The organism is Sphingomonas faeni (assembly GCF_023195535.1).
GTDB lineage: Bacteria > Pseudomonadota > Alphaproteobacteria > Sphingomonadales > Sphingomonadaceae > Sphingomonas > Sphingomonas faeni_B.
Map to the genome: position 1 here is coordinate 283944 of NZ_JALPNF010000002.1, position 57671 is coordinate 341614.

Consider the following 57671-nt stretch of genomic DNA (forward strand, 5'->3'; position numbering starts at 1 on the left):
CCGGCACTGATCGACAAATCCAGCGAAGCCGCGCATCCCGGCACCTACCGCGTCCGCTACGCCGGCGGCATCCTGGCCGAAATGGCAACGACACGGGGGGCGGGCGTGCTGCGCTTCACCCTGCCCCGCGCCGGCACGGTCGACCTGCGGATCGACCCGCGCCACAGCTATTCGAAACGTCTGGCCGCCAGCTGGGGCAGCCTCGCCAGTGACGACCTCCGCGCCGACCTCGTCGCGGGCACGGTCTGCGATCAGGGCGCCTATCATTTCCACAGCGCCAGCCGCATCCTCGTCAACGGACGGCGGATCCACCAGACGCTGACCGCCGGCCCGAACGATCTGGCCACGCTCCGCATCGCCGGCAAAGCGGGCGACACGATCGAGGTCCGCACCGGGCTCTCGACCGTCGACGGACGCGGCGCAGCATCGGTCCGCGACACGGAAGTCGGCAACAAGTCCCTCGCCGCCGTCGCGACCGAAACACGCGCCGTCTGGAACCGCGTCCTCGGCCGCGTGGTGCCGAGCGGCTCGCGAGACCAGCGTGCGCTGTTCTACACCTCGCTCTACCGCGTCATGGAAACCCCGGTCGCGATCGACGATCCCGACGGGCGCCACCGCGACAATGACGGCGCGGTGCAGACCTCGCCCAAGGGCCGGACGCGCTACGCCAACTGGTCGCTATGGGACAATTACCGCACCCAGATGCCGCTGCTCGCGCTGCTCCAGCCCGAGCGCAGCGCCGATATCGCGCAGTCGCTGGTCGCGCTCTATGCGAACGGTAAAGCGCAATGGTCGACTCCCCACGAACCCTTCCTGACGGTCCGCACCGAGCATGCCGGGATCGCGCTGCTCGACATGCACCGCAAGGGCATCGCGTTCGACGCGGCCGCCGCGCTGGCCGGAATGGCGGCGGACAGCGACACGCTCAAGCGCGGCACGCCCGACGAGCAGATCGAGGCCGCCTATGACGATTGGGCGACCGCCGAACTCGCACGCGATCTCGGCCGCACCGACCTCGCGAAGACTTTCACTGCCAAGGCGCAAAGCTACCGCCCGATGTGGCGATCGGTGTTCCAGACCCCCGGCGCGGACGGCGACGTGGTCAAAGCACGCGGGCTGTACCAGGGCACCTTGTGGCAATATCGCTGGGCGCCGATCTTCGACCTGCCGTGGATGATGCAAACGGTCGGGCGCGATCGACTGCTCGGCGAACTGCACCACTTCTTCGACGCTGGGCTGTTCAACATGACCAACGAGCCCGATATCCAGGTGCCCTGGATGTTCGCCGCGCTGGGCCAGCCGCAACCCACCGCCGATCTGATCCGGACGATCCTAACCAAACCGATCGCGCACCCCTATACCAACAGCGGCAAGCTCCCGGTGCCGTTCGTCGGCCGCAGCTTCGCGCTGTCGCCGCAGGGGTTCGCCGACGGGATGGACGACGATGCCGGCGGGATGACCGCCTGGTACGTGTTCGCGACGCTCGGCCTGTATCCGCTGGTACCCGGCGAGCCATGGTACGTCGTGACGACCCCGGCGTTCGCCCGCTCCGACATCGATCTCGGCAAGGGCCGCACGCTGACGATCCGGCGCTTGGGGCCCGAGGACGGCCGGATCACGCAGGCCAGCCTCAACGGACGGCCGCTTCAGAACTATCGCTTCCAGCACGCCGACCTGCTCCGCGGCGGCACGCTGACGATCACGACGGTAAGAATTGTCCCGCAACTGCAAGACGCCGCCGCTAAGACGCCAAAGGATGGAGCAAGCCGCCCCCGCTGAAGTCGTCGATCCCCCGGTCCAGCGGGCCCGGATGATCGGCTATGCGAGCGGCAATTTCGGCAAGAACGTCCTCGCGTCGACGATGGATGTCTTCCTGCTGTTCGTCCTGACCGAACGCTGGGGCGTGTCGCCAGCGGCGGCCGGGCTGGTGGTGATGATCGGGCTGGTGTGGGACGGCCTCTGCGATCCGCTGCTCGGCCGGCTGGTCGATCGGTCCGCGGACCGGCTTGGGCTGTACCGGCGACTGCTGTTCGTCGGTGCGCCCCTTGTCGGGGTGTTCTTCACGCTGTTCTTCCTCGATCCCGGCTGGCGCGGACCGGCGATCCTCGTCTGGGCGACCGTGACGGTGCTGCTGTTCCGCACCGCCTATTCGGTGTGCGACGTCGCGCACAACGCGCTGATGATGCGGATGACGCGGGCGCCGGGCGCCGCGACGACGCTGTCCGGCTTGCGGTATATGTTCAGCTGCCTCGGTGCGCTGACCGTCGCACATTTCGCGCGCGCGTTCGTCGATCCGGCGGCCGACGGCGGTGGTTATGGCCTGCTCGCCGTCACCGGCGGTGCGGCCCTCGCCTATGTCGCGACCCTCTGGCTGTCGGCTGCTTCCGCACCGCGATCGGTGGTCGCACCTGGCGCCTCGGCTCCGCGCGCGCCGCTCGCCTGGATCCTCGGCAACCGGCCGCTGCTGCTGTTGCTGGCGCTCGGCTTCGTCCAGGCGCTGACGCTACCGTTCTTCGCGCGCTCCTTCGCCTATATCGGCAAGGGGATATTTCACGATCCGGGCTGGACCGGCAAGGCGCTGACTATGCTGGCGCTCTCGCAACTCCTCGCGCTGCCCAGCTGGATGTGGGTGGCCCGGCGTTTCGAGCAAGGCCACGTGCTTGGTCTCGCGCTGGCCACCACCGCAGCCGGCCTGACGCTTTTTGCGACCGGATCCGCGGCGATGATCGCCGGCATCGCAGTGTTCGGCGTCGGGAATGCGGGGTTGCAGATGATGCTCTGGGCGGCGCTCGCCAACGCGATCGATCACGGGGAACGCGATACCGGCACGCGGTTCGAAGGGCTTCCGGTCGCATTGCTGCTGTTGACGCTGAAAACGGGCGGCGGTCTCAGCGGTGCGCTGCTCGGCCATGGTCTATCGCTGACCGGATGGAACGCCACGGCACGGCTGACACCAAACCAAGGCGATCAGTTGATGACGCTGGCATGGTCCGTGCCATTATGCGGCGCGCTATCATGTCTAGCGTTGCTGGTATGTCTAAGGCGCCGACGATCGCCGGACGGGTTTACCGCACGCTCGTCATGGTTTCCTCGAGCGTCGCGACCGCGGCCGTCCGGGAATGCCCCGTGAAAAAAAATTCTGTCCCGATCTTGATGCGGTAATCGGCCGAATTATTTTGCTTGCGCCGGACGCGTTAATCGGTCCGGTGACTGAGGGCACCGGCTCTCCCGGTGCTCCTCGTGCTCAGATTGCTCATGAGGAGGATTTGGATATGAGGACGAACTTCGATTTCACGCCCTATCGTCGGTCCACCGTCGGTTTCGACCGGCTGTTCGACCTGCTGGAGGCGAGTGCGCGGACCGAGCCGGTCGATGGCTATCCGCCGTTCGACATCGAACGCGAGAGTGAGGATAGCTATCAGATCACGCTCGCGGTTGCCGGGTTCAGACCCGACGACATCGAGATCGTCGCGCAGAACAACCAGCTGACGGTCAGCGGGCGCAAGCCGGACGACCGCGACGAAGGCCGCTTCGTCCACCGCGGGATCGCGACACGGGCGTTCGAGCGGCGTTTCCAGCTCGCCGATTTCGTGCAGGTACAGACCGCGAGCTTCGACAGCGGGCTGCTGCGGATCGCCCTGAAGCGCGAGATACCCGAGGCAATGAAGCCACGCCGGATCGAGATCACGGGCGCCGCAGCCAATGATCTCGCGCGCGATGCCGAGGTCCGGATCGAGGATCATCAGGCGGACCGCAACGCCGCCTGATCGGTCCTGCACAATCGAAGGGCGGTTGCCGGCTACGACGCTGGCAACCGCCCTTTTTTTGCCTTCGATACGGCCCGAAGTCGGCGAGCCGTATGCGGTTTCACCGTGGCGGTGGCGGCTTGACGTAGATATCGGCGGCAGACGGAACGACGTGGTTCGGCCGCGAAGACAGCCGCAACCAGCCGCCGCGCAGGACCACCAGTGCGGCGGCGGTCGCGACGACGACCAGCCCGAGTTCGATCTTGCGGAGCGTATCGCGGTTGCGCTCCTCGGTATTCCACAGGCCCTCCCATTCCTCCTCGGAACGGAACTCGTGATGGGTCTCGTCGAACTCCGCATCGTAATCGCTGTGATCGCCGTGCTCCATCATGCGCGACCTCCTTCCGCGAAGGTGCGGTCGTCGCCAACCAGCATCTCGACCGGGGTATCGCCGATCGGGCCGGGCGACTGATCTTCGTCGGTATGCGCGAACAGCCAGCGGCCGAGCAACCCGGCAACGGCGGCACCGGTCAGCGGTGCGAGCCAGAACAGCCAGAGCTGCGACAGCGCCCAGCCGCCGACGAACAGGGCGGGGCCGGTGCTGCGCGCGGGATTGACCGACGTATTGTCGATCGGGATCGAGATCAGGTGGATGAGCGTCAGCGCGAGGCCGATCGAGAGCGGCGCGAACGCTGCGGGAGAGCGCTCATCGGTGGCGCCGAGAATAACGGTCAGGAAACCCGCGGTCAGGATCGCCTCGGCGAGAAACGCGGTAGCGGCGCTGTAACCGCCCGGCGAATGAGCGCCATAACCATTGGCCGCGAACCCGCTGGCGACGAGGTCGAAACCGGCCGTACCCGATGCGAGCGCTGCAAGCGCTGCGCTGGCAAGAATCCCGCCGACGAGTTGCGCGAGGACATAGCCAGGCAGATCGCGCGCGGGAAACCGCCCGGCGATCGTCAGGCCCAGGCTGACTGCGGGGTTGAAATGCCCGCCGGAAATGAAGCCGACGGCAAACGCCATCGTGAAGACGGTGAGGCCGAAGGCGAGCGAGACGCCGACGAGCCCGATCGAACCGGGAACGCTGGTGCCGGCTGCCAGCACCGCGGCGCCGCAACCACCAAGAACCAGCCAGAAAGTCCCGATCGTCTCGGCTACCAGACGGCGCGCGGTGGCGATGGGACGCGGGCGCCGCGCTGCTCCTGCAACGGCGCGAACCTGTGACGCTTCGGTCATCCTCTTGTGCCTCGTACAGGACGCCTTGACGGGCGTCTCTGATCCTCGAAAATCAGGGCGGCGGTGGCCGTGGCCATCCGCCGCCCCTTAGGGCTCAGCCCGTACGGCTTACTTGCCGCGGAGCGTGTTGATCAGCGCGATGCCGAGGACGCCGGCAACCGCTGCTGCAGTGAAGGGACGCTCCTTCGAGAACTGGCGCACATAGTCGACGAGCGGACGGATGTTGTCTTCGACAACGTCCTTGGCCTGGCCGACGGTCTTCTGGACGGTGCCGCCCAACTGATCCGCAACGCCTTCGCTCTTCAGCGACTTGTCGCCGGTCGCGGTGCCGAGAGCTTCCTTGGCCTTGCCGCCGAAATCGGTTGCTGCGCCTGCGAGGGTATCGGTGTTCATGGATAGTCTCCTTGGTTGATAATGGTTTGAAGAGAGGTAATCAGAAACGAGGCGTGTCGGTAACGTCGCGCGCGTCGTTACGATCCTCGAACGATGCGGATTGCGGACGGTTCATCGAATCTGCCGTCGTTTCTTCGCCGAGCGAACGCTTGGTGGCGGCGTTGTCGCCAGCCTTGGCTCCATCAAGCATACGCTTAACCGCATTGCCCGCCGCATCGCGACCGCCCAACCCGAAAGCCAGTGCAAAAGCCACCGCGATCGCACCGAGCAGCAACCCGAACGCCAGGTTGATGATGTCGTCAGCCAGGCCCATGAAGCGCAGGCCGATCGCCGTGCCGAGCACGATGATCGCGATCCGCACGACCGGTGCCGCAACGCGCGTGCCCTGGTCGCCGTTACGCTCGACCGCATGGGCTACGATGCGCGCGATGACGACCGATGCGAAGATGATGATCGCACCGAACACGACCTGCCCGAACAGCGTCAGCACCTCGGCCATGATCTGCGAGCCATAGGCGAAGTTCAGCTGGCGGAAGGCTTCCATCAGGCCGAAGATCAGGATCGCGGCGAACGCGCCGGTGCCCACGGCCTTGGACGGCACGAGCGAGGGACCGGTCGTGCCGAGCTGGCGGTTCTCTGCGCTGCCGAAGATGCCGATCGAGCCGATCGTCCGGTCGAAACCGGTCGTGGCCAGGAACTGCGTCAACAGGCGCGACGCGAACTTGGCGATGACATAGGCGACGGCGAGGATCATGCCTGCGGCGATGACGTGCGGGATGGCATCGAGAATGATGCGCAGCATGGCAGTTGCCGGCTGCGAGATCGCCGCGATGTTCAGCGTGTCGAGCGCCGCGATCGACACCGGAATGATGATCAGCGCAAACACGATGCCACCGATGGTCCGGGGCAGCATGGTCGGATCGCTCGGCCTGGTCGCCCCGACATGCGTCGAGAAGCGCTCGACATGGCTGGCCGTGATGACCGCCTCGACCGCCTTCTTGGCGACCTTGGCAAGCACATAGCCCAGGAAGAAGATCAGCGCGGCGCCGATAATCCGCGGGACCGCCTGGCCGAACCCCTGAAGCATGTCACCAAGCGGGCCGGTCGCGCCGGCAAGCCCCAGCGGCTGCGTTGCGAGGAACAGCGCGATCAGCAGAACCACCCAATAGGCGGCATCGCCAACCTGCGCGCCGATCGTGGTCGGGTTGCGCGGGTTGGCGTTCGGTTCGTTGGCGTGAATCGCGAGCGGCGTCTTGTTGACGAGCTTGGCGACGCCCCACTTCACGGCGCGGGCGATCGCCCAGCCGATCATCAGGATGATCAGCGCGGCGATGATCCGCGGCGTCCAGATTTCCACGTAGCTCCAAGCTTGCGCCCCGAAGTCGCGGGTGTTCGATACGACCGTATCGCCCGCATAGGTTACGTCTTGCATGATAGTGTCCCTAGAAACCCTCTACGGGGCCTGGTTCCGGAAGATACGCGGCATCCTCCGAACGGACGCCGATGCCGCATCCGATCCTGTTACGTCAGAGCGGCGATGCCGGATCAGCCAGAATACCGCACGCCGCCGCGGCCTTGCCGACTTCGAGCGGTACCTTGGGATCCTTGACCTGGCCGGAAACGCGGATGAAATCGCTCACCGTCAGGAGTCCCGGCGTCGTGTCGCCTTCGCGCGATGCCTTGGCGGCACGGCCAAGTTGCTGGAGCTGCCCGAGCGACAGGTTTGCCTCGAGTCGGTCGCCGACGCACTGCGACTGCGCCGGCTGGAAGCCATAGCCCTCGAGCGAGGTCGCGATCTTTGCCGACGGGTTGACGCACGCGGACAGCGACAACGCGCCCATCCCGACCGTGAGAACCCCTGCGATGCATGCGAAACTACGATGCTGAATCATGATAAGCCCCTGTCTTCGGGCGCCATGCGGCTTCCGTCCGATCGGACGTAAAACCCATATTTCCCAAACGCATAACAAGCAGCCAGCGGGATGTATCCTAGGTAGTGATGCACTATCGGACCATGCGAATTATACCATCCGCGGACTGGGTCGATCGCGCGAACACGGCACCGGGCGGCGGACCGGCCGGTGCTGGATTTCAGCCGACAGCCTTGCTGAGGATGCGGGAAAGCTGCTCGACCGAATACGGCTTGTGAAGCAGTTCGAACCCGTGCGTGCCGTCCTGCGCCAGCACGTTGCTGTAGCCGGACGTCAGGACTACGGGCAGCGTCGGGTAGCAGTCACGGATCGCTTTTCCCAGTTCGATGCCATTCATCCCGGGCATGACCACATCGGAAAAGACGATGTCGAACCGGGTCGCGTTCGCGGCGAGTTCGGCCAATGCCTCCTGTGCGTTGCCCGCCCACACCGTCACGTACCCGAGTTCGGCGAGCGACTGGGTGGTGAAGGTGCCGACCTCCTTATTGTCCTCGACCACCAGGACACAGGTGCCGTGGCCATCCGCAAGCCCCTCGCCCACCTCATCGAGTTCGGCCAGCGCGCCTTGGTCGACCTGCGGGAGATACAGCGTGAACACCGTGCCTCGCCCGACCTCGCTCTCGACGGTGATGTCGCCACCGGATTGCTTGGCGAACCCGAACACCTGACTGAGGCCGAGACCGGTGCCCTGCCCAACGCCTTTGGTCGTGAAGAACGGCTCGAAGATGCGCTCCAGTTTGTCGGGCTCGATCCCCGATCCGCTGTCGGCCATCGCGATCGCGACATACCGCCCCTCGACCGCCGGGTGCGAGCGAACGGCGGGAATGCGCGTCGCCGACCGCACCGTGATGTCGATCCGCCCCGCCCCCTCCATCGCATCGCGCGCGTTGACCGCCATGTTGACCAGCGCGGTATCCAGCTGGCTCGGGTCGACGCTGGTAAAACAGGGCGTCTCGGGAATATCGATGGCGATGACGATTCGCGATCCGGTCAGCGTGCCGAGCATGTCGGAAATAACCCGCAGGCTTTGTCCGACATCGATCACCTCGGGCTGCAGCGCCTGACGGCGCGCGAAGGCGAGCAACTGACCCGTCAGCTTCGCGGCGCGATCGGCGGTATCGGAGATCGCATCGATATACCGCTCCCGCCGTTCGGGGCTGAGATCGGGACGCTTGAGTAGATCGGTAGCCGAACGGATCACGGTCAGCAGGTTGTTGAAGTCGTGCGCGACCCCGCCGGTCAACTGGCCGACCGCCTCCATCTTCTGCGACTGACGCAGGGCGTCCTCGGCGGTCTGCAGCTCGCTCGTCCGCGCTGCGACCTGCTGTTCGAGCGACGCCGCGAGCGTGCTCAACGCATGTTCCGAGCGGCGGCGTTCGGTGGCGATCCGCGTCCGCTCGGCAACTTCGCGAATGAATACGACCTCGTCCGGTCGCCAGCGTCGCGACGCCGCCGACCCGACGTACAGCATCGCCACGAGGCGGCTATTCTCCATGACCGGCATGTTGATGATCGCCCGCGCGTCGAGCGCTTCGAGCGCGATTGTCGTCGTGACGGTCCGCGGATCGGTCCGCGCGTCCTCGATGCAAACCTCGTCACCACGCTTCAGGTCGTCGATGTACGAGCCATAGCCGCGCAGCGCGAAAACGCCCTTGAGCGGCTTCACGGTGGGGGCGCTCCAGTCGCGGACGATCGTCACCGTCTCAGCCGAGAGGTCGATTTCGCCAAAGCCGGCGCGACTGGCCTCGAGCGTGCTGCCGATGATCCGTGCCGCAGCAAACGCAATGTCGTCCGGCTGATCGATATCGCGGAAGACGTCACCGAGTTCGACGAGGCCCGCGCGCATGATCTCGTTGCGTTGATGCTCGGTGATATCGGTCGACACGCCGGCGATCCGCAACGCCTCGCCCTTGGCATCATAGAAAGGCTGGCCGCGCGATGCGATCCAGCGCACCTCGCCGTCCGGCCGGAGGATACGATAGATGACGTCGTAGTCATTGCCCTCGGCGATGCACCGACGGACTTCGGCCGCGCTTTTTTCGCGGTCGTTCGGATGGATGACCTGCAACCGCTCGTCATAGGTGAAGGGTTGATCGAGCGGACGCCCGAAAATCTCCTTGCAGGTTTCCGACGCGATCAGTTGGCGACTGACCACATCGAGCGTCCAGGTGCCGAACCGTGCTGCCTTGAGCGTGAACGCCAGTTCGCGCTCATGCTCCTTTTGGAGCCGCAGGCGATCGGTCAGTTCCGCCATCAGCGACGCATTGCTGACTTCCAGGCCATGCAACTTCTCGCGCTCGATCGTCACGTCGACCTGGCTGGCGAAGAAATACGCCAGTACGCCCTCGGTATCGTACACCGGCGCCATCAACAGCCGGTTCCAGAACAGCTCGCCATTGCTGCGATGATTGCGGATATCGATCTCGATCGATTCGGCGCGGCGCACCGCATCGCGGATCTTCGCGACCGCATCCGGATCGGTTTCAGGCCCCTGCAGGAACCGACAGTTACGCCCGAGAATTTCCTCCCGCAGATAGCCGCTGAGCCGGCAGAACGCATCGTTGGCGAACACCACGGGATTATCCGGAAGGCGCGGATTGGTGATGATCATCGGCATCCGGGTCGCCCGCACCGCCGCGACGAACGGATCGGTCCCGACATCCTGCCCCAGCACCTGGGCCGCGATGCGCTCGGCGTCCGCCGTCATTTTCGGCACGCCCTGGACGGTGCTGTCGGTCGTATCGGTCAAAGCCCGCCTCGATTGTCGCTAAGTCCCTGACATCTAGGCGACGCCCCGGATGGCTGCAATGGAGCCTTGCTCGCCGAGATTTATCCGACCGCTGCCGTCGAACCGCGACGCGGCGCGTTGAGCACCCCGAGGACGTTTTTCATAGAGGATGGTCGTTGCCGAATTTTCTGGTGGCCGAAAGCGAGACGGCAGACGAGCGCGAGGCGCGGCGCCGACATGCGGGGAAGAGTTCGGGCGAGACCTATGCCGCGACGCTGCGGCAGCTCCGACCCGATGCCGCGATTACCATCGTTGCCCCTGCCGATGAGGGCGCACACGTGTTCGACGCCGCCGCGCTGCATGCCTTCGATGCGGTGTTCGTCACCGGATCGCCAATGCATGTCTATGACGACACGCCGGAAGTTCGCCGCCAGATCGCTTTCATGCGCATGGTCTTTGCATCGCGCACGCCATCGTTCGGATCCTGTGCCGGGTTGCAGATCGCGGTTGCCGCGGCCGGCGGCACCGTCCGTAGAATGCCCGAACGGCTCGAGGCCGGTATCGCGCGCCGCATCACGCCGACCGAGGCAGGCCGCGATCACCCCTTACTCGCAGGCCGGGCCGCGAGTTGGGACGCGCCGGCGATCCACGGCGACGAGGTCGAGACGCTTCCCGCGGATGCGACCCTGCTGGCCAGCAACGCGGTCACTGCCGTCCAGGCCGCGGAAATCCGCCATGACGGCGGGGTTTTCTGGGGCGTACAATATCACCCCGAACTGGCGCCGGGCGAGATCGCCATCGCGTTGCGTCGCCAGTCGTCCGACATCGTCGACGCGGGACTTGCCGAGAGCGATGCCGATGTCGAACGGCAGGCGGCGTTGCTCGACGCGCTTCACGACGCACCCGATCGCCGCTCGCTATTATGGGCCTTGGGCGTCGACCATGCCTTCGCCGAAGAGACGCTGCGCCGAACCGAGCTTATCAATTTCCTCGATCATCTCGCCGGGCGCTGACCGCGACCGCATGCAATCCCGACGAACGCGATGCCCCCCGGGGCGAATCGTATCGGGAACTTGCCTCTGGTCCTGACAACGGCATGGATAGGAAAATGACCGACGCATCCACCATCACGCTCCATCGCCAAGGCTTCGAACAGCGGCCGGTGATCGTTATCGACGATTTCTGGTCGGATCCCGACGCGTTGCGCGACGATGCCGCGAGCCTTCGCATGGGTGTGATCGGACCGCATTATCCCGGCGTTCGCGCGGCAGTACCCCCTCGACTGGCGGAAACGATGCGACGGAAGATCGCACCGTTGCTGGCCGAACATTTCGGGCTCGATTCCGCCCCGGCGATTTCCGAAGCCTATTATTCTCTCGTCACCACCGCGCCCGCCGACCTCGCCCCGATCCAGCGCCTGCCGCATTTCGATGGCGTCGAGCCGCGGCGCATCGCCGTGCTGTTGTTCCTTGGCCACGGCGAACAGGGTGGCACCGCTTTCTATCGGCAGCGCGCGACGGGCTATGAAAGCGTCGATGCGACGAGGTTCGACCGATTTACGGAAGCGCTGGATACCGCAGTCCAGGCGCACGGCCTGCCCGACGCGGCCTATATTACCGACGATACGCCGCTCTTCGAACGGATCGCGGTACAGCCCGCCGTTTTCAACCGGGCACTCGTCTATGCGGGCAATACGCTGCACTGTGCCTATCTGCCGCCCGAAACGGTCCTTACCGCCGATCCGTTGGCGGGACGGCTGACGCTCAACCTGTTCCTGTTCGACGACTGATCGCGCCGACGCGCGGCTTAGGGCAATGGTCGCGCCGACACGCGGCTAGGGCAGTGATCGCGCCGACGCGCGGCTAGGGCATCCCTAGATCTGTGTTCGTGCAGCGCGGCATGAGCTGCTGACACGGCTGTGAATACGTATGCTGATTCCTTTTGCCGGGCCCCTCTCGGGGATACAGCGGCTTCAGGACAATCGACGCGCATGCACGACGTCGAGGACACTGAAAAACACAGCCGAGGATGCGCGGGATCCGTCTCGCCGAAGGGGATTTCATGAGCAATTTCAAACCGTATCGCGGCCACGCGACGTTCGGACTGACGACGCACACGCGCCTCGCGCTCCGGGTCAGCGCGGCCGCGCTCGCCGCAGCGCTGATCCTGCCGGGACAGGCTGCATTCGCGCAGGTCGCACCCTCGACCGCGACACCCGGTACGCCGAACGCCAACCCGACCGCGGCTGCGCAGGTCGATGCCGTCACCACCGCTGCCGAGCCGACGCCGCAGCCGGCGGACGCGGTTCCCACCGCACCACAAGATGCTGCTGCACAGGCCGTTGCATCGCCGGACGACGCGTCCGACGGCGGTGACATCGTCGTGACCGGCATCCGCGCCGGCCTCGAATCCTCCGCCAAGATCAAGCGCCAGTCGGTGCTGATCGTCGACTCGATCTCGGCCGAAGACGTCGGCAAGCTACCCGACGTGTCGATCGCGGACTCGCTCGCGCGCCTGCCGGGCGTGACCGCACAGCGTCTCGAAGGCCGCGACCAGCGCCTGTCGATCCGCGGCCTCGGCCCCGATTTCTCGACCACGCTGCTCAACGGCCGCGAACAGGTGACGACCGGCGACAACCGCGGCGTCGAGTTCGACCAATATCCGTCGGAATTCTTCAAGAACGTCAACGTCTACAAGTCGGCCGACGCGTCGCTGATCGCCGCCGGGATCGCCGGCACAGTCGACCTGCGGATGCTGCGTCCGCTCGACCAGCCCAACCGGATCGTCGCGATCAGCGCGCGTGGCCAGATGAACGGCATCGACAAGCTCAACCCGGACGGCACGCGCTACGGCTATCGCGCCTCTGCGACCTATGTCGACAAGTTCGCCGACGACACGCTCGGCATCGCGATCGGCGTATCCGCGACGCAGACGCCGTCGCAGAACGAGCGCTACAATGCGTGGGGCTATAGCGGCACCGGCACCGCAGCCGACCCGTTCCTGGTCAACGGCGCCAAGCCCTATGTCCAGTCGAACGAGCTGAAGCGCTACGGCGGCGTCGCGACGATCGAGTGGCAGCCGTCCGACAGCTTCCATTCGACCTTCGACGCGCTGTATTCGCATTTCCAGGAAACGCAGATCCTGCGCGGTATCGAATTCCCGCTTGCCGGCCAGCTGGCCAGCGCCGGTACGGTCGGCGGCACGACGGTTTCGGGCGTGACGAGCAGCGATGGTTTCGTCACCGACGCGACGTTCGGCAACGTCTTCGGCGTGCAGCGCAACGATTATAACCAGCGCAAGGCGGACAATTACTCGTTCGGCTGGAACAACGATCTCAAGCTGACCGACACGATCCACCTGAACGTCGACGCGAGCTGGAGCCATGCGGACCGCACCGACTTCCTGCTCGAAACCAACACCGGCACCGGTTTCGCGAAGAGCGGCGCGGCCGACACCGTCACGGTCAAGCAGAACGGCAACGGCACCTACACCTTCTCGCCGATGCTGGATTACACCGATACCAACGTCTTCAAGCTGACCGATCCGCAAGGGTGGGGCAACAACGGCACGCAGCAGGTCGTCCAGACCGGCTTCCTCAACCGGCCGAGCTTCAAGGACGATCTGAAGTCGCTCCGCGCAAGCCTCAACGGCGAGTTCTCGAACAGTGTCGTCAAGGGCTGGGAAGCCGGCGGCAACTATAGCCAGCGCAAGAAGACCAGCGCCTACACGTCCTACTTCCTGTGCCCGCCGGGCGGCGGCGTGGGCTGCACCGTGGCGAGCGGCTCGCCGCTCAGCAGCGACGTTCCCAGCGAGGCGCAGCTCGGGACCAATGTCGCGCTCGATTATCTCGGCATCCCGCAGATGCTGACGCTCGACCCGCTCTATCTCTATAACAACACGCTGCAGTCGGCGTTCGATGGCCGGCCGTCTGCGCTGGTGCGCGACAATGTCGTGCTCGAAAAGGTTTGGACCGGCTACGCGAAGGTCACGATCGACGGCCTGGTCGGCGACAAGCCGCTCAAGGGCTCGATCGGCGCGCAGGTCGTGCATTCGGACCAGAGCTCGACCGGGCAGATCGCCAGCGTCGTCGGTGGCGCGGTGACGATCGCACCGGTGAAGGAGTCGGTGAAATACACCAATTTCCTGCCGTCGGCGACGATGTCGGTCGAACTGATCCCGCTGGGCTTCGTCAAGGTCGGCGCATCGCAGACGATGATCCGTCCGCGCCTCGACCAGGAGCGCGTGACGCAGGACGTCGCGATCAACCTGACCAACATCGGCCAGACGCCTGCCGGCCTGTTCCCGGTGTTCACCTCGACCGGCGGCAACGTCAATCTGAAGCCGTATCAGTCGACCAACATCGATCTGTCGTTCGAGAAGTATTTCGAAGGCGGCGGCTATGTCGCGCTGTCGAGCTACTTCAAGCACCTGACCGACTTCGTCGATCCGAACAATTCGCTGCCCTACGACTTCTCGGCGCTGCTCCCCTCCCTCACCGCGGCGCAGCAGGCGCAGGTGATCGCGGCGGGTCAGACGATCGGCAACGTCTCCTTGCCCGACAACACCGGTCGCGGCGAAGTGCTCGGCGTCGAGGCGACTCTGTCGCTGCCGTTCAAGGCGATCACGTCCGCGCTCGACGGCTTCGGCATGTTCGCCAGCGGCAACTACACGCAGTCGACGATCAAGTATGGCAGCAACCCGACCGAGGCGATCACCCTGCCCGGCCTGTCCAAATGGACCGGCAGCGGCACGATCTACTTCGAGAAATGGGGCTTCCAGGCGCGCGCGAACTACCGCTACCGGTCGAGCTTCCTCGCCGAGGTCGCAGGTCTGTCGGCCAACCCAACCTATCGCACCGCCCGAGCGGAAGCGATCCTGGATGCGCAGATCGGCTATGAGTTCCAGTCGGGGCCGCTGCGCAACTTCGCGATTTTGGCGCAGGCGAAGAACCTGACCGACCGGCCGTTCGTGACGTACCAGAACGACGATCCGCGCCAGGTGATCGACTACCAGCGCTATGGTCGTGATTACTATGTGGGCATCACCTACAAGTTCTGACCGGGGGGCGGGGCGGTGGATGCCGCCCCGCGAGGCCCTGCTGACGGGCACCTGACGGTTTGAAAACGGGACGCAGACTATGGCCGACCACCCCTTGCGCATAGTCATTGCCGGTGGCGGTACCGCCGGCTGGATGGCCGCCGCCACCTTCGCGCGGTTCCTGGAGACGGGATACGAGATCGACCTGATCGAGTCCGACGCGATCGGCACGGTCGGGGTCGGCGAGGCGACGATCCCGCAGATCCATCTGTTCAACGATGCGCTCGGGCTCGACGAGGATGCGTTCCTCCGCGCGACCGGCGGCACGTTCAAGCTCGGCATCGAGTTCGTCGACTGGTTCAAGCCGGGCCACCGTTACATGCACGCGTTCGGCGATGTCGGTCGCGACGTCGGCCTGTTGCCGTTCCACCAATATTGGCTGCGCGCGCGGTCGCTGGGGCTCGCCGGCGATCTCGGCGCCTATTCGCTGAACACGCACGCCGCGCTTGCCGAGCGGATGCAGCGGGGGCCTGCCCGTACCGCGCGGACGCTGCCGTCGATGCCGTACGCGTATCATTTCGATGCCGGCCTCTATGCACGCTACCTGCGACGCTATTCCGAGACCCGCGGCGCCAACCGGATCGAGGGCAAGATCGTCCGTGTCACGCGCGACGGTGAGAGCGGGGACGTCTCCGGCCTGGTTCTGGAGAGCGGCACGACCGTCGCCGCCGACCTGTATATCGACTGCACCGGCTTTCGCGGGCTGCTGATCGAGGAGGCGCTCGGCACGGGGTACGAGGACTGGACGCATTGGCTGCCGTGCGACCGCGCGATCGCGGTGCCATCGGCGCGCAGCGAAGCATTCACGCCGTACACACGCTCAACTGCCCATGCAGCGGGCTGGCAGTGGCGGATCCCGTTGCAGCATCGCACCGGCAACGGCGTGGTGTTCTCCAGCGCACACATGAGCGAGGACGAGGCGACCGCGACGCTGCTCAGCGGACTAGACACCCCGGCGATGGCCGATCCGCGGACGATCGCGTTCCGCACCGGCCGCCGCAAGCAGATGTGGAACCGCAACGTCGTCGCGCTCGGGCTAGCCGCCGGCTTCATGGAACCGCTCGAATCCACCAGCATCCACCTGATCCAGTCGGCAATCTCGCGGTTGCTGAAGCTCTTGCCGGGCCGGGTCATCGCCGACGCCGACCGCACCGAGTTCAACCGCCAGAGCGACTTCGAATACGAGCGCATCCGCGACTTCATCATCCTCCATTACAAAGCGACGGAACGCGACGACTCGCCGTTCTGGCGCCAGTGCCGCGACATGGTGGTGCCCGACACGCTCGCCGCGAAGATCGAATTGTGGCGCGGCAGCGGGCACATCGTCCGCGAGCATGAGGAGCTGTTCACCGAGGTCGGTTGGCTCCAGGTGCTCGCCGGGCAAGGCATCGTGCCGCGCGGCCATCATCCCTTGGCGGATGCGATATCGACCGCCGATCTGGCCGAGTTCATGGACACGATCGACAAGCTGAACGCGCGCGAGGCAGGCCAGATGCAGGATCATGCCGCGTTCGTCGCCCAGCACTGCGCCGCCGCGGCGGGCCTGACCGCATGACCCCCGACGCCGACACCCTTTTACGATCGAGACCGATGACCGCTTCCGAGACCCCGACGCCCTGGTGGAAGGGCGCCACGATCTACCAGATCTATCCGCGCAGTTTCGCCGACTCGAACGGCGACGGCATCGGCGACCTTGCCGGCATCACCGCGCATCTCGACTATGTCGCCGCGCTCGGTGTCGACGCGGTGTGGTTGTCGCCGTTCTTCACCTCGCCGATGGCGGATTTCGGATACGACGTGTCGGATTACCGCGACGTCGATCCGATCTTCGGCACGCTCGCCGATTTCGACGCGCTGATCGCGCGCGCGCATGCGCTGGGCCTGAAGATCATCATCGATCAGGTCTATTCGCACACCTCGGAGGAGCATGACTGGTTCCGCCAGAGCCGCGCGTCGCGCAGCGGCGACAAGGCGGACTGGTATGTCTGGGCCGATGCCAAGCTCGATGGCACGCCGCCATCGAACTGGCAGTCGGTGTTCGGCGGCCCGGCCTGGACCTGGGACGCGCGACGCGGCCAATATTACATGCACAATTTCCTCAAGGATCAGCCGCAGCTCAACGGGCATAATCCCGCGGTGCAGGACGAGCTGATCGCGACCGCGCGGTTCTGGCTGGATCGCGGCGTCGACGGCTTCCGCCTCGATGCGATCAACTTCGCGATGCACGACCCGGCGCTGACCGACAATCCGCCCGCGCCCGCGACCAACCGCGCACGGACGCGGTCGTTCGATTTCCAGCTGAAGCTGCACAATCAGAGCCATCCGGACATCGTCGGCTTCATCGAGCGGATCCGCGCGCTGCTCGACGAATATGGCGCGGGGTTCACGGTCGCCGAAGTGGGTGGCGACGACAGCGACCGCGAGATGAAGCTGTTCACCGGCGGCAATGGCCGGCTCAACAGCGCGTACGGTTTCGACTTCCTGTACGCGGACCGGCTGACCCCCGAACTGATCGTCGATGCGGTCGGCAACTGGCCCGATACGCCGGGTCTTGGCTGGCCGAGCTGGGCGTTCGAGAACCACGACGCACCCCGCGCGATCTCGCGCTGGACGACGCCCGACCAGCGCGATGCCTTCGCGCGGATGAAGATCCTGCTGCTCGTCGCGCTGCGCGGGAACATTTTCTTGTACCAGGGCGAAGAACTGGGCCTCACGCAGGTCGACATCGCCTTCGCCGACCTGCTCGATCCCGAGGCGATCGCGAATTGGCCGCTCACCTTGTCCCGCGACGGGGCCCGCACACCGATGCCATGGATCGGCGCGGCACCCGATCTCGGATTCGGCAGCACCCAGCCGTGGCTCCCGTTCGGCGAGGACCACCGCGCGATCGCGGTCGACGCGCAGGAAGCCGACGCGACGTCGCTGCTGCACTGGACGCGGACGCTGATCGCGGCGCGGAAGGCGCATCCGGCGTTGCGGCTCGGGAGCCTGCGGATCGTGCACAGCGACGATGCGGTGATCGCATTCGAGCGGCAGTCCCAAGACGAGACGCTGCTCTGCGTGTTCAATCTCGGTGATGACGCGCGTGGCTGGCCGACCGGCATCATGACTGACGGCGCCATGCTGTTCGCGACCGACGGCGCCGACACGACGACGCTGCCGCCACTGTCCGGGCTGGTCCTGCGGCGGTGATCGACGGGCGCGGCCAGCACATCGTCATCCTCGGCGGGGGCACCGCCGGGTGGATGACCGCGTGCCTGATCGCGCATCGCTGGCGCGACCGCGGCGTCCGCGTGACGTTGGTCGAAAGCCCGGAGATCGGCATCGTCGGCGTCGGCGAAGGGTCGACGCCGCAGTTGAAGCACTTCTTCGACACGCTCGGCATCGCTGAAGATGAGTGGATGCCGGCGTGCGACGCGACCTACAAGCTCGGGATCGGCTTCGAGGGCTGGTCCGACCGCGCCGGGTACGAGCGCTATTTCCACCCCTTCCCCACCGCGCTCGACGGCCACACCGCACCGCAATTCTTCTACAACACGCGGGCGCGGCGGACCGGGCGCGATGTCGAGGCACATCCCGACCAGTTCCTGCTCCCTGCCCGCCTCGCTGCTCAGAACCGCGCACCGCAGCCTGCCGCCAACTTCCCGTTCGAGGTCAGCTACGGCTATCATTTCGACGCGTACAAGGTCGGCGCCTTCCTGGCCAAGCACGCGACCGAGACGCTGGGCGTAGTCCACCTCCAGCGCCGTATCGCAAGCGTCGAGCGCACGCAGACCGGCGACATCGCTGCACTGATCGATACCGACGGCGAGCGCATCTCGGGCGACGTCTTTATCGACGCCAGCGGGTTTCGCAGCACGATCTTCAGCGCGCTTGACGTCCCGTTCGTCAGCTATGCCGACGCACTGTTCAACGACCGCGCGGTGGTGATGCCGACCGCGCACGCACCCGGCGCGCCGATCCCCAGCCAGACGCGCGCAACTGCGCTGTCGGCCGGCTGGGCGTGGCACATCCCGCTGACCAGTCGAAACGGCAACGGCTATGTCTATTCCAGCCGCCATCTGACCGAAGCGCAGGCCGAGGCCGAACTGCGCGCCCATATCGGCGTCGACACCGGCGAAGCGCGCTACCTCAAGATGCGCGTTGGCCGCGTTCGTGACAGTTGGTCGCACAACGCGCTTGCCGTCGGGCTGGCACAGGGCTTCCTAGAACCGCTCGAGGCGACAGCGCTGCACCTCGTCATCGCCACCGTCGAAGCATTCCTCGACATGGTCGATCAGGGCGGCGCGACCGACGCGGTCCGGACCGCGTTCAACATGCGCATCGCCGCGCGCTACGACGGCGTCCGCGATTATATCGTCGCGCATTACCGGCTCAACCAGCGCCACGACGATCCGACCGGCTATTGGGCAGAAGCGCGCCGGGTCGAGGCGTTGTCGGACGACCTGAAGATGCTGATGTCCACCTGGTTCACCGGCGCCGACATGGTCGCGGCGATCGATCGCGCCGGGCTTGGCCGCTATTATTCGGCGATCAGCTGGCACTGCCTGTTCGCCGGTTACGGCACCTTCCCCGATGCTGCGCGGCTCAGCCCGCCCGGCGCCGACATCGATCCCATCGACCTGCCGAAGATCGACGATTTCCTGACCCGTTGCGCATCGAATTTCGGGTCGCACGCCTCTCGCCTCCGCCACCTGGCGGACCACAAGGATACCGTATGAAACGCCTAGCCCTCCTGCTCGCCGCCACCGCTGGCGTGTGCAGCGTTCCCGTCTACGCGCAAACGCCCGCAGCGGCCGCCATCCCCGCGCCAACATTGACTCCACGGAGCGACGGTATCGACGTCCATGTCGGCACGACCACCACGCGGATCACCGCGATGACCGACGGTCTGGTCCGCGTGCGCATCGACAAGAACGGCCTGTTTCCGGAAGACGCCAGCTGGGCAGTTCCCGCCGCGATCCGCCACCAAAAGATCGCCGTCACCGCCGCCCCCGACGGCTTCGCCACCGCCAGCGTCCGCGTGCGTGTCGGTCCAGGCGGCGCGATCACCTTCGAGACGCTCGACGGCAAGATCATCTCCGCCGATGCCGCGCCCGTCACGACCGACGGCAAGGCGTTCGCGATCTCGAAGACGCTGCCGATCAGCGAGCATTTCTACGGACTCGGCGACAAGACGCAGGGGCTCGACCGCCGCGGCCACGGCTTCGTCGACTGGAATACCGACGCGTTCGGGTTCAGCAGCGCGGACGATCCGATCTACAAGTCGATACCCTTCTTCATCGGCTCCGGCGGCGCGGGAGGCAGCTACGGCATCCTGCTCGACAACACCTACCGCACCTGGTTCGACTTCGGTCACCGCGACGCCGAGACGCTCTCGTTCGGCGGCCCGGACGGCCCGATCGACTATTATTTCATTGCCGGGCCATCGATGGCCGAGGTCACGCGCCGCTATGCCGACCTGACCGGCCACGCCCCGCTCGCGCCGAAATGGGCGCTCGGCTACCAGCAGTCGCGCTACAGCTATGGCAGCGCCGACGAGGTTCGCCAGATCGCCGCGCGCCTGCGCAGCGACCGCGTGCCGACCGACGTGATCTGGCTCGACATCGGCTATCAGGATCGCAACCGGCCGTTCACCACGGACGCCAAGACCTTCCCCGACCTCCCTAAGCTCGCCACCGAGATGAAGGCCGACGGGATCAAGCTGGTCGCGATCACTGATCTCCACATCGCCGCAGTCGAGCAGGGCTACGCGCCGTACCAGAGCGGCATGAAGGCCGATGCGTTCATCAAGAATGCGGACGGCACCCCCTATGTCGCGCCGGTCTGGCCGGGGCCGTCGGTATTCCCCGACTTCACCAAGACCGCTGCACGGACCTGGTGGGGCACGCAATATAAGGGCTTTCTCGACGCCGGGATCGCGGGCTTCTGGAACGACATGAACGAGCCGGCGATCTTCGAGACGCCGACCAAGACGATGCCGCTCGACACCCGCCACCGCATCGACAGCGACGATTTCACCGCGCGCATCACCGATCACCGCGAGGCGCACAACGTCTACGGCATGCTCAACACACGCGCGACGTTCGATGGCCTGCTCAAGCTGCGCCCCGACGAGCGCCCGTTCGTGATGACCCGCGCGAGCTATGCCGGCGGGCAGCGTTATGCGGTCACCTGGACCGGCGACAACAGCGCGACCTGGGATCATCTGAAGCTGTCCGTGCAGCAGATCATCAACCTCGGGCTGTCGGGCTTCGGCTACAGCGCCGCGGACGTCAGCGGGTTTGCGGGCGGCCCGAGCCCGGACCTGCTCACCCGCTGGACCGAGATCGGCGCGTTCACGCCGGTGTTCCGCAACCATTCGGCGACCGGCACCCCTCGCGTGGAACCCTGGGTCGACGGCCCCGACCATCTCGCGATCCGCCGCCGCTTCATCGAGGAGCGCTACCGGTTGATGCCGTATTTCTACGCGTTGGCGGACCAGAATGTGCGGTTCGGCGATCCGATCATGCGGCCGGTGTTCTACGATTATCCCGCCGCCGCGACCGCGTCGTGCGATCAGTCGATGGCGTTCACGCTCGGCAAGTCGCTGCTGATCGCGCCGCCGCCCAAGCCCGAGTCGCCGCAGACCTACGACGTCTGCCTCCCCGCTGGCGGCTGGTACGATTACTGGACCGGCCAGCGCGTCGGCACGCCCGAGCCCGCCGCCGCCGGCCCGATCCAGTCGGCGACGCAGGCCGTACCGACCGCGCGCACGCTCGGCGACCGGGTGACCGAAACGCCGCGGCTCGATCACCTGCCCGTGTTCGTCCGCGCCGGCACAATCCTGCCCCGCCAGCCCTTGGTCCAGAGCACGAGCGAAACCCCGAACGGGCCGCTCCGTCTCGACGTCTATCCCGGCGCCGACTGCCTAGGCACGCTCTACGAGGACGACGGCCGCACGCTGGCGTACACACGCCGCGGCTACTTCCGGCAGACGGTGCGCTGCACGATCACGCCCACAGGCCTGTCGCTCGACTTCGCCAAGCCAGAGGGCGGATTCAAGCCGTGGTGGAAATCGATCGCCGTCACCGTCCACAACTGGACCGGGAGCGGCAGCGCCGTGGCGAAGGGCAAGCGCCTGGACCTCGTTGGTGACGCCCAAGCTCTGACGGCGACCGTGACCGTTCCCGCGCAATCCGGTGCCACCACGATCGCGATCGACGGGCGCCCAGCGCGCACCAACTGATCGCGGAGCCGCCCCGCGCGTAGCGGAGTGTTGCTCAGCGAACACCCTACGACCACCCCGCGCGCACCGACGTGCGCGGGATGATCGCGGCTGCCTTTAGCGGGAGAGCGCAGAAGAGCCTCGGCGCGTGCGGTGTACCGCCCTCCCCCATAGCGACGCGGTTCTAATCCCCTTGCCGGCACTAGAAATCCCGGTATCGCTTGCGGAACGGATTTACCCATACGGAAGAGCCAAGTATTCCCGTCGCTGACGATCAAATATAAGTTTACAAAAAATCTTTTTGATACTGATAATTGATCGCCTTGATCTCGCACACATCTGCTAAAGACCATCAATACCAAGTGTGACGCCGTCGAACCGGATGTCAGACACATACTCTGGTTTTTAGAGACACCGCGACATCGATACGACGCTCTCCAAGTTTCTCGACGGGCTTTCGCTCGGGGTCTCGCTCGCCGAAGACGACCGGAATCACGTTCTAAATCTGCCCTTTACGCGAAAGACATTCATGGCGTCGGGATATCTCGTACGCCAGGGTGATCGGTGCGATACCGTCTCGGTACTATTGGATGGCTATTGTTACGGCCAGAAAGACGATGGCGAGGGAAATTGCCAGATCGTGTCGCTTGCCATATCCGGTGATGTTATCGGCCTCGAGCATTTATACTTGCTGACGACCGATCATAACGTCCGCGCGCTCACGACGGTAGACGTCGCCATGATACCTTTATCCGCGGTCCAGCAACTCTCCGCGAGCCGGCCGGCGATCGCCCATGCCCTTGGTATTCATCAAGCGATAAACCATGCGATCGCCCGCGAATGGATCGTCAACATTGGCGCCCGAGACGGCCTGCGCCGCGTCGCGCATTTTCTGTGCGAATTTGCGGTCCGTTGCGACGCCTGGCGGAGCGATACCGCCGCCGGCTACGAGTTGCCGATGTCGCAAGAACAGATCGGCCAGGCGACGGGACTGACCGCGGTTCACGTCAACCGAATGCTGAAGACGCTTCACGCCGCCGGCCTGATCGAGCGCAGCTGGCGCAACGTCGTGTTCTCAAACTGGGAAGGGCTGCGCGACGTCGCCTGCTTCTCGTCGGATTATCTGCATCCAGGCCGGCAGGTTCCCGCCCCGGGCTACCGAACGGTCTAGTCCGCCTGATGTCGGCGCCGCGGTCGCCGCTCCGCCGACATAGGCTCCAGCTCCAGCCGTTCTCGACGATCGAACTACAGAGATCTGAACGAATCGATAGATTCACTCAGTGAAACCCGAGTTCGATCCTGAGTCACTTCGCGAGCTGGACGCGAAATAATGTTATCCAAATCTTAATAGACGGTCTTAATTACAGTCTTGCGCAGCCAGACCGATCGGCAAACCGTCTCAAGCGCCGCAAATTGTACGTTTTACACTATCATATCAAGTTTATAGCTTGATTTTTATTTGTTAGACTTACATAGGTTAAGCAGACTTAGCGATCATACCGTGCGATCCTCGCGACCGGTTGACCGCTTGGGATACAATGCCCTGACCATCTGGGTTTCGATGGCAGCGAGGTTCGACGCAGATCGATCCGCTGCAATCCGCTAAGGCTTCGTCCTCGCTTCGGGCGCTCTACCCCCTTCGAACGGCTCCCGCTGCTGCGGATGGGAGATCCGTGCCTTCCATCCGCGGTGACTATCGAGGTGTTCATGTACAAGTCGACCCTATGGGCGGCCGCGCTTGCGGCTGTGAGCCCGGCTGCCTTGCTGGTTTCCGCGCAATCCGCGCAGGCACAGGTTCCCGTCGGCGCCGGCGGACAGCTCCAGCAGATCCCACCGACTCCGCTGAACGAGACTCCCGCGCCCGATTTCGGGTTCGAGCGCAAGACGCCCGTTGTCGTCGCCGCAACCGGTGGCCCCAAGACGCTCGTCCGGTCGCTCCGCGTGACCGGTGCGACGCTGTTCCCCGAGGCCGACCTGATCGCCGCGTCCGAATTCACGCCGAACAGCGAGCTCGATCTGTCCGACCTCAAGACGCTCGCCGCGCGGATCACCGCCTATTACACCAGCCGCGGCTATTTCGTCGCGAACGCCTACCTCCCCGAGCAGGACGTCCAGAGCGGCACGGTCACGATCGCGGTCATCGAAGGTCGCTTCGGCGCAGTCGGCGTCAAGAACGAGTCGCGGCTCTCTGACAGCGTCGCGAACGGTATCCTCGCCGGGCTCGACGTCGGCGATCCGGTCGCGGTCGCCCCGCTCGAACGGCGCCTGCTGATGTTGTCGGACCTTCCCGGCGTGCGCGTGAAGTCGACGCTCAGCCCTGGCACCGCGGTCGGCACGTCGGACCTGCTGGTCGACATCACCCCCGGCCAGAGCATCACCGGCAGCGTCGAGGCCGACAATGCCGGCAACCGCTACACCGGCGCCTACCGCGTTGGCGGTTCGGTCAACTGGAACAACCCGACCGGTTCCGGCGACGTGCTGAGCCTGCGTGCGCTGACCTCGTTCTCCGGGCTCGCTTATGGTCGCGCCTCGTACCAGGCGCCGATCGGCCAGGTCACGCTGGGCGTCGCCTTCGCGCATCTCGAATATTCGCTCGGCAAGGAATTCGACAGCCTCGACGGCAGCGGCAACGCCGACGTCGCCAGCGTCTATGCCAGCTATCCGCTGATCCGTTTGCGCGACAACAATCTGTACGTGACCGTCGGCGGCGATGTGAAATGGTTCGAGGACAAGATCGGCATCGTCGATACCACCAGCTATCGTCGCGCGCAGGTGATCACCGCAGGGCTCAGCGGCGACCAGCACGACACGCTGCTCGGCGGCGGCTGGAGCGCGTATTCGCTGAGCTATTCGGTCGGCAATCTCGACATCCGCTGCGCGTACGAGCGTTCCATCGACGCGCTGACCGCACGCACCGACGGCAGCTACGGGAAGCTGCAGTTCAGCTTCGCGCGGTTGCAGACGATCGCCGGACCGCTGTCGCTGTTCGCCTCCGCCCGCGGGCAGATCGCGTTCAGCAACCTCGACATCTCCGAGCGGATGGAACTGGGCGGCGCCTATGCGGTGCGCGCCTATCCCGAAGGCGAGGCGTATGGCGACCAGGGTTACGTCGCCACCGCCGAGGCGCGGCTGGCGCTGCCGCAGGTCGTGCCGGGTGCGCTCCAGCTGTTCGGGTTCGTCGACGTCGGCGAGGTCGATTACGTCAAGCACCCGTATTTCACCGGCTCCAATCACGCGAAGCGCAGCGCGTACGGCGCAGGCCTGAGTTGGGCGGGACCGTACGGGATCGCCGCCCGGGCGACCTATGCGCGCAAACTCGGCGACGAGGACGCGACGTCCGCCCCCGACAAGTCGGGCCGCGCTTGGTTCCAGGTGTCGAAGACCTTCTGACCGCGCCGCCAAACGCTGCTGGCACCCCCAATTTTGCGGCCATCCGCCGCCACCAAGGATACCGCCCATGACCCCCATTCCCTCTTCGCTCAGAAACACCAGCCGCCTCGCTCCCTCCGTTACGCGCACGCGGCTTGGCGGGCTGTTCGGCACGACCGGGCTCGCGCGGTTCGCCTGGTTGATCGGGTTCAGCCTCGCGGGCACAATGGCGGCGCGTCCGGTCGAGGCGCAGACGCTGCCGACCGGAGGTGAAGTCGCCGCGGGCCAGGCGAGCATCGCGACCGGCAGCAAGTCGCTGACCGTGACGCAGACCAGCGACCGCGCGGCGATCAACTGGCAGTCCTTCTCGGTCGGCAAGGGCAATAGCGTCGTCTTCGACCAGCCGACCAGCAGTTCGGTCGCGCTGAACCGCGTGCTGGGCACCGATCCGTCTGTGATCCTCGGCAATCTGTCGGCGAACGGGAAGGTGTTCCTCGTCAACGCGAACGGCATCCTGTTCGGCCAGACCGCGAACGTGAACGTCGGCGGGCTGGTGGCCTCGACGCTCAACATCTCCGATGCCGACTTCCTCGCGGGCAAGAACAGTTTCGCAGGGACGAGCGGCGCAGGCGTCCAGAACGACGGCCGGATCACCGCGAAGAACGGCTATGTCGCGCTGCTCGGCGCGAACGTCGGCAATAGCGGGACGATCAAGGCGAACTTCGGCACCGTCGTGCTGGCGGGCGGCGAGGCGATCACGCTCGACGTGGCGGGTGACGGGCTGCTCAACGTCGCGGTCGACAAGGGCGCGGTCGGCGCGCTGGTCCGCAACGGCGGGCTGATCCGCGCGGACGGCGGCAAGGTCGTGATGACCGCGCAAGGGGCCGGCGACCTGCTCCACACCGCGGTCAACAACACCGGTGTCGTCGAGGCGCGCACGTTGCAGAACCGCGGCGGCACCATCCTGCTGCTCGGCGACATGAAGACCGGCACCGTCACCCTCGCCGGCACGCTCGACGCGAGCGCGCCGGTCGGCGGCAATGGCGGCTTCATCGAAACCTCCGCCGCGACCGTCATCGTGGCGGACAGCGCCAAGGTCTCGACCTACGCACCGGGCGGCATGACCGGCATGTGGCTGATCGATCCGCAGGATTACGTGATCGGCGCGGGCGGCAACATCTCGGGCGCGACGCTGTCGGCGCAGCTCGTCACGACCAGCATCACCATCAGCACGATCCCCACGGCGGGCGACACGACCACCGGCAATGGCGACATCTTCGTCAACGATGCGGTCGCATGGACCGCGTCGGGCGTACCGACGACGCTGACGATGAACGCGTTTCGCGACGTCAACATCAACGCGCCGATCACCGCGACCAACGGCAACATCGTCGCCTGCTGTGGTCGCGACGTGAACGTCAACGCGGACCTGACGACGACCAACGGCAGCATCCTGCTGAACGCCGGGCAGAACGTGAACGTGTTTCACGCGATCACGACGACCGACGGCAACATCGCACTGTGCGCCGGCCACGACGTGCTGATCGATGCGGCGGTCACGCTGACCCGCGGCACGACGATCCCCGCGCAGAGCCTGGGCCTGCCGGTCGGGCTGACGCTGATCGCCGGCGCGGACGGCACCGGGCCGGGCGTCAACGGCGGCACGATCGTGTTCTCCGCGCTGTCGCCGCCGACCACGGTCACTGCGGCGCCGGTGTCGATCAACTACAACCCCATTTCGTACACGACTCCGACCGACTTCACGACCGAGTTCGTGCTGACCGAGGGCGCGGCGATCACCCAGCGCATGCTGCTGTTCCCGACCGCGCAGAAGGTCGCCGACGGCACCAATGCGGCGGTGCTGAGCGGGTTCAACACCAACGGCACCTCGGGCACGCCGACCGGCGTATCGCTGGTCGCCGGCCCGGATGCGACCGCGACGTTCGACAGCACCGGCGAAGGCACGGGCATCGGCGTGAGCTTCAGCGGCTATACGCTGACCGGGGCCAACGCGGACCAGTATGCGCTGGCGAGTTCGTGCTGCGTCGCCGGGTTCCGGACGACCGGAACGATCACGGCTGCTCCGGCGCCTGCGCCAGCGCCAGCTCCGGCTCCGGCTCCGGCGCCTGCTCCGGCTCCGGCTCCGGCTCCGGCTCCGGCTCCGGCTCCGGCTCCGGCTCCGGCTCCGGCGCCTGCCCCGGCACCAGTGCCAGCTCCAGCTCCAGCTCCTGCTCCAGCGCCGGCTCCCGCTCCCGCACCAGCTCCAGCTCCAGCTCCAGCTCCAGCTCCCGCGCCCGCCCCGGCACCATCGCCAGCACCGTCACCGACCCCTACGCCTACGCCTACGCCTACGCCTACGCCGCCCGTCATCGTCACACCAACACCTGTGCCAAACCTGCCGACCGCGGCACGCCCGATCCTGGACGTTCCGCCCGTGATGGTCCGCGTCCCGTCACCACCGCCGATCGAGGTCGTCGAGGATGGCGTAGCATTCCCGCCGCCGATCCGTCCGGGTACGGTCATCGTCGAGACCCCGGGCACGCCGCAGGCCGTGCAGCCGACACCCGATCGTCCCTTCGTGCAACCGACCCCGCCGAACACGCCGGCCGTCCCCGACTATCCACGCAAGCAGGCGCGCCATTAAAGTGATCGGCCGGGACAGGATCGGACGGCAATGGCGCGGTACGTTGATAACGGGACTCGTTGCGCTCGCGGCGACCTCCCCAGGCGTGGCGCAGGCCGTACGCGCCGAACCCGTCGGACGGTTCGGGACCGAAGCGGTTTCGAACGATGCGCGCGACACTGCGGACTGGGTTGCCGCGTCGCACGATAACCAGGGCCTGCCGTTCATCGTCATCGACAAGGTGAACGCCGTAGTCTTCGCATTCGACGCCACCGGTGGATTGCGCGGTACGGCACCAGCCTTGCTCGGCATGGCGCGCGGCGATGCGAGCGTGCCCGGCATCGGCCAGCGCAAGCTCGCGACGATTACGCCGTCCGAACGCACGACCCCCGCGGGTCGGTTCAAGGCCTCGCTCGGTCGCGACTTCGAACAGGACATCCTGTGGATCGACTATGACGCCGCGCTGTCGATGCACCGCGTGATCGTCGGCCGCCGCGTCGACAATCGCGCCGGCCGGCTCGCCTCACCGACGCCGAGCGACAACCGGATCTCGTATGGCTGCGTGAATGTGCCGCCGGGGTTTTACGACGGGGTGGTGAAGCCGTTATTCACCGGGACCGTAGGGATCGTCTACATCCTGCCGGAGACGAAGCCGTTGCGAAGCGTGCTCGCCGTGCCGGACTGACAGACAATAAAATCCTCCCCCGCCAGGGGGAGGTGGCTGGCACTTGCCAGACGGAGGGGGAGGACACGGAACAAGAATTATCGCGCTCCGTCCCTCCAGCACTTCTCAGCCAAGTCTGGTGAAATTGCGCCCCGCCCGGCCCCTACGTCACCGGCACCAAGGCCTCTCGCGATACCATTTGGTCAGCACGTATTTGACGCCCTGCTCGACCGGCATGCCCTGGTGCAGCGACCCCGGGTTCGGCCGCCCCAGCGCATCCATGTTGTTCCAGATCACCAGATTGCCGGCCTTCGGTGCGATCATCACGCCGGCCGTCGGAAAGTTCGTCCGGCCGCCCAGTGTCGGTTCGTTGAGGAACGTCATCGCCGACCAGGTCCGCTGTCCGCCGATCGGCACCTGATTTCGCCAATAATGCTGCCCGGTATCGAAGAAATCATGGTGCGGCTTGAACTCTTGCCCGACCGCATAGCGCTGGCCCTGCAAGGCCTCGCCGAAGACCGGATCTAGACCGGTCAGATCGTCGAGTTTGCTCTCGACGGCCGTTACCGCGTCGGGTCCGGGATAGAGATAGCAGGTTTCGCTCGTCCGATACGACGGTACGGGATCGTCGGAGACGACGGGCGACGGCACGCGATCGGTATCGATCAGCCGGATCAGCGCAGCGCATTCGCCAAGCGTGAGAAAATTGCGGACGACATAGAGTTCGACGCCGTTTGACGGGATCCGGACGGCCCCGGCGTAATGCGCGATCCGCTCTCGAATGCGCACCGCGGAGTCGGATCGGGCTAGGGCTTCCAGCTGCCCGTCGCGCAGATCGAGCGCCGACAATGGAGCCGACATCAGCGACGCATTTTCAAACTTGTCGGTCGGCCAAGCGCCAGTATCTAGAAATTCGGACATGTTTCGATCGCTCTACTCATACGCCCTTTACTAAACCAATAGCAGACATCTTATCATATGTTTATATTTTTTTCTTGATATATCTCAAACGTTTACTTAGGCGATTGAGCTGTAGCGAACTTTGGCCAGGCCCGATTGTGCGATTATTCGCCACCGCTACCCCGCGATGGACCCCGCCGCAACCGGGATCACACTGAGGCGTTATAGGGCCCACGCATGATCAAGGTCGCCAGCTACAATATCCACAAGGGCATCGGGCTCGACCGTCGGCGCAATCCCGAACGCGTGGTCGAGGTTTTGCGCGAGATCGACGCCGACGTAATCGCGCTGCAAGAGGCGGATCGCCGCTTCGGCGCTAAGGCGTGCGTGTTGCCGCATCACCTGCTCGAGGAGCACAGCGACTGGAAACCGGTCGATTTCGGCCTGCGCGCGCTCAGCATGGGATGGCATGGCAACGTCATCCTCGTCCGCAAATCGGCGCGCGTGATCGCCAGCGAACCGCTGCACCTGCCGGCGCTGGAGCCGCGCGGGGCGGTGATGGCGGACGTGCAGCTCGCCGACGGTACGATCCGCGTTCTCGGCATGCATCTCGATCTGTCGGGTCTGTGGCGGCGCAAGCAGGCGGCAGCGATCATGAACCATGTCGACACGTGCACGCATCGTCATCCGACCGTGATGATGGGCGATCTCAACGAGTGGAGCGCGGGCGCCGGGTGCCTGCGCGACTTTGGGCGCGACTATGCATTTGCCGAGACCGGCGCGAGTTTCCATTCGCGGCGGGCGATCGCGCGGCTCGATCGGATCATGGTCTCGCGCGAGTTGAACGTGGTCGATTGCGGCGTGCATGCCAGCCCGGCGGCGCGGAAAGCGTCGGATCATCTGCCGATCTGGGCTATGCTCGAACCCAGGGCAACGGCTCCATAATCGATACCGAGGATGTAGAATGCGCGAGAAGGAACTGCGACTGGCGCTCGTCTGCTATGGCGGGATCAGCCTGGCGGTCTACATGCACGGCATCACCAAGGAGATCTGGCGTCTCGTTTGCGCGAGCCGGGCGTTCCATGACGGCGAGGCCCCGAAGGGCGGCAGCCAGGGCGTGTATCACGCACTGCTCCAGGAGATCGAGGATCACGCATCGATCCGGGTGCGGGTGCTCGCCGACATCATCGCCGGCGCAAGTGCGGGCGGGATCAACGGCATCTTCCTCGCGCAGGCGATCGCGACCGGCCAGAGCCTCGATCCGCTGACCGACCTGTGGATGACGTCCGCCGACGTCGAGGCGCTGATCGATACCGAGGCGGCGCCGAAGTCGCGCTTCTCGAAGGCATGGGCGATGCCGCTCGCGTGGATGGCGGCGGGGCGGAGCACGGACAAGGTCGAGGCGCTCGACGAGCCGACGCGCGAGGAGGTGCGGACCAAGCTGTCGCATTTCATCCGGTCGCGCTGGTTCGAGCCGCCGTTCGGGGGGAAGACCTTCACCAACCTGCTGCTCGATGCGTTCGATGCGATGGGCGCGAGCGAGCGCGGGCCGCGGCTGTTGCCGCCCGGCCAGCCGCTTGACCTGTTCGTGACGGTGACCGATTTTTCGGGGCATCCCGAGCGGTTGCAGCTCAATTCGCCTGCCGAGGTGGTCGAGACCGAGCATCGGCTGGTGGTCGACTTCACCGACCATGGCGGCGCGACCGACACGCTGGCGCCGCGCGCTGAACTCGCGTTCGCGGCGCGCGCGACGTCGAGCTTTCCGGGTGCATTTCCGCCGTTCACGGTTGCCGAACTCGACGGCGTGCTGGAGCAGCGGAAGATCGCATGGCCGGAACGCAGCAGCTTCCTCGCGCGCGTGCTGCCGCGTCATACCGCGGCCAACGCGGCGGAAAGCGCGGTGCTGATCGACGGCTCGGTGCTTGCCAATGCGCCGTTCCGGCCGGCGCTCGATGCGCTGAAGGAACGCCCGGCGCGGCGCCAGATCGACCGGCGGTTCATTTACATAGACCCGTCGCCTGGCATCAAGCTGCGGCTCAATCGCGGCGAAGGCACGCCCGGGTTCTTCCAGACGATCATCGGCGCGATCAGCGACATTCCGCGCCAGCAGCCGATCCGCGACAATCTGGAGGCGATCGCCGCGCGCTCGGCGCGTATCGACCGGATGCGCGGGATCGTCACCGCGATCCGGCCGGAGGTGGAGGCCGACGTCGAATCGCTGTTCGGCCACACGCTGTTCCTCGATCGCCCGACCGCGCCGCGGCTGATCGCGTGGCGGCGGCGGGCGCAGAAGGCCGCGGCGGCGAGTTCGGGCTATGGGTTCGTCGCGTACGGGCATCTGAAGCGGAGCGCGGTGATCGAGACGATCGCGAGCCTGTTGTACGATGCGGGGCTGCATCACAGCCCGCGGCGGCTGGTGCAAATCCGGGCCGCGATCGTCGCGCGGGTCGCGGCGACGGGCGCGGACCAGCTCGGGGCGGGCTTCGCAAACGGTGCCAGCCCGGCGTCGATCGCGTTCCTGCGGACCTTCGACATCGGCTTTCGCATCCGTCGGCTGCGGCTGATGGCGCGGCGGCTGTCGGAGGTGGAAACCGCCGCCGACGAGCCCGAGCTCGCGCCGATGCGCGACGCGATCTACGAATCGCTGTCGCCGTATCTGGATCGGCTGCGCGGCGAGATGCATGCCGGGATGCACGATGCGGTACGCGCGATGAAGGGCGATGCGACCGCGGTGCTCGAGACGCTGGGGCGGATTTTCGATCTGGAACGGCTCGATGCGGAAACCGACCAGCGGCTGGCGGAGGCGTTCGCCGCGCTTGCCAAGCCTGCACGGCGGACGTTGTTGCTCGCCTATCTCGGCTTTCCGTATTTCGACACCGCGACGCTGCCGCTGTTGCAGGGCGAGGGGCTCGACGAGTTCGACCCGATCAAGGTCGACCGGATCGCGCCCGACGATGCGACCGCGATCCGCTCCGGCGGCGCGGAGGCGACGTTGAAGGGAATCCAGTTCGGCACGTTCGGCGCGTTCTTCAGCCGCGCCTACCGCGAGAACGACTATCTCTGGGGCCGGCTGCACGGGTCGGAGCGGATGATCGACATCACCGTCTCCACCTTGCCGCAGACGGTGCGGATGAAGCCGGGCCGTGTCGCGGCGATCAAGCGGGCGGCGTTCCTCGCGATCCTCGACGAGGAGGAACCGCGGCTGACCGCGATCCTGCCGCTGATCGCGCAGTTGCGGACCGAGATCGGCTAAACCCCCTCTTGCTCGGCAGAAGACTGGCCAAAACGCCGATGTGGCGGTAGCTCTGCGTTGCCAACCGCGTTTCGGCGCGATTGGGGCACAATAGAGGGTCGCCGCATGCAGTTCCTGAAAATCCTGTTCTGGTGCCTGCTGGCGTTCGTCGCCGCGGTGTTCACCATAAGCAACTGGAACGCCGTCCAGATCCAGCTTTGGGGTGGGCTGATCGCCGACGTGAACCTGCCGCTGTTGCTGTTCGTGACGTTCCTGATCGGGTTCGTGCCGACGATGCTGTATAACCACGCGATCCGGTGGCGGCTGAGGCAACGGCTATCGACGTGCGAGCGCGAATTGCTGGAACTGCGGACGCCAAGGCCAGAGCCGGTGGCGTTCGTGCCGGTCGAAACGCCGGTTGCGTCACCGATGACGACGGTGACGGCACCGGTGACGCCCGCCGCCGTGCCGCCGGGTGACGTGCGATGAGCAACCGGATCTACGTCGCACTCGACACGCCCGACCTGACGCGCGCGAAGGCGATCGCGGCGCGCGTCCGCCATCATGTCGGCGGGATCAAGCTGGGGCTCGAATTCTTCTCGGCGCACGGCCAGCCCGGCGTGCATGCGATGGCGGAGTTCGGCCTGCCGATCTTCCTCGACCTCAAATTACACGACATTCCGAACACGGTGGCGAAGGCGGTGCAGGCGCTCGGCGCGCTCGAACCGGCTATCCTCACGGTGCATGCCAGCGGCGGGCGGGCGATGCTCGAGGATGCGAAGGCCGCGGCGCCGATCGGCACCAAGGTGATCGCGGTGACGATGCTCACCAGCCTCGATGCGGCCGATCTCGCGGCCACCGGCATTGTCGGCAGTGCGCACGACCAGGTCACGCGACTGACGGAGCTCGCCTGCGAGGCCGGGGTCGACGGGATCGTCTGCTCGGGCGCGGAAGTCGCCGCCGCCAAGGCGATCTGGCCCAAAGGGTTCTTCGTGGTCCCCGGTGTCCGCCTGCCCGACGGCCAGATCGGCGACCAAAAGCGCGTCGTCACACCGCGCCAGGCAATGGACGCCGGTGCCTCGATTCTGGTGGTCGGCCGCCCGATCACGCAAGCCGAAGATCCCGACACCGCCGCTCGCGCCATGGCCGCGACGCTTTAGGCTTGCTCCGTCATCCTGACGAAAGTCAGGATCCAGAGTAACGAGCGTCGACTGCCATGGCTCTGGATCCTGACTTTCGTCAGGATGACCGGACGTGTTGCCGCCGAAGGAACCAGCATGACCACCGCCAAGATCTGCGGCCTTTCCACCCCCGCGACGCTCGACGCTGCGATCAAGCACGGCGCGAGCCATGTCGGGTTCGTGTTCTTCCCTGCTTCGCCGCGCCACGTGACGTTCGCGAAAGCCGCCGAACTCGCGGCCCGCGTGCCGGGCCATGTCGCGAAGGTCGGCGTGTTCGTCGATCCTGAGGACGAGATGCTCGAACAGGCGGTCGCATCGGCCGCGCTCGACGTGCTGCAACTCCACAAGGTGACGCCCGCGCGGACCGCCGCGATCCGCGCGAAGTTCGGGATCGAGACCTGGGTCGCGGTCGCGGTTCGGACGCGCGGCGATCTGGAGGCTGCGCACGGCTTCACCGGAGTCGCCGACCGGATACTCTATGATGCCAAGACCCCGGACTCGGCCGCATTGCCGGGCGGGATGGGCTTGCGGTTCGACTGGGACCTGCTCGATGGGTTTAAACATCCGCTGCCCTGGGCTCTGTCGGGCGGACTCGATCCGGCCAACGTGGCGGAGGCGATCCGCCGCACCGGCGCCAAACTTGTCGACGTGTCCTCGGGGGTCGAAAGCGAGCCCGGTATTAAGGACGAAACCAAGATCGCGTCGTTCCTCGCGGCTGCCCACACCTGAATTGTTCACCCGCGGAGGCGGGTGCCCAGACTGGATCGCCACCTTCGCGGGGATACAAGGGCTTGGCGCGACATTTCGAAGTGCTAAAGCGCTTCACATGAACGCTCCAACCCTCGCCCCCAACTCATACCGCGCCCAGCCCGACGAGCGCGGTCATTTCGGTGATTTCGGCGGCCGCTATGTCGCCGAAACGCTGATGCCGCTCGTCCTCGAACTCGACGAGGCGTATCGTGCCGCCAAGGCCGACCCTGCGTTCAAAGCGCAGTTCGACGACCTGCTCGAACATTATGTCGGCCGCCCGAGCCCGCTCTATTACGCCGAACGCCTCACCGAAGCGCTCCGCGAGTCTGCCCCCGAAGGCATGGGCGCGCAGATCTGGTTCAAGCGCGACGAGCTCAATCACACCGGCGCGCACAAGATCAACAACTGCATCGGCCAGATCCTGCTGGCGATGCGGATGGGCAAGACGCGGATCATCGCCGAGACCGGTGCGGGCCAGCACGGCGTCGCCACCGCCACGGTCTGCGCGCGCTTCGGCCTGCCCTGCGTGATCTACATGGGCGCGCGCGACATCGAGCGTCAGGCGCCCAACGTGTTCCGCATGAAGCTGCTCGGCGCCGAAGTCCGCCCGGTGACCAGCGGCGCGCATACGCTCAAGGACGCGATGAACGAGGGGATGCGCGACTGGGTCGCGAACGTCCACGACACCTTCTACATCATCGGCACCGCCGCCGGCCCGCATCCTTATCCCGAGATGGTCCGCGATTTCCAGAGCGTGATCGGTACCGAGGCACGCGCGCAGATGCTGTCGCGGGTCGGTCGCCTGCCGGACATGCTGGTCGCGGCGATCGGTGGCGGCTCGAACGCGATCGGGCTGTTCCACCCGTTCCTCGACGATGCCGACGTCCAGATGCTCGGCGTCGAGGCGGCGGGCCACGGGCTCGACAAGGAACATGCGGCCAGCCTCGCGGGCGGTTTCCCCGGCGTGCTCCACGGCAACAAGACGTACCTCTTGCAGGACGAGGACGGCCAGATCACCGAGGCGCATTCAATCTCGGCCGGGCTCGACTATCCCGGGATCGGCCCCGAGCATGCCTGGCTGCGCGATATCGGCCGGGTGGAGTATGACAGCGCGACCGACCAGGAGGCGCTCGATGCGTTTCAACTGCTGTGCCGGACCGAGGGCATCATCCCCGCGCTGGAGCCAAGCCACGCGATCGCGACCGTGGCGAAGAGGGCGCGCGAGATGCGGCAGGACCAGATCATCCTGGCCAATTTGTGCGGCCGCGGCGACAAGGATATCTTCACGGTGGCGGAAGCGCTCGGGGTGGCGATATGACTGGTGTCGCCACAAGCACCCTCGCCACACTTCGGTCGACGCTCCCCGCAGCCTTTATCCGTCACCCCAGCGAAAGCTGGGGTATCAATGGGGCGGGTGCCGTGATCGCCAACCGGGATACCCCAGCTTTCGCTGGGGTGACGGGTTTTGGCGTGGCTCGGGATATGCATCGAGCGACGAGCATTGCTTGTGAGGGGGGCAAGTGAGCCGCCTCGCCACCACCTTCGCCCGAACGGCATCGGAAGGCCGTGCCGCGCTTGTCGCGTTCGTCACCGCGGGTGATCCCACCACCGAGGCCACCGGCCCGATCCTCGACGCACTCGTCGCCGGCGGCGCGGATGCGATCGAGCTCGGCATGCCGTTCACAGACCCGATGGCCGACGGCCCCGCGATCCAGGCCGCGAACATCCGCAGCCTCGCGCAAGGCACCCGCACCGCGGACATCCTCGCCACTGCCACCGCGTTCCGCGCGCGCCACCCGGACGTGCCGCTCGTCCTGATGGGCTACGGCAACCCGATGCTCCGGCGCGGCGCGGACTGGTTCGCGCAGGCCGCTGCCAACGCTGGCGTCGACGGCGTGATCTGCGTCGACGTACCGCCCGAAGAAGACGATGCGCTCGGCCCGCAGTTGCGCGCCGCCGGAATCGACCTGATCCGCCTCGCCACCCCCACCACCGATGCCGCCCGCCTGCCGACCGTGCTCGATGGCGCGAGCGGGTTCCTGTATTACGTCTCGGTCGCCGGCATCACCGGGCTCCAGCAGGCACAGCAATCCTCGATCGAGGACGCCGTCGCCCGCCTGAAATCCCAGACCGACATCCCGATCGCGGTCGGCTTCGGCATCCGTACGCCCGAGCAGGCGGCCAACGTCGCGCGCGTCGCCGACGGAGTCGTGGTCGGCTCGGCGATCGTCGAACTGGTCGCGCAACACGGCACGGCTGCGGCCGAGCCGGTCCGCGCCTATATCAAGTCTCTCGCCGACGCCGTCGCTTCGGCCCGAAAGGTTCCCGCATGAGCTGGCTCAACAGCGTCCGCAACGTCCTGCCCTTCGTCGCGAAGCGCGAGACGCCCGAGAATCTCTGGCACAAGTGCAAGGGCTGCGGGCAGATGGTTTTCACCAAGGAGCTCGAGGACAATCTGTACGTCTGCCCGAAATGCGATCACCACGACCGCATCGGGCCGAAGATCCGCTTCGCGCAGCTGTTCGACGAAGGTAGCTGCAGCGAGCTGCCGGCCCCGAAAGTCCCCGAGGATCCGCTCAAGTTCCGCGACCAGAAGCGGTACACCGATCGCCTCAAGGCCGCACGGACCGACAATAGCGAGCAGGATGCGCTGATCAACGCACGCGGGGCGATCGACGGCCACCGGGTCGTGGTCGGCGTGCAGGACTTCGGCTTCATGGGCGGCTCGATGGGCCTCGCGGTCGGCGAAGCGTTTGTCCGCGGCGTCGAGGCGGCGATCGAGGACCGGGTTCCGTACGTGATCTTCACCGCGAGCGGCGGCGCGCGCATGCAGGAGGGCATCCTCAGCCTGATGCAGATGCCGCGCAGCACGGTCGCGATCCAGATGCTGCATGACGCCGGCCTGCCGTACATCGTCGTGCTGACCGACCCGACCTCGGGCGGTGTGATGGCGGCGTATGCGATGCTCGGCGACGTGCAGATCGCCGAGCCCAAGGCGACGCTCGCCTTCACCGGCCGCCGCGTGATCGAGAGCACGATCCGCGAAAAGCTGCCCGAGGATTTCCAGACGTCGGAATATTATCTCGAACACGGGATGATCGACATGGTCGTCCACCGGAAGGACCTGCGCGAGCAGCTCGGCACGGTCATCGGGTATCTCAGCGCGCGCGAAGCTGCGTAACATACTCCCTCTCCCCTCCGGGGAGAGGGTCGGGGTGAGGGGCGGCCCAGCAGTGCAGCGCCCGCAACAGCCCCTCACCCCAGCCCTCTCCCCAGAGGGGAGAGGGAGTTAGAAGAATGCCTGACCACGCCGTTTCCTCCTCCCCAGCCGTGCAAGCCCAGCTCGACCGACTGACCGCGCTGTCCCCCGGCGCCGACATCCTCGGCCTCGAGCGCATAACCGCGCTGCTAGCCCGCCTCGGCGACCCGCACCTGAGCCTCCCCCCTGTGTTCCACGTCGCCGGCACCAACGGCAAAGGCTCGACCTGCGCCTTCCTCCGCGCTGCGATCGAAGCCGCCGGGCATAGCGTCCACGTCTATTCCTCCCCGCATCTCGTCCGATTCAACGAACGCATCCGCCTCGCGGGCAAATTGATCGACGACGATCTTCTCGCGGCCTTGCTATCGGAAGTCCTCGATCAAGCCGCCGACCTGCAAGCCAGCTTCTTCGAAGTCACCACCGCCGCCGCCTTCCTCGCCTTCGCCCGCACGCCAGCGGCGGCGACGATCGTAGAGGTCGGCCTCGGCGGCAGACTCGATGCGACCAACGTCATCCCCAATCCCGTCGTCACCGGCATCGCCGCGCTCGGCATCGATCACCAGTCGTTCCTCGGCGACACGCGGCTGGAGATCGCCGGCGAGAAGGCGGGCATCGCCAAGCCCGGCGTACCCCTCGTCACGATGGACTATCCCAAAGCCCTCCGCGCAAAGATCGCCGCGGTAGCCGCCGCCGCGGGTGCCCCCGTCCACGCGCGCGGCACCGCTTGGACGAGCGAGACCGCACGCTCGACCGTCCGCTACGAGGATACCGGCTTCTCGGTCGTCACCAACCGCCCCCGCCTCGTCGGCGCACACCAGTCGCGCAATCTCGCGCTGGCGATCGCGATGCTGCGGCATCAAGGCGTTGTGCACATTCCGGAAGCGGCGATGCGCGCCGCCGCCGACTGGGCGCATTGGCCGGCACGCATGCAGCGCCTGTCCGACGGCCCCCTGCTCGCGCGCCTGCCACAGGGCAGCGAGCTATGGCTCGACGGGGCGCATAATCCCAACGCCGCGCAACCGGTCGCGCGGGCGCTGCGGACGCTGGCAAAGGGTCGACCGGTCACGCTGATCCTCGGGATGCTCGCCAACAAGGATGCCGAGGCGGTGATCCGCATCCTGTCGCCGTCGGTCGGGCATGTCGTCGCGATCCCGGTGCCGGGGCACGCGCATCACGCGCCCGAGGCACTAGAAGCGCTCGCACGAAGCTTCGGGAAGACCGCCGAAACGTCGTCGACTCCCGCCGACGCGCTCGACCTGATCGGGACTCGGAGCGCCGTGCCCAACCTCGTCCTGATCGCTGGTTCGCTCTACCTCGCCGGTGAAGTGCTCGCAGCGAACGACCAGCCGCCGGACTGAGTCCTTATTGCTATTGACTATCAATAACGTACGCGCGAGTTTGTGGACTCAACCACGGAGTCGCGTGAATGACCGATACCCGCCCCAGTTCGACGCCCAGTTCGACGCCCGCCTCGACCACCCTGCTCGCCAGCGCGACGGCGTTGCTGCCGCATCCACTACCGCCTTGTGAAAATGCACGAATCGCCCTGTTCGCAATGCGTCGGATGGGCGCGCATGGGCTCGCCGACGCACGCGCCGCGCACACGATGTTCACCGCCTTCGGGCAGAGCTTCCGTCGCCCGCTGGTGCTGTTGCGCGCGCTGATGGCGGACCTCGCGGGCACCTCGGCGGGAACGATCGCGATCGCGCCCTGCTGCTGTGCGCGGATGACCCCGGCCGAGTCGGCAATGTTGTCGATCCTCGCGCGGGTCGAGATCGCGCCTGGGACAGCCCGCTATCTGATGACCGATCTCCTCGGCGTCCGCCGCGTCGACGGCGTCCTCGCCAGCGCCGCGGCCGTCGCCGCCGCGTTTGCCGACGAGGGGCGACCGGTCACGATGTAAGGTTAAACGGACTCGCCAGCCCGCGCGTCGCCCTCTCCCTCGACGCCGGCGCTGCCGATCGAGCGGTCGATCATCCCCGACCGGCTCATCCACCAGAACAACACGATCCCCGGTACCGCGAGCACCGTCGTCAGCAGGTAGAAATCGACATAGCCGAACGCCTCGATCAGCGCGCCGGCGGTCGTGCCGGTGACGATCCGTCCGACGATGCTTGCCGCTGCCGAGATCAGCGCGAACTGCGCGGCGGTGAAGCGCAGGTCGCACAGCGCGGAGAAATAGGCGATCACGACGACGCCGCCAAAGCCGCTCGAGGCATTCTCGAAGCCGATCGCAGCCGCCATGCCGAAGTTTGAGTGCCCGGCCGCCGCCAGCGCCGCGAACGACAGGTTGGAGACGCCCATCAGCACGAGCGACAACAGCACCGATCGCTTCATCCCCATCCGCGCGTACAGGATGCCACCGATAAAGATGCCGACCAGATACGCAATGAAGCCGATCCCGACATCGTAGAACGCGATCTCGTCGCCGGTGAAGCCGAGGTCGTCGAACAGCAGCCGTAACGTCAAATTGGCAAGCGTGTCGCCGACCTTGAAGATCAGGATGAAGGCGAGGACGATGAACGCCCCCTCGCGCGAGAAGAACTGGACGAACGGCCCCCAGATCGCGCGAAACCCCTCGGCGAGACCACGCCGTTCGATCGGCGGACGCCGGCGTTCGGGCTCGCCCAGCGCCAAGCCCGCCAGCACCGCGGGCAATGCAAAGACGACGCACGCCAGATAGGCGGCGTTCCAGCCAGCGCGTTCGGCGACCACCAGCGCCAGCGCGCCCGAGCCTGCCGAGCCGATCCGCCAGCCATATTGGCTCATGCCCGATCCGACGCCCAATTGGCGCGGCTCCAGCGTCTCGATCCGGAACGCGTCGATCACGACGTCGAACGTCGCGCCCGCCGCGCCGACCAGGATCGCCGCGGTTGCAGTGGAGGCGATGCTCGCCGCCGGGTCGATCAGCGCGAGATTGACGACCGCGGCAACGACCAGCGCGGCCGTGACGATCAGCCAGGACACACGCTGGCCGAGCCGACCGATCACCGGGAGGCGGACGCCATCGACGACCCACGCCCACAAGAATTTCAGATTATAGACGAGAAACGCAAGACTGAACGCCGTCACCGTCTTCTTGTCGATGCCGCTCGCCGCCAACCGGGTGGTCAGCGTCGCGCCAATCATCGCATAGGGGAAGCCTGACGATATGCCGAGCGCGAGCGCGGCCAGCGGCGCCTTCTCGACATACGGTCGAAACCCGTCGCTCCAGCGCTTTTCTTCGGTTCCGCCCATCGCACTTACGCTCCCACTCGCTTGCGCGGACCCTAACGGGAAATCGCCGATGCGCTACCCGTCAGGCGATGGAAGGCGGCAAACGTCAGGCCTTTGCTTCGAACAGCGTGAACCCCGACGGCACGCGCTTCGGCTTTTTGCCGCCGATCATCGCCTCGATCGCCTCGATCGCAGCAATCAGATCGCGCGGTGCGTAGGGCTTGGCCATGCAACCGGCGGCGAGCGTGGTTGCCTCGACCGGGCAGCTTCCGGTCACGAACATCACCGGCACGCCGCCAGCCTGCGCCGCACGGGCGACGTCGATGCCCGATCCGTCGGCGAGGTTCACGTCGACCAGGACCAGATCGACCACGGTGTCGCTTTCCAGGATCAGCAGCGCCTCGGCGACCCGGTCGATCGTCGCGACGATCGTGAAATCCGCCTCGGCCAGGAAATACTCGGTATCGAACGCCACCAACGGCTCGTCCTCGACCACGAGGAGCCGGACGATCTGCCGCTTCTTCTTCCCGAACAACATTGCCGAAAGGCCCCCGGACGCTAACGAAAGGTCGTTACGCTCGCGTGCCTTAACGCGCCGCAGCACGAACGGTCGCAAATATTTCGCGCTTCGAGGCGATCCATAGTATCAGCCGCGCCATGACGACTTCAAAAGACGATAGCCCGACTGCCAGCCCGTCGCCCGACGCGCCTGCAACCCCTGCCACAGCCCCTGCCGCACCGATCAAGGGCGACCGTATCGCCAAGCTGCTCGCCCGCGCCGGGATCGCCTCGCGCCGCGATATCGAGCGGATGATCGCCGAGGGACGCGTCGCGCTCAACGGCTCGACGCTCGACACGCCGGCGACGATCCTGCGCAATCTTGCCGGCGTGACGGTCGATGGCGATCCGGTCGAGGCGCCCAGCGCGGCGCGGCTGTTCCTGTATCACAAGCCGACCGGACTGCTCGTCACCGAGCGCGATCCTGCCGGCCGCACGACGATCTACGATCGCCTGCCGCAGCACCTGCCACGCCTGGTGCCGGTCGGTCGGCTCGATCTCAACACCGAAGGGCTATTGCTGATGACCACCGATGGTGGCCTCAAGCGCCAGCTCGAACTGCCCGCGACCGGCGTCGAACGCGCCTATCGCGCACGCGCTTACGGCAACATCACGCAGCCGCAGCTCGAGGAACTGATCGAGGGGATCGAGATCGAGGGCGTCCGCTACGGCTCGATCAACGCGAATATCGAGCGCCGGACCGGCGCGAACGTGTGGATCGAAATGATCCTGACCGAAGGCAAGAACCGCGAAGTCCGCCGCGTGCTGGAGCATCTCGGACTGCAGGTCTCGCGGCTGATCCGGACACGCTATGGTCCGTTCGTGCTCGGCGACCTGCCGCCGGGGCAGATCGGCGAGGTCCTCCAGCACGACGTCGTCGCGTTCCAGAAGGAGCTGGCGAAGGGTCGGCCCGAGGGTCCGGGCGCACGCGCCAACATCGGGATCAGCGCGAGTGCCGGCGCGGGCGCCGGGATCGGTGCGCGGTCGAGCCAGCGGGGCAGCAATGCACCGCGACCTGCCGCAACGCGCCCGGCGCCGGGTGCTCGACCTGCCGCTGGCGGTGCACGAACGCCGGTTCGGAGCCCGTACACGGCGCCCGCAAGCTCGGGGTTCTCCAGCGGCACTGTGCCGACCGACCGTCCGTCGCGGCCAGCGCGTCCGGAGCGGATTCGTCCGACTGCGGCGATGCAGCGCGGCGACGTCAACGATCCGTGGGCACGGCCTGATGCGCGCAATGCCGCTCGGCCGACGGGGACGCATCACGCCCGGCCGACGAGTGGCGAAATGTCCAAGCCCTATGTACGGCAGGAACGGGCGGATCGTGGCGAGGAGCTGAGCACCAGCCCGAAGATCAAACATTTCCGAGCCGCCAAGCCGCCACGCGATCGTGCAGCCCCGTCGCGAGTCGGCGCCGGGGGCACTGTGACGCCACGTCGCGCGGAAACGCCGCAGCGTCAGGAGCCGCAGCGCGGTTTCCGTCCGCAGGCCGATGATTCGCGCGGCCGCAGCTCGCTCGACAAACGTGCCGCGCGCAGTGCGTCCGGGCGTCCGGGTGCCGAGCCGCGGCCAGTGCGCGATGCACCGGCACGGCCCGAGCGGGGGACTCGTCCTACGGCGCCCGGCAAGGGTCCGTCGGGAGGGCGCGGTCATCCGCCCCGTACACCACGTGGAGGGAAGCGCTGATGCGTATCATCGCAGGACAGTATCGCGGCCGTCAGATCGCCGCACCCAAGGGTGACACCACCCGCCCGACCGCCGACCGGATGCGCGAGACGTTGTTCTCGATGCTGACGAGCCGCGTCGGCAGCTTCGAGGGGTTGGCGGTCGCCGATCTGTTCGCAGGCTCGGGCGCGCTCGGGATCGAGGCACTCTCGCGCGGCGCGGCGACGTGCATGTTCGTCGAATCGGACAAGCTGGCGGTCGACGCGCTGAAGGCGAACCTCGCCAAGCTGGAAATCCGCGGCGATGTCCGCGCGACGTCGGTGATGGCGCTCGGGCCCGCACCGTCGCCGCTCGACGTGATCCTGATGGATCCGCCGTACGCCACCGGTGCGGGGTTAGTTGCGCTCGACAAGCTGTCGCGGCTGGGTTGGGTCGGGCCGGCAACGTGGATCAGCCTGGAGACGGCGAAGGCCGAGGTTGTCGAACTGGCGGGCTTCGAGGTCGACGCCACGCGCGTGCACGGCAAGGCGCGGCTGACATTGTTGCGGCCAGCGTCAGCGTAAGGGCATGTTCTCCCGCGAAGGCGGGAGAACACATTAGTTCCGCGGGGTCCGGCCGAGGATCAGCAGCCCGCCAAGGCTCAGCACGCCCGCGGCCATCAGATACGCGCCAACCAGCCACAACCCGCGCGGCGCGAGCGCCTCCGCCACGATCGGCGCGAGCGCCCCGCCGAGCACGCCGCCAAGATTGAACGTCATCGACACGCCGGTGTAGCGCACTCCGGCGGGGAACAGGCTCGGCAGCCATCCGCCGAGCGGTCCGTAGGCGAACCCCATCACGAATAGCGCGCCCGACAGCCACAGCCACACCGTGAACAGCGATCCCGAGCCCAGCATCGGCCCCATCAGCGCACCGACGCCGATGCAGCCGGCAAACCCGATCGCCAGCATCCGCGCCGCCGTATGCCGATCCGCCAATACGCTCGCGACGATGACCCCGCCTGCTAGGAACCAGATCGCTACCAGCTCGACTGCAAGGAACGCCTCGCGCGAATAGCCGAGTGTCTTGGTGCCGTAGCCGAGCGCGAAGGCGGTCGCGAGGTAGAACAAAGCGAAGCACGCGATGACACCGAACGTGCCCGCGAGCGTCGCGCGGAGGTGCTGGGTCAACAGCGTTGCGATCGGCACCTTGGGAAGCGCCTCGGTCGCCTCGGCTTCGAGGAAGGCGGGCGTCTCGGTCAGCTTCAGGCGCACCCACAGGCCGAGCCCGACGAGGATCGCGCTCAGCAGGAACGGAATCCGCCAGCCCCAAGCAAGAAACTGGGCCTCGTCGAGCACCAGGCCGATCAGCAGGAACAGCCCGTTGGCGGCGAGGAACCCGACCGGTGCCCCCAGCGGTGGGAACATGCCCCAGGTGTTCTTGCGGTGCGGCGGCGCGTTCTCCACCGCGAGCAACGCCGCCCCGCCCCATTCGCCGCCAAGGCCCAGCCCCTGCCCCAGCCGCATCAGGCAGAGCAGCGCGGGCGCGATCCAGCCGACCTGCGCATAGGTCGGCAGGAACGCGATCCCGACGGTCGATCCGCCCATCAGCAACAGCGAGGCGACGAGCGTGGACTTGCGCCCGACGCGGTCACCGAAATGCCCGAACACGATCGCCCCGACCGGCCGCGCGACGAAGGCGAGGCCGAACGTCGCGTAGCTAAGCAGCAACTGCGCCGAGTCGGACTGCCCCGAGAAAAACAGGGGGCCGAACACGAGCGCGGCGGCGGTGGCGTAGATGTAGAAATCGTAGAACTCGACCGCGGTGCCGACCAGGCTGGCGGCGAGGATGCGGCGGTTTGAGGCTAAGGTCGTCATCCCGATGGCATCGCCCCGCTCGCCATTCCGGTCAACCGATTGCCGCGCAAGATCCTCCCCCGCTAGGGGGAGGTGGCTGGCGCTTGCCAGACGGAGGGGGAGGAAAGGGTAACGCCTGCTCCGTATCCTCCCCCTCCGTCGCTTCGCGCCACCTCCCCCTGGCGGGCGAGGATCAGAGGGGGAGGACGATCCGCGCGATCAGGCCCGGGGCGTTGTCGGCGAGTTCGAAATGACCGTCGTGCAACCGCGCGACCGCTTCGATCAGCGCCATCCCGAGGCCCGCACCGGGGGTGGATCGCGCGCTGTCCAACCGCCCGAAGCGCTTCAACGCCTGCGCTCGGTCGGCGGCGGCGATGCCCGGGCCGCGGTCCTCGACCTGGATCGCCACGCCGTCGGTGCGGTGGACGATCCGCAGCGTGACCTCGCCGCCACCCGCGCCGTGGCGGAGCGCGTTGTCGATCAGGTTAGTGATTGCCTGGCTGATCAGTTCGCGGTGCAGCTTCATCGGCGGCGGCCGATCGTCGATCGCGATCGTGAAGACCAACCCCGCATCCTCCGCGACAGGCGCGTAGAGTTCGCCGATCTCTTCGAGGAGGTTCGCGGGCGATACCTCGATGAAACGATCGCGCGAGACCGAACCCGAGCGGCTGATCTCGATCACCATCGTCAGCATCCGCATGACGAGATCGGTCTCGACGAGCAGCCCGCCGAGCGCCGCCTCGCGCGCATCGGGATCGGCGATCAGCACCGCCTGCTCGGTCTTGGTGCGCAGGCGGGCGAGCGGCGAGCGCAGATCATGTGCGAGGCTGTCGGTGACGATCCGCAGTTCGGCCATCACGCCTTCGAGCTTGCCCAGCATGACGTTGAGCCGCGCGGCGAGGCGATCGAACGCGTCTCCGCCGCCCGCGATCATATCCACGCGCCGCGAGAGATCCCCCTCGCCTGCCGCCTCGATCGCCTTGGCGATACCGTCGAGCCGGCGACTGACATAGCGCGTGAGGACCAGGCCGCCGATCACGCCGAGCGCCAACGACAGGAAGACGGCCACTGCAAGCGCCCGCTCGATCGCGCGCTCCTCGGCCGCGATCAGGTCGAGGTTGCGGCCGGTGAGCAGCCAGTAATCGCCGAGCGGGTGGAGCGCATAGCCGGTCTCTCGCGCGGACCAGAGTTCGTCGGAGCCAAGTCGCGCGATCCTAAACTGCGTGACGCGGAGGGGGACGGCGAGACGCGCGGGGGAGATGCCGACGACCGCGCGGCCCTTTGGGTCGATCACGGCCAGCACCAGCGAGACGTCACCCGGAACCACCGCGCTGTCGATCGCCTGCCGAACCGCGATCAGTCCGCCGCTGCGCCATACCGCGCGCAAGGCTACGGATTGTTCGGTGGTTTCGCGCCGGATCGCGTCGATCGCATCGGCGCTGGTCGTCTTCCAGACGAAACCGACCAGCGCGAGGTTGGACACCAGCGCCAGCGCAATCGAAAGCAAGGCGATCCGGGCGGTTACCGAAAGGCGGATCACCACCCCGGATCAGCCTTCAACGGCGAGCCGGTATCCTGCCCCGCGCACCGTGTGCAGGATCGGCGTGGGGAAGCCGTCCTCGAGCTTGCGGCGGAGGCGACCGATATGTACGTCGACGACGTTCGAGCCCGGATCGAAATGATAGTTCCAGATCTTCTCGAGCATCATCGTGCGCGTCACGACCTGGCCGGCGTGGCGGGCGAGGAATTCGAGCAGGTTGAACTCGCGCGCGCCGAGCGGGATCGAGCGGCCCGCACGCGAGACGGCGCGGGCGAGCAGGTCGATTTCCAGATCGCCGACGGAGAGCTTGGTCTTTTGCGGTTCGGTGGCGGCACGGTCGGAGCGGCGGAGCATGGCCTCGATCCGTGCGGAAAGTTCAGCGAACGAGAACGGCTTGCAGAGATAGTCGTCAGCACCAGCCTTCAAGCCATCGACCCGGTCGTCGACGGCGGCAAGTGCGGACAGGATCAGGACAGGCGTGGCAATGCCGGCCGCGCGAATCGCGCTGACCATCGACAGGCCGTCAAGGCCGGGCAACATGCGATCGGCGATGATGAGGTCGAAGATGCCCTCGCTGGCGAGGAACAGGCCGTCACGGCCATCGGCGCAGACCTCGATGGCATGGCCGGCCTCGGCCAAGCCCTTGGCAAGATAGGCGGATGTCGAGGCATCGTCCTCGACGATCAGAATCTTGCGGCTCAACGCGGTCTTACCTTCCCTGTCACCGAAATCGGTCACTATCTCCGGCCCTTATAAACGGAAAGGCCGGCGGAAAGAAGTCTTCCCACCGGCCCCCACGGTACCCCCGGGAGTGACGGGCACCGATCTCTGGAAACGCGTGCGGCCTTTGCTGGCCACGGGTTTGTTCTAGGATCGGGTGGGGGTCAGGGCGATGACCGAGGGATGACAATTGCGTCATGTTGGTGGGTGTTTTTTGGTGTGGCAATGACGAAAGCGAATGCGCTATTGGCGTGCGCTGATGGTTCTCGCCAGCAACGCCCACCAACAATACGTCCATACCCCCCTCCCCGTCATCCCGGCGAACGCCGGGACCCATGGTCGGGGAGTTGGTAGTGGTTGTACGCTAACGGATGGTCCGCCGTATCCGTGGGTCCCGCCGTTCGCCGGGATGACGGAGTAGGGGAAAGAGAGGCGCGAGGTCGCCATCCCCATCATGTTCTCCCGCGAAGGCGGGGGCCCAGACTGGGCTCCCGCCTTCGCGGGAGAACATACTTACCTACGATTATTTACGCCTACTTCCCGTCGAGGATCGCAGCGATCGCCGAACCAACATGCGCGATGTCGGCCATACCGTCGACACGGTGCACCAGGCCCCGAGCGTCGTAGATCGGCAGGATCGGGGCAGTCTTCGCGCGGTATTCGGCCATCCGGTTGTGGACCGTCTCAGCGTTGTCATCAGGACGACGCTTGAACTCGGTCGAACCGCAGACGTCGCAGACGCCGGCCACGACCGGCTTCTTGTAGCGATCGTGATAACCCGTACCGCACTTGGCGCAGGTGTAGCGGCCGACGACACGGTCGATCAGCGCGGCCTCGTCGACACCCAACTCAATGACATAGTCGAGCGTCCGACTACGGTCTGCCAGCAATCCGTCGAGCGCCTCCGCCTGCGCCGCCGTACGCGGGTAACCGTCGAAGATGACGCCGTTCGCCGTGTCCGGCTGGTCGAGACGCTCGCCGATGATACCCGACACGATCTCGTCGGACACCAGACCGCCCGACGCCATAACCGACTTCGCCTGAAGGCCGACCGGCGTTCCGGCGGCAACCGCTGCGCGCAGCATGTCGCCGGTCGAAAGCTGCACCATGCCGCGCTCGCTGACGAGCGTGGCGGCCTGGGTGCCCTTGCCCGCGCCAGGCGGTCCAAGAAGGATGATATTCACGAAACGCACTCCCCTCGTTCGTGCAGATTATTACACGCCAAAGCCGTTGGTTAGGCCCGCAGTTTAGCGAAGTCGATTGCCCTTAAGCTTCGCCTTCTTGATCAGGTCGCCATACTGGTGCGCCAGCAGGTGCGACTGGATCTGCGTCACCGTGTCCATCGTCACGTTGACGACGATCAGCAGGCTGGTGCCACCAAGGTAGAACGGGATCTGCAGCGCGGTCACCAGATATTCGGGCAACAGGCAGATGATCGTCAGATACGCCGCACCGATCACGGTGATGCGCGTCAGCACGTAATCGAAGTAATTCTCGGTGTTCTTGCCCGGGCGGATGCCGGGGATGAACCCGCCATTGCGCTTCAGGTTGTCGGCGGTTTCCTCGGGGTTGAAGACGACCGCGGTGTAGAAGAACGAGAAGAAGATGATGCCGGCGCCGTACAGCAGCATGTACACGGGCGAGCCGTGCTGCAGGTACTGGTTGAGCGTGATGATGAAGTCACCCCACTTCGACTCGCCTGCGACGCGCTGGCCGGCGAACTGCGAGATCGTCAGCGGCATCAGCAGCAGCGACGACGCGAAGATCGGCGGGATGACGCCGGCGGTGTTGATCTTCAGCGGCAGATGGCTGCGATCGGCCTGCATGCCGCGCTGCGTCTGGCGCTTGGGATACTGGATCAGGATGCGGCGCTGGGCGCGCTCCATGAAGCAGATGAAGAGGATCAGCACGACCACCGCGACGACGATGCCGATCAGCTTGATCGGGTCGAGCGAGCCCGAGCGGCCGCCTTCGAGCAGATTGACGAGCGTGACGGGCAGATGCGCGACGATGCCGGCCATGATGATCAGCGAGACACCGTTGCCGATGCCGCGGCTGGTGATCTGCTCGCCGAGCCACATCAGGAACATCGTACCGCCGATCAGCGAGATGACCGCGGCGACGCGGAACATCATGCCGGGCTCGATGACCGCCTGGATGCCCTGTGCAGCGCCGAGCGTCTCCAGGCCGACGGCGATGAAATAGCCCTGCACCGCGGTCAGGCCGACGGTGCCGTAGCGCGTGTACTGGTTGAGGCGCTTGCGGCCCGATTCGCCGTCCTTCTTGATGGCGGCGAGCGTCGGCGACAGCGAGGTCGCGAGCTGCACCACGATCGAAGCGGTGATGTAGGGCATCACGCCGAGCGCGATCAGCGACATGCGGCTGAGCGACCCACCCGAGAAGGTGTTGAAGAAATCGAGTACGCCGCCCTGAGTCTGCTGCGAGAGCAGGCCGAGCGCGGTCGGGTCGACACCCGGCAGCGGGACATAGCTGAGCAGGCGGAAAATGATCAGCGCACCGATCGTGAACCACAACCGCTTCTTGAGGTCGGTCGCCTTCGCGAATTTCGAAAGGCTGATGCTTTGCGCCATCTGGTCGGCTGCGGATGCCATGCGTGTGATCGTCCTGGAAACAAAGAAGGCGGGATGCGTTGTGACCGCCCCCGCCGCTCATATAGGCGCAGGAGCGCGCTTGTCTAATGCCTAGACGAATTCCGGCCGCCCCCTGTCCCGTTCGTCCTGAGCGAAGTCGAAGGACATTGCCCAAAGTGACGTACCCTTCGACTTCGCTCAGGGCGAACGGAGGAAGAGAGGTCCCTGATAGGGATCGACAGGAAGTCGGCGGCGAGAAGACGCTAAGTCAGGCAAATAAAAAGGGGGCCGGCGCTTTCGCACCCGCCCCCTTTCGTTCGGCTTAAGCCTTGAACGACGCCTTGTGCGCCGCACGCTCCTTGTACTTCACGCCCTTCTTGGCGGCAGCCTTCTCGGCTGCGGGGACGAAATGGATCACCTCGACCTTGCCGCCGATCTTCTCGACCGCTTCGATCGCGCCCTTCGACGCGCCGTCGACGGTGAACGAAAGGACCGTGGTCAGCTCGCCCTTGGCGAGGAGGCGGACGCCGTCCTTGCCGCCGCGTGCCAGGCCAGCGGCCTTGAGCGCGTCGTGGTCGAGCGTGGCGTTCGCCTCGATCTTGCCGGCGTCGACCGCGAGCTGGATCGCGCCGAGGTTGACCTCTGCGAAGTCCTTGCGGAAGATGTTGTTGAAGCCGCGCTTAGGCAGACGCATGTGCAGTGGCATCTGGCCGCCTTCGAAGCCGGCGATGGACACGCCCTCGCGGCTCTTCTGGCCCTTCTGGCCGCGGCCTGCGGTCTTGCCCTTGCCCGAGCCGATGCCGCGTCCGACGCGCATCTTGGACTTACGGGCACCCTGGTTATCGCGGAGTTCGTTGAGCTTCATGGTCATGCACTCGCTTTCGCTTGTTACGCGCTGGTTGGATTCACGGTTGGAAACCGGAAATGAGGAAGGGGGCCGTTAGCCCCCTTCCCGGTATTTGTCACTAGGTAGCGTGAAGGGTCAGCCCTCGACCGACACCATGTGCTGCACCTTGCGGATCATGCCGCGGACCTCTGGGCTGTCTTCCAGCTCGCGGGTCTTGTGCATCTTGTTGAGCCCGAGACCGATCAGCGTTGCGCGCTGGTCCTTCTCGCGGCGGATCGGCGAACCGGTCTGCGTGATCTTGATGGTTGCCATGATCGCTTACTCCGTGATCGCAGCTGCATCGGCCTCGGCGGTCTTCGAACCACCATGGCCGAGCAGGTCGGCGATCTTCTTGCCGCGACGCTGTGCGACGGCCTTGGGCGAGGTCTGCTCGCCAAGGGCCTCGAACGTGGCGCGGATCATGTTGTAGGGGTTCGACGTGCCGACCGACTTGGTCACAACGTCCGCAACGCCCAGCGATTCGAAGACGGCGCGCATCGGGCCACCGGCGATGATGCCCGTACCCTGAGGCGCCGAGCGCAGCGTGACCTTGCCGGCACCGAAGTGACCGTTGCCGTCATGATGTAGCGTGCGACCGTCCTTCAACGGAACGCGAACCATCTTCTTCTTGGCAGCAGCCGTCGCCTTCGAGATGGCTTCCGGCACTTCGCGTGCCTTGCCATGACCGAAGCCTGCACGACCCTTGCCGTCGCCGACGACGACGAGCGCTGCGAAGCCGAAGCGCTTACCGCCCTTGACCGTCTTCGAGACGCGGTTGATGTGCACCAGCTTCTCGATCAGCTCTTCGCCGCCATCGTCCGAACCCGGACGACCGCCACGATTGTCGCGACCACCGCGACCGCCGTCACGACCACCGCGGTTGCCGCCCGGGCCACCGCTGCGACCGCCACCGGGGCCACCACGACCGCCACCGCCGCCGCCACCGGGACGGCCACGGCCACCGCCGGTGTTGCCCTGGTAGCCAGTGCTCTGCGGAACATTCTGAGCCGTGACGTCCTGTGCGGTCGTCTCGGGCGCGATAACCGCTGGCGTGTTGTTTTCGTCAGCCATGTCTTAGAACTCCAATCCGGCTTCGCGCGCGGCATCGGCAAGAGCCTTCACGCGACCGTGGTAGAGGAAGCCGCCGCGATCGAACACGACCTGGGTCACGCCCGCTGCCTTGGCAGCCTCGGCGACGCGCTTGCCGACCGAAGTCGCCGCGTCGATGTTGGCGCCGGACGTGCCGCGCACGTCCTTCTCCAGCGTCGAGGCCGATGCGACCGTCGTGCCAGCGGCATCGTCGATCACCTGGGCATAGATGTGCTTGCCCGAGCGATGCACCGACAACCGCGGACGGGTGCCTGCACGTGCGCGGAGCGCGGTACGGTTGCGGCGACGCCGCTTGGCGAAAAGAGAAAGTCCCTTGGTCATTACTTCTTCTTCCCTTCCTTGCGGAAGATGAACTCGCCGTCGTACTTGATACCCTTGCCCTTGTAAGGCTCGGGCTTGCGCCACTGACGAATTTCCGCGGCCAGCTGACCGACCATCTGCTTGTCCGAACCCGAGATCTCGATCGTCGTGTTGTCGGGAGTCTTGACTTCGATCCCCTCCGGCACGTCGATGTTGACGTCATGGCTGTAGCCGAGCTGCAGCTTGAGGTTGCGACCCTGCGCTGCGGCACGATAGCCGACGCCGGTGATCAGCAGCTTCTTGGTGAAGCCTTCCGACACGCCGGTGACCAGGTTCTGCACCATGGTCCGCTGCATGCCCCAGAACGCGCGAGCGCGCTTGGTGTCGTTGGCCGGCTGCACCGAAATGCCGCCGTCTTCGATCGTGTAGCTGATCTCGTCGCGAAGCGGCATCTTGAGGGTCCCCTTGGGGCCCTTCATCGTCAGCTGCTTGTTCTCGATGGTCGGCGTGATGCCCGCCGGTACGGTGACCGGCTTCTTACCAATGCGGCTCATCAGAACACCTCCGCGAGGACTTCGCCGCCGACGTTCTGCTCACGCGCTTCGGAATCCGAGAGCACGCCGCGGGGCGTCGAGACGATGGTGATGCCGAGGCCGTTACGGACGCGCGGGAGTTCCTGCGAGCCGGAATAGACGCGACGGCCGGGCTTCGAGACGCGCGCGACATGCTTGATCGCAGGCTGGCCCTCGAAATACTTCAGCTCGATGCGAAGGCCGGCCGCGGGGCCCATCTGCTCTTCGCTATAGCCACGGATATAGCCTTCGCGCTGCAGAACGTCGAGCACGCGGACGCGCAGCTTCGACGCCGGCGTGAGGACGGAGTCCTTCTTCGCGCGCTGGCCATTACGGATACGGGTGAGCAAATCACCCAGGGGATCGGTCACTGCCATGATTTAGTCCTTACCAGCTCGACTTCGTGACGCCGGGGATGAGGCCCTTGTTGGCCAGATCGCGCAGCTGAATACGGCAGAGCCGGAACTTGCGGTAATAGGCGCGCGGGCGACCGGTCAGCTCGCACCGGTTACGGATGCGGGTCGGGTTCGCGTTGCGCGGCAGTGCCGCCATCTTGAGGCGAGCGATCAGACGCTCACCGTCGTCGAGCGTCTTGTCCGCTGCGATCGCCTTCAGTGCCGCGTACTTCGGGGCATACTGCTTGACCATGCGCTTGCGGCGCTCGTTCTTGTTGACTGAACTCAGTTTCGCCATCGACTTAAGTTCTTTCTTTGCTAGCTCCCCTCCCGCTTGCGGGAGGGGTTGGGGGAGGGAAGGACCAACGCCTGTTCGGCGCGAGGCCCCTCCCCTGACCCCTCCCGCAAGCGGGAGGGGGACTTAGATTAAGCTGCCTTCTTCTCGTCGGCAGCGTCGTCTTCGATCGGGAACGGGAAACCGAACAGACGGAGAAGCTCGCGAGCCTCGTCGTCGGTCTTTGCGGTCGTCGTCACGATCACATCCATGCCGCGGATCTTGTCGACCCGGTCATAGCTGATTTCTGGGAACACGATCTGCTCCTTGATACCGCAGGCATAGTTGCCGCGGCCATCGAAGCTCTTCGGATTGAGACCGCGGAAATCGCGGACGCGGGGAAGAGCGATCGTGATGAAACGGTCGAGGAACTCGTACATGCGCTCGCGGCGAAGGGTGACCTTCACGCCGATCGGCATGCCTTCACGCAGCTTGAACTGCGCGATCGACTTCTTGGCCTTCGTCACGACAGGCTTTTGGCCGGCGATCAGCTCCATTTCGGAAGCAGCCTGGTCGACCTTCTTCTTGTCCTGCGTGGCTTCGCCAACGCCCATGTTCAGCACGATCTTGTCGAGCCGCGGGATTTCCATAACGTTCTTGTACCCGAACTTCTCGGTCATCGCCTTGATGATCGTCTCATCGTACAGTTTCCGCATGCGTGCGACGTAGACGGTCTCTGCGCCGTTCTGCTCGCCAGTGTTCTGATCAACCATTGATCTTCTCCCCGGTCTTGACAGCGACGCGGACCTTCTTGCCGTCCTGCTCCTCGAAGCGGACGCGGGTCGGCTTGCCGTCGGCGGTCACGTGCGCGACCTTCGAAACGTGCATCGGTGCTTCCTTGCGGATCAGGCCACCCTGCGGGTCACCCTGAGTCGGCTTGGTGTGGCGCACGGCGATGTTGACGCCCGATACGACGACCTTGTCGGTCTTCGGCATGGAGACGGTGACTTCACCGGTCTTGCCCTTGTCCTTGCCGGACAGGACGATGACCTTGTCACCCTTCTTGATACGCTGCGACGCCATTACAGCACCTCCGGCGCAAGGCTGATGATCTTCATGTGCTTCTTGCCGCGCAGCTCGCGAACGACTGGGCCGAAGATACGGGTGCCGATCGGCTCCTCGTTCTTGTTGACCAGCACCGCGGCGTTGCCGTCGAAGCGGATGACCGTACCGTCTGCACGGCGGATATCCTTGGCGGTACGCACGATCACCGCGCGGTGAACGTCGCCCTTCTTCACACGGCCACGTGGCTGCGCTTCCTTGATGCTGACGACGATAATGTCGCCAACGCCTGCAACACGACGCTTGGAACCCCCAAGCACCTTGATGCACTGCACCCGCTTCGCGCCGCTGTTGTCAGCGACGTCGAGATTGGACTGCATCTGGATCATGGATCCGTATCCCTTCTCTGTCTCTGGGGTCGATACCGACCGAACCCCGCCTAAAAAATCACCCCGCCGCGGACGAACCGCAACGGGGAGGAGCGGCCGCTTAGCCGTTCCGTCGATGGAACACAAGGTTCCAATGTAAACCGTCATCCCAGCGAAAGCTGGGATCCAGAGTTATGAAGCGTTACGCCTCTGGCTCTGGATCCTGACTTTCGTCAGGATGACGGGAACCGGTTCGAGCCGATCGCCCCTCACCGCGAGATCCCAGCTTTCGCTGCAATGACGGGGTTTGGAGCGTACCAGTTCAGCCCTCGGCCGAAGCCCGCTCCGGCGTCGCGTGGGTGTTGACCCGCTCGATCACCTTCCAGGTCTTCAGCTTGGAGATCGGTGCGATCTCTTCGATCCGCACGGTCTCGCCCTGCTTGAACTCGTTGCTCTCGTCATGAGCATGATACTTCTTCGAGCGACGGATGATCTTCCCGTAGAGCGGGTGCTTCACCTTACGCTCGACGTTCACGACCACCGTCTTGTCGCCCTTGTCGGACACGACCAGACCGGTCAGCACGCGCTTCGGCATGATACGTTCCTTACTTCGCGGCTTCAGCGCTGGTGCGCTGAGCCTGCAGGGTCTTGATGCGAGCGATGTCGCGGCGGACCTCACGAACGCGGCTCGGCTTTTCGAGCTGGTTCGTGGCGGCCTGGAAACGCAGGTTGAACTGCTCGCGCTTCAGTTCGCCGAGCGACTCCGACAGCTGGTCGTCGCTCTTGGTCTTCATGTCGTCGATACGAGCCATGATCTTACTCGCCTCCCAGATGCGAGGTGTCGCCCAGGCGGGCAACGACCTTTACCTTGATCGGCAGCTTCATGGCCGCCCGCTCGAACGCCTCGGCGGCGATCTTGCCGTCGACGCCGTCGAGCTCGAACAGGATCCGACCCGGCTTGACGCGAGCGGCCCAGTATTCCGGCGCGCCCTTGCCCTTACCCATGCGGACTTCGGCTGGCTTTCCCGAGACCGGAAGGTCTGGGAAAATGCGGATCCACAAACGCCCCTGGCGCTTCATGTGACGCGTGATCGCGCGGCGTGCCGCCTCGATCTGGCGTGCGGTGATCCGGTCGGGCTCCATGGCCTTCAGGCCGTAAGAGCCGAAATTGAGCGAGAAGCCACTCTTGGCATCGCCCGAAATCTTGCCCTTGAAGGCCTTCCGGAACTTGGTCTTTTTTGGTTGCAGCATGTCTGTTCCTGCCCCTTAGCGACGATCGTCGCGCTGCGGCCGCACGCCGGAGGTCTGAGCCTCCATCATGATGCGGTCGTACGACGTCGGATCGTTGCCGAGAATCTCGCCCTTGAAGACCCAGACCTTCACGCCGCAAACGCCGTAAGACGTGTGCGCCGTAGCCTCGGCATAATCGATGTTCGCGCGCAGCGTGTGCAACGGAACCCGACCCTCACGATAGCTCTCCGACCGTGCGATCTCGGCGCCGCCAAGACGGCCGCCGCAGTTCACGCGGATGCCTTCGGCACCGAGACGCATCGCCGACTGAACCGCACGCTTCATGGCGCGACGGAAAGCGATACGACGCTCGAGCTGATCGGCGATGCCCTGCGCGACGAGACGCGCATCGACTTCCGGCTTGCGGATCTCGACGATGTTCAGCGAAACGGTCGACGACGTCATCTTGCCGATCGTCGAACGCAGCTTCTCGATGTCCGCACCCTTCTTGCCGATGATCACGCCGGGGCGTGCAGCGAAGATGGAGATGCGGGCCAGCTTGGCCGGACGCTCGATGACCACCTTGGAGATCGCGGCCTGCGGCAGCGTCTTCATGATGAATGCGCGGATCTTGAGATCCTCGAGCAGGAGCCGACCATAGTCGGCGCCTTCGGCGTACCAGCGGCTATCCCAGGTACGGTTGATCTGCAGACGCAGACCGATGGGGTTGCTCTTCTGACCCATTATGCTTCTTCCTGCTCGCGCACGACGATGCGCAGACGGCTGAATGGCTTGAGGATGCGGGTCGACTTGCCGCGGCCGCGGGTAGCGAAGCGCTTCATCGTGATCGACTTGCCAACCGATGCCTCGGCGACGACGAGTGCGTCGACGTCGAGGTTATGGTTGTTCTCGGCGTTGGCGATGGCCGAGGCCAGCACCTTGCGCGCTTCGATCGCCATGCCCTTGGTCGAGAAGGCGAGGATGTTCATCGCATCGCCGACCTTCTTGCCACGGATCAGCGCAGCCACGAGACCGA

At 65.8% G+C, this 57671-nt stretch carries 55 protein-coding genes (2 of these 55 cut by a window edge); 26 read left to right on the forward strand and 29 right to left on the reverse strand.

Annotated features, from left to right (window positions below; genetic code table 11):
* The 3 genes from SPHN_RS05745 to SPHN_RS05755 form a co-directional block, all read left to right on the forward strand.
* On the forward strand, nt 1–1779 hold the 3' portion of the coding sequence (locus tag SPHN_RS05745; protein ID WP_248521880.1) for a glycoside hydrolase domain-containing protein. It extends 306 nt beyond the left edge of the window; 1779 of the gene's 2085 nt are visible here — the last part of the coding sequence; its start codon lies beyond the left edge, outside the window; the stop codon is at nt 1777–1779.
* A complete protein-coding gene (locus SPHN_RS05750) occupies nt 1757–3130 on the forward strand; it encodes an MFS transporter (protein WP_248521881.1) in 1374 nt (457 codons plus the stop codon). The genes SPHN_RS05745 and SPHN_RS05750 overlap by 23 nt, the downstream gene beginning before the upstream one ends.
* Before the next feature lie 142 nt (nt 3131–3272).
* The gene (locus tag SPHN_RS05755; RefSeq protein WP_248521882.1) at nt 3273–3767 is read left to right on the forward strand and encodes an Hsp20 family protein; all 495 of its coding nucleotides are present in this window, start codon (nt 3273–3275) and stop codon (nt 3765–3767) included.
* 100 nt (nt 3768–3867) lie between these two features.
* Here SPHN_RS05755 and SPHN_RS05760 read toward each other — a convergent pair whose 3' ends face one another.
* The 6 genes from SPHN_RS05760 to SPHN_RS05785 all read right to left on the reverse strand — a co-directional run bounded on the left by SPHN_RS05760 (nt 3868) and on the right by SPHN_RS05785 (nt 10055).
* A complete protein-coding gene (locus SPHN_RS05760) occupies nt 3868–4137 on the reverse strand; it encodes a hypothetical protein (protein ID WP_248521883.1) in 270 nt (89 codons plus the stop codon).
* Entirely contained in the window at nt 4134–4982 is an 849-nt protein-coding gene (gene aqpZ / locus SPHN_RS05765; protein ID WP_248521884.1) for an aquaporin Z, read from the reverse strand. The genes SPHN_RS05760 and aqpZ overlap by 4 nt, the downstream gene beginning before the upstream one ends.
* A 108-nt stretch (nt 4983–5090) precedes the next feature.
* Nucleotides 5091–5375, reverse strand: a complete 285-nt coding sequence (locus SPHN_RS05770; RefSeq protein ID WP_187504463.1) for a CsbD family protein — start codon at nt 5373–5375, stop codon at nt 5091–5093.
* A gap of 40 nt (nt 5376–5415) precedes the next feature.
* Entirely contained in the window at nt 5416–6807 is a 1392-nt protein-coding gene (locus SPHN_RS05775) for a mechanosensitive ion channel (protein ID WP_248521885.1), read from the reverse strand.
* Between the two features lie 94 nt (nt 6808–6901).
* Nucleotides 6902–7267: a hypothetical protein gene (locus SPHN_RS05780; RefSeq protein ID WP_248521886.1), complete on the reverse strand. Its 366-nt coding sequence runs from the start codon at nt 7265–7267 to the stop codon at nt 6902–6904.
* A 199-nt stretch (nt 7268–7466) separates the two neighbouring features.
* Entirely contained in the window at nt 7467–10055 is a 2589-nt protein-coding gene (locus SPHN_RS05785; RefSeq protein ID WP_248521887.1) for a PAS domain-containing protein, read from the reverse strand.
* A gap of 155 nt (nt 10056–10210) precedes the next feature.
* Between SPHN_RS05785 and SPHN_RS05790 the strand changes: the two genes are divergently transcribed.
* The 11 genes from SPHN_RS05790 to SPHN_RS05840 all read left to right on the forward strand — a co-directional run bounded on the left by SPHN_RS05790 (nt 10211) and on the right by SPHN_RS05840 (nt 29015).
* Nucleotides 10211–11047: a type 1 glutamine amidotransferase gene (locus tag SPHN_RS05790; protein WP_248521888.1), complete on the forward strand. Its 837-nt coding sequence runs from the start codon at nt 10211–10213 to the stop codon at nt 11045–11047.
* 95 nt (nt 11048–11142) lie between these two features.
* The gene (locus tag SPHN_RS05795) at nt 11143–11823 is read left to right on the forward strand and encodes a DUF6445 family protein (RefSeq protein WP_248521889.1); all 681 of its coding nucleotides are present in this window, start codon (nt 11143–11145) and stop codon (nt 11821–11823) included.
* Between the two features lie 272 nt (nt 11824–12095).
* Nucleotides 12096–15092, forward strand: a complete 2997-nt coding sequence (locus SPHN_RS05800) for a TonB-dependent receptor (protein ID WP_248521890.1) — start codon at nt 12096–12098, stop codon at nt 15090–15092.
* 79 nt (nt 15093–15171) lie between these two features.
* The gene (locus SPHN_RS05805) at nt 15172–16686 is read left to right on the forward strand and encodes a tryptophan halogenase family protein (RefSeq protein WP_248521891.1); all 1515 of its coding nucleotides are present in this window, start codon (nt 15172–15174) and stop codon (nt 16684–16686) included.
* A gap of 35 nt (nt 16687–16721) precedes the next feature.
* Complete coding sequence (locus tag SPHN_RS05810) at nt 16722–18323, forward strand: alpha-amylase family glycosyl hydrolase (RefSeq protein WP_248521893.1); 1602 nt, start codon at nt 16722–16724, stop codon at nt 18321–18323.
* The gene (locus SPHN_RS05815) at nt 18320–19852 is read left to right on the forward strand and encodes a tryptophan halogenase family protein (protein WP_248521894.1); all 1533 of its coding nucleotides are present in this window, start codon (nt 18320–18322) and stop codon (nt 19850–19852) included. Before SPHN_RS05810 ends, SPHN_RS05815 begins: the two co-directional genes overlap by 4 nt.
* Entirely contained in the window at nt 19849–22359 is a 2511-nt protein-coding gene (locus SPHN_RS05820) for a TIM-barrel domain-containing protein (RefSeq protein WP_248521896.1), read from the forward strand. Before SPHN_RS05815 ends, SPHN_RS05820 begins: the two co-directional genes overlap by 4 nt.
* Before the next feature lie 508 nt (nt 22360–22867).
* Nucleotides 22868–23509, forward strand: coding sequence for a Crp/Fnr family transcriptional regulator (locus SPHN_RS05825; protein ID WP_248521898.1), 642 nt, complete (start codon nt 22868–22870; stop codon nt 23507–23509).
* Between the two features lie 536 nt (nt 23510–24045).
* Entirely contained in the window at nt 24046–25728 is a 1683-nt protein-coding gene (locus SPHN_RS05830) for a ShlB/FhaC/HecB family hemolysin secretion/activation protein (protein ID WP_248521900.1), read from the forward strand.
* Nucleotides 25729–25795: 67 nt separating this feature from the next.
* Nucleotides 25796–28351, forward strand: coding sequence for a filamentous hemagglutinin N-terminal domain-containing protein (locus tag SPHN_RS05835; RefSeq protein WP_248521902.1), 2556 nt, complete (start codon nt 25796–25798; stop codon nt 28349–28351).
* A 43-nt stretch (nt 28352–28394) separates the two neighbouring features.
* Nucleotides 28395–29015, forward strand: a complete 621-nt coding sequence (locus SPHN_RS05840) for a L,D-transpeptidase (protein ID WP_248521904.1) — start codon at nt 28395–28397, stop codon at nt 29013–29015.
* A 147-nt stretch (nt 29016–29162) separates the two neighbouring features.
* On the opposite strand, the gene SPHN_RS05845 is transcribed toward SPHN_RS05840, so the two are convergent.
* Complete coding sequence (locus SPHN_RS05845; RefSeq protein WP_248521906.1) at nt 29163–29915, reverse strand: prolyl hydroxylase family protein; 753 nt, start codon at nt 29913–29915, stop codon at nt 29163–29165.
* Between the two features lie 216 nt (nt 29916–30131).
* On the opposite strand from SPHN_RS05845, the gene SPHN_RS05850 reads away from it, so the two are divergent.
* From SPHN_RS05850 to SPHN_RS05895, 10 genes are all read left to right on the forward strand, one after another.
* Nucleotides 30132–30839, forward strand: a complete 708-nt coding sequence (locus tag SPHN_RS05850; protein WP_248521908.1) for an endonuclease/exonuclease/phosphatase family protein — start codon at nt 30132–30134, stop codon at nt 30837–30839.
* Nucleotides 30840–30858: 19 nt separating this feature from the next.
* A complete protein-coding gene (locus tag SPHN_RS05855; RefSeq protein WP_248521910.1) occupies nt 30859–33147 on the forward strand; it encodes a patatin-like protein in 2289 nt (762 codons plus the stop codon).
* A 105-nt stretch (nt 33148–33252) separates the two neighbouring features.
* Entirely contained in the window at nt 33253–33615 is a 363-nt protein-coding gene (locus tag SPHN_RS05860) for a LapA family protein (RefSeq protein WP_248521912.1), read from the forward strand.
* Complete coding sequence (gene pyrF, locus SPHN_RS05865) at nt 33612–34286, forward strand: orotidine-5'-phosphate decarboxylase (protein ID WP_248521914.1); 675 nt, start codon at nt 33612–33614, stop codon at nt 34284–34286. The genes SPHN_RS05860 and pyrF overlap by 4 nt, the downstream gene beginning before the upstream one ends.
* 117 nt (nt 34287–34403) lie before the next feature.
* On the forward strand, nt 34404–35036 hold the full coding sequence (locus SPHN_RS05870; RefSeq protein ID WP_248521916.1) for a phosphoribosylanthranilate isomerase: 633 nt from the start codon (nt 34404–34406) through the stop codon (nt 35034–35036).
* A 97-nt stretch (nt 35037–35133) separates the two neighbouring features.
* A complete protein-coding gene (gene trpB / locus SPHN_RS05875; protein WP_248521917.1) occupies nt 35134–36375 on the forward strand; it encodes a tryptophan synthase subunit beta in 1242 nt (413 codons plus the stop codon).
* Nucleotides 36376–36577: 202 nt separating this feature from the next.
* Nucleotides 36578–37390, forward strand: a complete 813-nt coding sequence (gene trpA / locus SPHN_RS05880) for a tryptophan synthase subunit alpha (RefSeq protein WP_248521918.1) — start codon at nt 36578–36580, stop codon at nt 37388–37390.
* Nucleotides 37387–38238, forward strand: coding sequence for an acetyl-CoA carboxylase, carboxyltransferase subunit beta (gene accD / locus SPHN_RS05885; protein ID WP_056486848.1), 852 nt, complete (start codon nt 37387–37389; stop codon nt 38236–38238). Before trpA ends, accD begins: the two co-directional genes overlap by 4 nt.
* Before the next feature lie 116 nt (nt 38239–38354).
* On the forward strand, nt 38355–39674 hold the full coding sequence (locus tag SPHN_RS05890) for a bifunctional folylpolyglutamate synthase/dihydrofolate synthase (protein WP_248521920.1): 1320 nt from the start codon (nt 38355–38357) through the stop codon (nt 39672–39674).
* A 68-nt stretch (nt 39675–39742) separates the two neighbouring features.
* Nucleotides 39743–40219 (forward strand): DUF6628 family protein, encoded by a 477-nt coding sequence (locus SPHN_RS05895; RefSeq protein WP_248521922.1) that lies wholly within the window; start codon nt 39743–39745, stop codon nt 40217–40219.
* A 2-nt stretch (nt 40220–40221) separates the two neighbouring features.
* On the opposite strand, the gene SPHN_RS05900 is transcribed toward SPHN_RS05895, so the two are convergent.
* Both SPHN_RS05900 and SPHN_RS05905 read right to left on the reverse strand, forming a co-directional pair.
* The gene (locus tag SPHN_RS05900; RefSeq protein ID WP_248521924.1) at nt 40222–41553 is read right to left on the reverse strand and encodes an AmpG family muropeptide MFS transporter; all 1332 of its coding nucleotides are present in this window, start codon (nt 41551–41553) and stop codon (nt 40222–40224) included.
* A gap of 85 nt (nt 41554–41638) precedes the next feature.
* Nucleotides 41639–42070 carry a response regulator gene (locus SPHN_RS05905; RefSeq protein WP_248521926.1) on the reverse strand — a complete coding sequence of 144 codons (432 nt, stop codon included), beginning with the start codon at nt 42068–42070 and terminating at the stop codon, nt 41639–41641.
* A gap of 272 nt (nt 42071–42342) precedes the next feature.
* On the opposite strand from SPHN_RS05905, the gene SPHN_RS05910 reads away from it, so the two are divergent.
* Both SPHN_RS05910 and rsmD read left to right on the forward strand, forming a co-directional pair.
* Nucleotides 42343–43773, forward strand: coding sequence for a pseudouridine synthase (locus SPHN_RS05910; RefSeq protein WP_432715063.1), 1431 nt, complete (start codon nt 42343–42345; stop codon nt 43771–43773).
* Nucleotides 43773–44315 (forward strand): 16S rRNA (guanine(966)-N(2))-methyltransferase RsmD, encoded by a 543-nt coding sequence (rsmD, locus tag SPHN_RS05915; RefSeq protein ID WP_248521930.1) that lies wholly within the window; start codon nt 43773–43775, stop codon nt 44313–44315. Before SPHN_RS05910 ends, rsmD begins: the two co-directional genes overlap by 1 nt.
* A 33-nt stretch (nt 44316–44348) precedes the next feature.
* On the opposite strand, the gene SPHN_RS05920 is transcribed toward rsmD, so the two are convergent.
* The 20 genes from SPHN_RS05920 to rplV form a co-directional block, all read right to left on the reverse strand.
* A complete protein-coding gene (locus SPHN_RS05920) occupies nt 44349–45608 on the reverse strand; it encodes an MFS transporter (RefSeq protein ID WP_248521932.1) in 1260 nt (419 codons plus the stop codon).
* A gap of 172 nt (nt 45609–45780) precedes the next feature.
* Entirely contained in the window at nt 45781–47130 is a 1350-nt protein-coding gene (locus tag SPHN_RS05925) for a sensor histidine kinase (RefSeq protein ID WP_248521934.1), read from the reverse strand.
* 6 nt (nt 47131–47136) lie between these two features.
* Complete coding sequence (locus SPHN_RS05930) at nt 47137–47829, reverse strand: winged helix-turn-helix domain-containing protein (RefSeq protein WP_187504653.1); 693 nt, start codon at nt 47827–47829, stop codon at nt 47137–47139.
* 551 nt (nt 47830–48380) lie between these two features.
* Nucleotides 48381–49031 (reverse strand): adenylate kinase, encoded by a 651-nt coding sequence (locus SPHN_RS05935; protein ID WP_248521936.1) that lies wholly within the window; start codon nt 49029–49031, stop codon nt 48381–48383.
* A gap of 63 nt (nt 49032–49094) precedes the next feature.
* A complete protein-coding gene (gene secY, locus SPHN_RS05940) occupies nt 49095–50459 on the reverse strand; it encodes a preprotein translocase subunit SecY (protein ID WP_055872627.1) in 1365 nt (454 codons plus the stop codon).
* 301 nt (nt 50460–50760) lie between these two features.
* Nucleotides 50761–51303: a 50S ribosomal protein L15 gene (rplO, locus tag SPHN_RS05945; RefSeq protein ID WP_248522399.1), complete on the reverse strand. Its 543-nt coding sequence runs from the start codon at nt 51301–51303 to the stop codon at nt 50761–50763.
* A 117-nt stretch (nt 51304–51420) separates the two neighbouring features.
* Nucleotides 51421–51597: a 50S ribosomal protein L30 gene (rpmD, locus tag SPHN_RS05950; RefSeq protein WP_055872633.1), complete on the reverse strand. Its 177-nt coding sequence runs from the start codon at nt 51595–51597 to the stop codon at nt 51421–51423.
* A 6-nt stretch (nt 51598–51603) separates the two neighbouring features.
* Nucleotides 51604–52395, reverse strand: a complete 792-nt coding sequence (gene rpsE / locus SPHN_RS05955) for a 30S ribosomal protein S5 (RefSeq protein ID WP_248521938.1) — start codon at nt 52393–52395, stop codon at nt 51604–51606.
* Between the two features lie 3 nt (nt 52396–52398).
* Nucleotides 52399–52755 carry a 50S ribosomal protein L18 gene (gene rplR, locus SPHN_RS05960; protein ID WP_031393749.1) on the reverse strand — a complete coding sequence of 119 codons (357 nt, stop codon included), beginning with the start codon at nt 52753–52755 and terminating at the stop codon, nt 52399–52401.
* Nucleotides 52755–53288 (reverse strand): 50S ribosomal protein L6, encoded by a 534-nt coding sequence (gene rplF / locus SPHN_RS05965; protein WP_056047628.1) that lies wholly within the window; start codon nt 53286–53288, stop codon nt 52755–52757. Before rplF ends, rplR begins: the two co-directional genes overlap by 1 nt.
* On the reverse strand, nt 53288–53683 hold the full coding sequence (rpsH, locus tag SPHN_RS05970) for a 30S ribosomal protein S8 (protein WP_031393751.1): 396 nt from the start codon (nt 53681–53683) through the stop codon (nt 53288–53290). Before rpsH ends, rplF begins: the two co-directional genes overlap by 1 nt.
* Before the next feature lie 10 nt (nt 53684–53693).
* Complete coding sequence (gene rpsN, locus SPHN_RS05975) at nt 53694–53999, reverse strand: 30S ribosomal protein S14 (protein ID WP_056015537.1); 306 nt, start codon at nt 53997–53999, stop codon at nt 53694–53696.
* A 128-nt stretch (nt 54000–54127) separates the two neighbouring features.
* Nucleotides 54128–54748, reverse strand: a complete 621-nt coding sequence (gene rplE, locus SPHN_RS05980; protein ID WP_248521940.1) for a 50S ribosomal protein L5 — start codon at nt 54746–54748, stop codon at nt 54128–54130.
* On the reverse strand, nt 54741–55058 hold the full coding sequence (gene rplX, locus SPHN_RS05985; RefSeq protein ID WP_056047623.1) for a 50S ribosomal protein L24: 318 nt from the start codon (nt 55056–55058) through the stop codon (nt 54741–54743). The genes rplE and rplX overlap by 8 nt, the downstream gene beginning before the upstream one ends.
* Nucleotides 55058–55426 (reverse strand): 50S ribosomal protein L14, encoded by a 369-nt coding sequence (rplN, locus tag SPHN_RS05990; protein WP_031393755.1) that lies wholly within the window; start codon nt 55424–55426, stop codon nt 55058–55060. The genes rplX and rplN overlap by 1 nt, the downstream gene beginning before the upstream one ends.
* 301 nt (nt 55427–55727) lie before the next feature.
* The gene (rpsQ, locus tag SPHN_RS05995) at nt 55728–56000 is read right to left on the reverse strand and encodes a 30S ribosomal protein S17 (RefSeq protein WP_248521942.1); all 273 of its coding nucleotides are present in this window, start codon (nt 55998–56000) and stop codon (nt 55728–55730) included.
* Between the two features lie 10 nt (nt 56001–56010).
* Nucleotides 56011–56217 carry a 50S ribosomal protein L29 gene (gene rpmC, locus SPHN_RS06000; RefSeq protein WP_055872644.1) on the reverse strand — a complete coding sequence of 69 codons (207 nt, stop codon included), beginning with the start codon at nt 56215–56217 and terminating at the stop codon, nt 56011–56013.
* 4 nt (nt 56218–56221) lie between these two features.
* Nucleotides 56222–56656 (reverse strand): 50S ribosomal protein L16, encoded by a 435-nt coding sequence (gene rplP, locus SPHN_RS06005; RefSeq protein WP_031393758.1) that lies wholly within the window; start codon nt 56654–56656, stop codon nt 56222–56224.
* Between the two features lie 15 nt (nt 56657–56671).
* Entirely contained in the window at nt 56672–57379 is a 708-nt protein-coding gene (gene rpsC, locus SPHN_RS06010) for a 30S ribosomal protein S3 (protein ID WP_055872646.1), read from the reverse strand.
* Nucleotides 57379–57671, reverse strand: the 3' portion of a protein-coding gene (gene rplV / locus SPHN_RS06015) for a 50S ribosomal protein L22 (RefSeq protein WP_056047621.1). 85 nt of this gene lie beyond the right edge of the window; the window shows 293 of its 378 coding nt (coding positions 86–378); the start codon falls outside the window, past its right edge; its stop codon occupies nt 57379–57381. The genes rpsC and rplV overlap by 1 nt, the downstream gene beginning before the upstream one ends.

What these genes read in the sequence shown, in the direction of transcription:
- SPHN_RS05895 (WP_248521922.1), top strand. Translation starts at nt 39,743, where the DNA reads ATGACCGATACCCGCCCCAGTTCGACGCCCAGTTCGACGCCCGCCTCG.
- SPHN_RS05835 (WP_248521902.1), top strand. Translation starts at nt 25,796, where the DNA reads ATGACCCCCATTCCCTCTTCGCTCAGAAACACCAGCCGCCTCGCTCCC.
- SPHN_RS05795 (WP_248521889.1), top strand. Translation starts at nt 11,143, where the DNA reads ATGACCGACGCATCCACCATCACGCTCCATCGCCAAGGCTTCGAACAG.
- SPHN_RS05845 (WP_248521906.1), bottom strand. Translation starts at nt 29,915, where the DNA reads ATGTCCGAATTTCTAGATACTGGCGCTTGGCCGACCGACAAGTTTGAA.
- SPHN_RS05825 (WP_248521898.1), top strand. Translation starts at nt 22,868, where the DNA reads ATGGCGTCGGGATATCTCGTACGCCAGGGTGATCGGTGCGATACCGTC.
- accD (WP_056486848.1), top strand. Translation starts at nt 37,387, where the DNA reads ATGAGCTGGCTCAACAGCGTCCGCAACGTCCTGCCCTTCGTCGCGAAG.
- SPHN_RS05760 (WP_248521883.1), bottom strand. Translation starts at nt 4,137, where the DNA reads ATGATGGAGCACGGCGATCACAGCGATTACGATGCGGAGTTCGACGAG.
- rplF (WP_056047628.1), bottom strand. Translation starts at nt 53,288, where the DNA reads ATGAGCCGCATTGGTAAGAAGCCGGTCACCGTACCGGCGGGCATCACG.
- pyrF (WP_248521914.1), top strand. Translation starts at nt 33,612, where the DNA reads ATGAGCAACCGGATCTACGTCGCACTCGACACGCCCGACCTGACGCGC.
- SPHN_RS05810 (WP_248521893.1), top strand. Translation starts at nt 16,722, where the DNA reads ATGACCGCTTCCGAGACCCCGACGCCCTGGTGGAAGGGCGCCACGATC.
- SPHN_RS05750 (WP_248521881.1), top strand. Translation starts at nt 1,757, where the DNA reads ATGGAGCAAGCCGCCCCCGCTGAAGTCGTCGATCCCCCGGTCCAGCGG.
- rpmC (WP_055872644.1), bottom strand. Translation starts at nt 56,217, where the DNA reads ATGGCTCGTATCGACGACATGAAGACCAAGAGCGACGACCAGCTGTCG.
- SPHN_RS05860 (WP_248521912.1), top strand. Translation starts at nt 33,253, where the DNA reads ATGCAGTTCCTGAAAATCCTGTTCTGGTGCCTGCTGGCGTTCGTCGCC.
- SPHN_RS05755 (WP_248521882.1), top strand. Translation starts at nt 3,273, where the DNA reads ATGAGGACGAACTTCGATTTCACGCCCTATCGTCGGTCCACCGTCGGT.
- SPHN_RS05800 (WP_248521890.1), top strand. Translation starts at nt 12,096, where the DNA reads ATGAGCAATTTCAAACCGTATCGCGGCCACGCGACGTTCGGACTGACG.
- SPHN_RS05905 (WP_248521926.1), bottom strand. Translation starts at nt 42,070, where the DNA reads ATGTTGTTCGGGAAGAAGAAGCGGCAGATCGTCCGGCTCCTCGTGGTC.
- SPHN_RS05890 (WP_248521920.1), top strand. Translation starts at nt 38,355, where the DNA reads ATGCCTGACCACGCCGTTTCCTCCTCCCCAGCCGTGCAAGCCCAGCTC.
- aqpZ (WP_248521884.1), bottom strand. Translation starts at nt 4,982, where the DNA reads ATGACCGAAGCGTCACAGGTTCGCGCCGTTGCAGGAGCAGCGCGGCGC.
- rplN (WP_031393755.1), bottom strand. Translation starts at nt 55,426, where the DNA reads ATGATCCAGATGCAGTCCAATCTCGACGTCGCTGACAACAGCGGCGCG.
- SPHN_RS05780 (WP_248521886.1), bottom strand. Translation starts at nt 7,267, where the DNA reads ATGATTCAGCATCGTAGTTTCGCATGCATCGCAGGGGTTCTCACGGTC.
- SPHN_RS05775 (WP_248521885.1), bottom strand. Translation starts at nt 6,807, where the DNA reads ATGCAAGACGTAACCTATGCGGGCGATACGGTCGTATCGAACACCCGC.
- rplR (WP_031393749.1), bottom strand. Translation starts at nt 52,755, where the DNA reads ATGACCAAGGGACTTTCTCTTTTCGCCAAGCGGCGTCGCCGCAACCGT.
- rplE (WP_248521940.1), bottom strand. Translation starts at nt 54,748, where the DNA reads ATGGTTGATCAGAACACTGGCGAGCAGAACGGCGCAGAGACCGTCTAC.
- rpmD (WP_055872633.1), bottom strand. Translation starts at nt 51,597, where the DNA reads ATGGCAACCATCAAGATCACGCAGACCGGTTCGCCGATCCGCCGCGAG.
- rplO (WP_248522399.1), bottom strand. Translation starts at nt 51,303, where the DNA reads ATGAAGCTCAACGAACTCCGCGATAACCAGGGTGCCCGTAAGTCCAAG.
- SPHN_RS05920 (WP_248521932.1), bottom strand. Translation starts at nt 45,608, where the DNA reads ATGACGACCTTAGCCTCAAACCGCCGCATCCTCGCCGCCAGCCTGGTC.
- SPHN_RS05850 (WP_248521908.1), top strand. Translation starts at nt 30,132, where the DNA reads ATGATCAAGGTCGCCAGCTACAATATCCACAAGGGCATCGGGCTCGAC.
- rplP (WP_031393758.1), bottom strand. Translation starts at nt 56,656, where the DNA reads ATGCTGCAACCAAAAAAGACCAAGTTCCGGAAGGCCTTCAAGGGCAAG.
- SPHN_RS05770 (WP_187504463.1), bottom strand. Translation starts at nt 5,375, where the DNA reads ATGAACACCGATACCCTCGCAGGCGCAGCAACCGATTTCGGCGGCAAG.
- SPHN_RS05820 (WP_248521896.1), top strand. Translation starts at nt 19,849, where the DNA reads ATGAAACGCCTAGCCCTCCTGCTCGCCGCCACCGCTGGCGTGTGCAGC.
- rsmD (WP_248521930.1), top strand. Translation starts at nt 43,773, where the DNA reads ATGCGTATCATCGCAGGACAGTATCGCGGCCGTCAGATCGCCGCACCC.
- SPHN_RS05900 (WP_248521924.1), bottom strand. Translation starts at nt 41,553, where the DNA reads ATGGGCGGAACCGAAGAAAAGCGCTGGAGCGACGGGTTTCGACCGTAT.
- rpsH (WP_031393751.1), bottom strand. Translation starts at nt 53,683, where the DNA reads ATGGCAGTGACCGATCCCCTGGGTGATTTGCTCACCCGTATCCGTAAT.
- SPHN_RS05805 (WP_248521891.1), top strand. Translation starts at nt 15,172, where the DNA reads ATGGCCGACCACCCCTTGCGCATAGTCATTGCCGGTGGCGGTACCGCC.
- SPHN_RS05870 (WP_248521916.1), top strand. Translation starts at nt 34,404, where the DNA reads ATGACCACCGCCAAGATCTGCGGCCTTTCCACCCCCGCGACGCTCGAC.
- rpsQ (WP_248521942.1), bottom strand. Translation starts at nt 56,000, where the DNA reads ATGCCGAAGCGCGTGCTGACCGGTCTGGTCGTGTCCGACAAGGGCGAC.
- secY (WP_055872627.1), bottom strand. Translation starts at nt 50,459, where the DNA reads ATGGCATCCGCAGCCGACCAGATGGCGCAAAGCATCAGCCTTTCGAAA.
- SPHN_RS05855 (WP_248521910.1), top strand. Translation starts at nt 30,859, where the DNA reads ATGCGCGAGAAGGAACTGCGACTGGCGCTCGTCTGCTATGGCGGGATC.
- trpB (WP_248521917.1), top strand. Translation starts at nt 35,134, where the DNA reads ATGAACGCTCCAACCCTCGCCCCCAACTCATACCGCGCCCAGCCCGAC.
- rplX (WP_056047623.1), bottom strand. Translation starts at nt 55,058, where the DNA reads ATGGCGTCGCAGCGTATCAAGAAGGGTGACAAGGTCATCGTCCTGTCC.
- rpsE (WP_248521938.1), bottom strand. Translation starts at nt 52,395, where the DNA reads ATGGCTGACGAAAACAACACGCCAGCGGTTATCGCGCCCGAGACGACC.
- SPHN_RS05830 (WP_248521900.1), top strand. Translation starts at nt 24,046, where the DNA reads ATGTACAAGTCGACCCTATGGGCGGCCGCGCTTGCGGCTGTGAGCCCG.
- rpsC (WP_055872646.1), bottom strand. Translation starts at nt 57,379, where the DNA reads ATGGGTCAGAAGAGCAACCCCATCGGTCTGCGTCTGCAGATCAACCGT.
- SPHN_RS05910 (WP_432715063.1), top strand. Translation starts at nt 42,343, where the DNA reads ATGATCGCCGAGGGACGCGTCGCGCTCAACGGCTCGACGCTCGACACG.
- rpsN (WP_056015537.1), bottom strand. Translation starts at nt 53,999, where the DNA reads ATGGCGAAACTGAGTTCAGTCAACAAGAACGAGCGCCGCAAGCGCATG.